The organism is Nostoc flagelliforme FACHB-838 (assembly GCF_014698065.1).
Lineage (GTDB): Bacteria > Cyanobacteriota > Cyanobacteriia > Cyanobacteriales > Nostocaceae > Nostoc > Nostoc flagelliforme_B.
Window position 1 is genome coordinate 1 of the sequence record NZ_JACJSI010000014.1, and the last position, 57,671, is coordinate 57,671.

Consider the following 57,671-nt stretch of genomic DNA (forward strand, 5'->3'; position numbering starts at 1 on the left):
TTCTCACGCGTTACTCACCCGTCCGCCACTGTGTCCGAAGACACCGTTCGACTTGCATGTGTTAAGCATACCGCCAGCGTTCATCCTGAGCCAGGATCAAACTCTCCGTTTTGGAAAGCTCTATAGCTCATTAGCTGCTCTTTTTTAACTTCAGCTTAGTTATCTTTATTTTCTTGACGCAACACACTTGCTGTATAATTGCTTTCAAACTATAATATTTTCAAGGTTCGGTGTCCCTCTCAGCGTCGCTCTTTCTCGCTTCGCTTCCGGCACTTATTCAATATAGCGAACCTACTTCCTTGTGTCAACTATTTTTCCAAATTATTTTTGGACTGCTTCTGCATCACTATCAAAGCCTTGGATGGCAAGGGTTTTAAGCTATAGTATTGCTGGAAGTCTCTAAGGAAGCAATAAATTTGTGAGCAATTCTGCTGTTTTGCCTCCCTGGCTGGTTTTAGATCCTCTGTTGCGTAGCTGGTTATTGGAGGATATTGGTAGGGGCGATCGCACTACAAATTCGCTACTAGTAGAAGATGTGACGCTAGGTTCGGCTAAATGGGTAGCTAAAGCTTCTGGGATTGTTGCTGGATTACCAGTTGCTGCTAGAGTATTTCAGATTTTGAATGATAAAGTCAGCTTTGTGGCAGTTGCGGCTGAAGGTACATGGTGTGAGCCGGGACAGGTAGTAGCTGAAATTCATGGTTCACTGGATGCACTGCTGATGGGGGAACGGGTCGCGCTCAACTTGGCTATGCGGTTGAGTGGAATTTCTACCCTAACTAATATATATGTAGAGCAAATTGCTGATTTACCTGCTCAGTTGGTGGATACGCGTAAAACTACACCAGGGCTGAGATTGTTGGAAAAGTACGCGACTGCGTTGGGTGGGGCGATTAATCACCGCATGGGGTTGGATGATGCGGTGATGATTAAGGATAATCACATTGCGGCGGCTGGGGGAATTGGAGAAGCTGTTACCCGTATTCGTTCTCAGATACCTTATCCCTTGACAATAGAGGTAGAGACTGAAAGTTTAGAGCAGGTGAAAGAAGCTTTGCAGCACAAGGCTGACATTATTATGTTGGACAATATGCCTTTGGATATGATGCGTCAGGCGGTGCAGTTGATTCGCCAGCAGGATAGCCAGGTGAAAATTGAAGCTTCGGGGAATGTGACTTTGGAAACGATTCGCGGTGTAGCACAGGTGGGTGTTGACTATATTTCTAGCAGTGCGCCAATTACTCACTCGAAGTGGTTGGATTTGAGTATGAGGATTGTACTTTAAATATAATAAGGCCAATCATCCTTGTGCAAAGTCGATGTAATGTCGCATTTTGTAAGGATCAAAGCCTGAAAAAATGTCTTCAGTTAAGGCTAAAACCCTTTGTCAAAGCCAATTTTTTAATGAACCACAGAGGACAGTGAGAGAATAAATAAATGGTTAAGTGAACTATATTGGGACAAAAAGAATCATTATTAGCACAACTTTCACAGCTAATATACTTCTTGATAGAGAGCCTGATATTTCTCGGCGATAGCACCAGCTTTTTTTATTTGTAGTAATAGGTTATAGCTGAATGATTACACCGATCAAATAGTAAATTTTGGTTAGACTACGATGTGGAAGAATATTATATGTATGATCGTATGAGCGTAATGTATTTGACTTGACGGGCTGGCAGCGTCGTAACTAAAGATTAGAAGTAATTGATCAAATGCTTGGCTGAGTGAGTCCTAGCTTTTAGAGAATTGGTAAGCTGTTCCACATCTAAATTGCACAAATGCTAAATTAGATATATTCGAGTAAAAGCGTGCTATTATGCCCGCTAAAGTTTTTCTGACTCAATCCCAAAAAGACAATTTACAAAAAGCCTTAAAAGAAAGCGATCGCTCTCAACTGACACAGAAAATATTGATGCTACTCCTGATAAATGATGATAAAACTTACCAGGAAATAAGTGGATTTTGGGGTTGCTCATCTTGAAGTGTAGCATATTGATGCGTTCACGGTGATCCAGATAATTTAGAAAGTCTTAAAGATGATAGAGAGAAAGGAAACTATCATAAATAAATTAAATAATATATTGATTTATTCATGGGAACTATTGAAAAATAACCTAGTGAATTAGATTATGAATTTGGATACTGGATAACAGCGAGATTAGCCATATATTTAGAAGATAAAACAGGTATAAAGTTAACTTGCAAACAAGTCAGGAGGATACTACAGCGCTTCCCGCTATTATGCAGTACAGTTTTTTCCTTGCCCCTTTATTAGCATACTTTTCAGTTTTAATGATGTACCTCATAGCTGCCGGAGGTGCTGTAAAACAAAAAAAGTATGTTTACCTTTGGGCAAAATACAGTCTAGAGGACAAACAAGACCCAACAAAAATGGAGGCATTTAAAGAAAAGTTACAAGGCTATTTGTCAGCCTCAAAACTTTGCCCAGAGAAACTGCAAGTCTGGTTTTGGCACGAGAGTGGTTTTAGCCTTCGGGTAATTAGACGTAAAAATTGGAGTAAAAAAGGTTCGAGCAAGAAAGTAACAGCAAAACGCAGTAGTGGGCGTGTAAATGTAATGGGATGAGTAAGATTTCATGACCGTACTGAGGCTAAGTTAGAAGCTCGCCATGCTTTATTACAAGAACGGGAAATTAATGTAGACCAATTGTGAGCGAATTTAATTTATAAGTCTGAGAAAATAGCGATCGCCCTAAACAACAGATTTACTAACTCGCAGTCCCATGATCACTAAGTCTCGTTCAACGCTGTCAAGTTCGGCAATCTTAGGCAAATGTCCCCAGCGTTGAAAACCAAATGTTTCAAAGAGTTTTAAACTGGGCTGATTGTGGGCAAAAATGAAGCATACTAGGCTCTTTATACCTAAACTAGGACTTTCACTAATTGCTTGTGCTAAGAGTTGTCGTCCCAAACCGCACCGATGAAAGCTAGGGGCTATGTAAATACTAATTTCGGCAGTCTTATTATAGGCGGGTCGCCCATAAAAGGATTGGAAACTAAGCCATCCAGCAATTATTCCGTCTACTTCGATTACCCAAAGTGGGCGTTGTGAAGGCGATCGCCCCTTAAACCAAGCAAGGCGACTTTCCACGGATACTGGTTCTAAGTCAGCGGTTGCCATGCGGCTAGGAATTGCAGTGTTGTAAATTGCGACAATTGCAGGCAAGTCAATTTCAGTCGCATGGCGAATAGTCATTGCTACCGTCTCGGAAAAATCTTCAGAAAATATTCAAAAATAATACAGTGTTAAGAGTAGCAATTCTACGGCTTCTATCGTAATTCTCACAGATACTTTACCAGGTAGGGTACTTGTACCTCACTTACATACAATGGCTAACTCTACTAGCAAGTATGCAATGAGCCACTACAAAAAACATCACGGTTGCGATAAATAGAGGAATGTCCCTAAGCCTTGCCTATTTTATTTTTTATAGTAAATAAAGTTTATAACTCCTTAGTTGGAAATTCTAAGTTTTTATTTCTAAGGTCTCATTCCGTATTCATTCTAGAGGAATAGATAATTTTTTCATGTCAGGAAAAACAAACTATTTTATCTGAATATTTATATACTACTTTTGTCAGATTGAGAGAATTGCAATTTTTAACTCAGTGAACATAAATGCTTTAACAAAGTTTTTGTTTTAAACCAAAGAATAGAATTCTAAATCTTTTAACAGTAAGGCTTACAAACAAATTTATTGTTACTGTATACACATCTAATTGAAGATTATACATAACAAAAAATTTCATTTTGTAGTCATGTTTATAAAAGCTGGATGTAAGTTTGTATGAATGAGTACAAACTGTATATATAGCTAAAGATGGAGGTCATCATCGTATTTTTGTATTTAAAGTTAATATAAATATAACTTTACATGGATTATTTCTAAGCCTAAATATCATGTCTATTAATTGTTTAAATAAAAAATCAAGTGTAAAGCAAGATAGTAAAATTCCAAATATTGTTGAGATAGCGCTTTTTATAGACCAAATAAAAAATAATATTTGGCTATTTGGTATTCCATCTTGGCTTTTCGGAATAACCGATAGAAGCGTAGCTGCATTTGCTGATGGTTATTTATCTTTTATAGAAATATTTCAACTATTTACAGCTTCTTTCTTTTTTGTGAGTTGGCTATATCTTAAGCCGGAAGAAAGCTTTAATAGCAATGATTTAGAACCCAGGCAATATAAAGAATATCTTGATCGTACTCAGGCTAACAAGCTTCAATTAAAAAAGCTACACATGATTAGCCAGGAGTATATTTTACCATTCCCTTATATTTGCCAAATATATCATCTATTAAACTTAAAACATTTAGAAACAATTCATAAGTTTAGCCTTAATAATCTTAAAATTCTTAGTGTCAGCCAGTTCCAAACGACAAACGTCGGTGGTAAAATCACATTTCAAACGATATTAGATTCACCAGCTAATCCTCTAAGAATTTGGCGACAACCAACTGTGGAGGTGGATTTAATATTACATACTCCATACGCTGTTGAACTTAATATTCCAGTCTACAATAACAAAAGGATAATTGTTATATTTCATGCTTTCCCTTTAAATGACTCAGAACATCAGTTTTTTATAGATATTTATAGCGATCTAGAGTGGCCAAAGCCATTATTACAAATAATTTTGCATTTTGCTTCTTGTTTGACACTCTTTGAAGATTTGCCGTATCTAAGAGCTTTAACTGAGAAAAATATAGAGCGTTTATTCAATTTAAGTAGGACTTCAAATCACGAGAGTGCGTTGCTTTTTAGAAGGTTTGTTGAGCTATATGGTTCGAGTGGAGAAACAACTAAATTACTTGAGGGAAGGGAAGAGAGTTAGGAGACGCGATTAATTACGTTTGTACAGGAGTTAGGAGTCTAAAACTTCTAACTCCTACTTTTTTTATTTAGTTAAGCGCGTGCTAGTAAGGGAGCAGCAGCTAGTAAAGTTTTGGTATAAGGGTGCTGAGGATTGGCAAAAATCTTTTTTGTAAGATCGAGTTCGACAATTTTACCCCCATTCATCACGGCAATACGATCGCACAAAAATCTAGCTAACCAAAGGTCATGAGTGATGAATAGATAAGTTAACTCAAACTCTTCCTTTAATTGCAACATCAAATCCAGCACTTGTGACTGCACACTGGCATCTAACATACTTACGGGTTCATCGCAAATTAAAAGTTTAGGGTGAGTAATCAAAGCACGAGCGATCGCAACTCGTTGCTGTTGCCCTCCAGACAAATCTGATGGATAATGCTCATAATACACTTTTGGCGGTGTTAACCCAACTTTCTCTAGCATCCACAAAACTTGTTCTTTTGCCTTAACAGGATCGGCTAGATTATGGATAAATAAAGGATCGGCGATACTTTGCCCCACTGTCATCGCTGGATTGAGGCAAGCATGGGGATCTTGAAAAACCATTTGTATTTGTCGCCGTGAAGAACGAATTTCTTGGCGCGACAGTTTAGTTAAATCCTGTCCTAAAAACTCAACTTTGCCACTAGTGGGACGAATTAGTTGCAAAATTGTTCGTGATAGTGTGCTTTTACCACAACCTGATTCCCCAACTAAGCCCAGAATTTCTCCTGAATAAATATCTAGATTAATGCCATCTACTGCTTTAATTGTCTGGGCTTGTGTATTAAATAGTCGCTCGATAAAGTTAGGTTCTATGGTGTAGTGTTGCTTGAGTTCTGTAACACTCAAAATTGGGGATTGCTTATTAATAATCGGTAATTGCTTTTCTGAGTCATTGGCAATTATCAATTCTCCATTATCATTTACTGCTTGAATGTGTAAAGCTGCTTTTAAGAGCGATCGCGTGTATTCATGTTGAGGTTGCCTAAATACGGTTTCTGTAGCACCCATTTCGACCATCTTGCCGTTGTACATCACGCCAATGCGATCGCAATACTCAGCCACCATTGCTAAATCGTGAGAAATCAGCAACAATCCCATGTTTTCTTCACCGCACAGGCGAGTTAATTCTGTCAATATCTGCGCGGAAACGGTGACATCTAAACTGGTAGTGGGTTCATCGGCAACAATCAACTTGGGATTAAGGAGTAAAGCTAAGGCGATCGCTACCCGTTGTCGCATTCCACCGCTAAACTCATGAGGATACTGATTCCAACGACTGAGTGGAATATTTACCTTTGCCAAGGTAGTAAGTGCTTTTTCTTTAGCTTCCCGCGTTGATAATTCTGGTGAGTGCGCCTGAAGAGTTTCGATACAATGCTTACCAATGGTCATCAGCGGATCGAGGCGTGTCATGGGATCTTGAAAAATTAAGGCGATCGCCTCTCCCCGAAATTTTCGCAACTGGTTAGGCATCAAGTCAAACACCGACTGTCCTTGAAATGTCACCCCTCCCTCAATCCGACTGGAAGCTGGTAGTAAACGCATTACTGCCCGTCCAATAGTTGACTTACCACAACCCGACTCTCCCACCAACCCCATTCTTTCACCTGGTTGTAAGGTGAAAGATACATCATCAACCGCCCAGCTTGCTTCTTCTCCACTCCGTTGAGGATAGGCAACTCGCAGATTTTCGATACAGAATAAGGCTTCACTCATAGTTAGTTATCAGCCCTGAGCTACCAGTTTTTATAATTTCAAATTTAGGATAGTCTATCAAATTAAGTATTAGACCTGTTTTATAAAACTTACCTAAACCTAGCCAAACTTGATTTAGTGTACCCGTAGCGATCGCGATAAATCTTAAGTCTTAGCAATTGGAGACAGCTATCGATATTCTTGATAACCACTGCTAAAGTTGATACAGCACCCAACTATGATGTTATGAGTGCACAATTTAAATCTGTAGGAACCAGAATCAAAATTAAGTCAGAAAATCAGGATTTTCAAATTAATCTTATGGAGCAAAATCAGCCACAACAGCGCCGCGCCGCCGATCAAGTGTTTCAAGAATCCCTCGAACAGTTGGAGGATATCTTACAAGAAAGTTCAACCGAGGAAGAAGAGATGCCCGAACTGCATACTAGTACTTTTACTGAGGTCGAACTCGATCAAGACTTGACAGATATTGATTTAGAGGCTCTTGAGGACGCAGTTGCTGATATTGAAAAATATCTCGACGAAATAACAAAAACCAAATTGGGGTAAAAAGTTAAAATATATTACTGACAAATTAGTTGCCGTTGAGCTTCGTACAACATTAAAGCGGCTGCGATCGCTACATTCAAAGATTCCACCCCAGGACTCAAAGGAATTTTTACTTGCTGGTCTGCGATCGCTGCTAAATCTGCCGATAATCCAGCACCCTCATTTCCCAGTAAAATCAAACTGGGTTTTCGCCAATCTACTTCCCAATAAGTTAAAGTCGCGCTGGGTAAGGTCGCTACTACCTGCATTCCTGCCTGCTGACTTTGTTGGACTGTTACTTTTAAATCTTCGGTTACGGCCGTTGCTAGGCGAAACCATTGTCCTGCGGAAGCACGTAGAACTTTCGGACTGTCCAAATCTACACTATCTCCACTTACCCACAACCCCGATGCTCCGGCGGCGGCGGCAGTGCGGATCATTGTGCCCAGGTTGCCGGGATCTTGCACGGTTTCTAAAGCTAGCACTAAACCAGTCGATGGTAGTTGAGTTTGGTGTTCCTTTCGTTTTGCCGTTGCCACCACACCATCCGGTTGGACTGTAGTCGCGATCGCATCCAAGATTTCTCTACTGACAATTTCGGCGCGATCGCATCGACTACAAGCTTCATCCCACAGCGAAGGGTGGGCTGCTTGCCATTCTGGAATACAACACACTGTTTCTAGTGGGTAATTCACCGCACAAGCTTCTTCTAACAGGTGTGTTCCTTCCAGTAAAAATAATTGCTGTTTGTGCCGCTCCTTGGTGGAGTGGAGTTTGCGAATTTGCTTAACTAGAGAATTTTGTAAACTGGTTAACATCAAAAAGTTAGGATTTAGAAATCAAGAGTTAGGAGTTAATTTAGTTTTCTTTTAACTCCTAACTCTTAATTTTTAACTTAGATAATATGCGGAACCCGGGACTTGAACCCGGAAGCCTTGCGGCACTAGAACCTGAATCTAGCGCGTCTGCCAATTCCGCCAGTTCCGCTGGCACTTGTGCTTATCGACAATTTCCTATTATTGCGTTATGTTTTACCTTTGTCAAGTGAAAACATAACGCCTCGTTTAAGAGACTCAAATTGTAAACGAGTTTTTTAGGATATTAGGTCAAATCAAAATATTAACTGAACAGCACAGCATTAATTTTTAGAGAACACTTAAGTTTTTTTACTGAGTATTTAATTTTGCTTAAAACTACTACTTGTTCATTCTTTTTTATTAAAATTTTAAAAAGCTCAGAAAGCTTACTATCGCTTCCTTTCAGCCTTTATTCTTCATCCAAAAAGCAATTTTCTTATGCAAGACGTTGCCTTAAAACGTGGACATTTTGAATCTTTACTGTAGAATCAAAACCAACTTCAAACATATAAAATACGTATTACTTTTGGAGGTAGGCTTATCAATCCTTCTACCAGCTTACCAGATGCCAAATTTGCTCCAGAAGCAGACTCCTCAGTCTTGCAAATTTGGGGTGGGCATCCTTTGCGAGGTCATGTGAAAATTAGCGGGGCAAAAAATGCAGCACTGGTAATCATGGCTGGAGCCTTGCTGTGTCCGGGCGATTGTCGTATCCGCAATGTCCCCTTATTAGCGGATGTAGAGCGGATGGGTCAGGTGTTATCGGCTTTGGGTGTACAATTAACCCGGCAAGGTGACATTTTAGACATCAACGCCAGCGAGATTAAAACATCAAAAGCTCCCTACGAACTAGTTACCCAGCTGAGGGCGAGTTTTTTTGCCATTGGAGCTATTCTGGCAAGACTGGGAGTAGCACAGATGCCCTTACCAGGTGGTTGTGCTATTGGGGCAAGACCAGTTGACTTGCATGTTCGAGGACTGCAAGCAATGGGAGCGGAAGTACAAATTGAGCATGGCATTTGTAATGCTTATGTTCCTGGCAGCAGCCGGAGATTAAAAGGTGCGAAGATTTACTTAGACATCGCCAGTGTGGGAGCGACAGAAAACTTGATGATGGCGGCTACCCTGGCAGAGGGTGAAACGATCATCGAAAATGCTGCCAGAGAACCGGAAGTAGTTGATTTAGCTAACTTCTGTAACGCAATGGGAGCGAAGATTAAGGGCGCAGGGACTAGCAGGATTATTATCGAAGGAGTCCCCAAGTTGCATTCTGTTGACTACAGCATTATTCCCGATCGCATTGAGGCCGGGACGTTTTTGCTAGCAGCAGCGATTACCCGCTCAGAACTGATCCTCTCGCCAGTAGCTCCAGAACATCTCATACCAGTAATTGCCAAGCTGCGGGATATTGGAGTAACCATAATTGAGGACAAGCCTGAACACTTACATATTCTGCCAGCAGAAACCCTGAAGGCAACGGATATTGAAACTCAATACCATCCAGGTTTTCCCACAGATATGCAAGCGCCATTTATGGCTTTGCTGACGTTGGCAGAAGGCGACAGCGTGATTAACGAATCCGTCTTTGAAAATCGCTTGCGTCATGCCTCAGAGTTGAATCGCTTGGGGGCAGACATTCGTGTTAAAGGCAATGCTGCCTTCGTTCGGGGAGTACCGAAATTGTCTGGCGCACCAGTTTTAGGTACAGACTTACGAGCATCGGCAGCGTTAGTCATTGCTGGACTGGCGGCAGAAGGGAAAACCACAATTCAGGGTTTACAGCACCTTGATCGCGGCTATGATCGACTCGATGCGAAGTTGCAGCAATTGGGGGCTAAAATCCTCCGTGTGGGCGAAACATCAGCAGATGCAGAAATCGCTCCCAGCATCAGTAGTCTGTCAAGTTGAAATTGATCGGTTGAGACTGAGGCAGGGAGAATGGAGATAAGGGAGACAAAGTAAAATTTTCTCCCTCATCTGTACTATCTATGCCCTGCAATCTACTAAATTATCCTGATAGATAGAAGCTTTTAAGCTTTGTTCATATCTTTTTTTGATGAATATTCAAGAAAAATCTGTGTTGGCTGTTACAATATTGTTAAGAAAAGTTGCCCGTTGCATTTTGGGAACGCGCAATTGGGTTTTAACTCTCTTGAGAAGACAACGCAAAAAAAACATTTTTTAGACCAGCTGTGGGAGGCTGGTCTTTTTGTATTTAAAGTGCTTATACATTGGTTATCCAATAACTCACTATAAACACTAAGAGCAGCTATGGTTAGTAACTTGAAACCCTAGCTGACAATGCAAAAAAAGTGATATTTTTAAGTAATTTCCGCAATTACTCTGTTTCATTCGGTTAAATTCATTAGAGATTTTTGTTTTCCTGCTTCTACGACCTCTTATATCTATATGAAAATATTTATAGTGTTTTGAAATATTATACTCAGCAAAAATGCTGAGTTTTCTTTTTGAAGTCATACACAAAAAAAAAGACGCAAAGCATAAATTTGCGTCTTTTTTTTAAATTTAAAATTAAAATTTAAAAACTTAGAAACTGAATGTAGTTCTCAATGCGCCAATGACAACATCATCATTATTGTTATTGTGATCTGGGGATGTTAACCAGATAACTCCAGGAGTAATGGTGATATTGTCACTCAGCTTATACTGGTAGAACGCCTCAATATGATAGGATGTATCGGGATCGCTATCCAATCCTGCAATATTAGAACTTGTTAATCTCGGCTCCACACCAGCGATAATACCTGCTAAGTTCCCTTCTTTACCTAGGTCAGGGAAGCCGAGGGTGACAGCATAGTTCCAAATATCAACTTCTCCACGGTTTCCATTCAAGGTACGGCTGTTAGTATATCCAGCCCAACCACCTAAGACAATATTCTCAGTGATGCCAATGGATGCTTGAACGCCGTAAGAATTACTGGAAAATCGAGAATCTAACGTACCGTCGCCATCTAAATCTAAGGGTGCGAGATTTGCTGCATTGCTACCAGTTAGCAGTGGTTGGTTATAGGAATTGATGTAAGTTAAACCAATAGTAATGCGATCGCTTGGTTTAACCGTCAGCTGTGCCAGCGCACCGTAAGAACCATTAAACAAACCATTATTGGGCGTAGGGTCATTAGCTGTACCACTCAAATACCCTAGACTCAGTGCCAATTTGTCACTGAACTCGTGCGTTACTCCCAACCCCGCGCCGCCTATCTGATAATAAATTGGGTTGCGTGTACCAAAGGTGGACAAAGCACCAAAAGCACCATCACCGTCAAAGATGTTAACAGTAGTGGTAAGGTCGTCTGCTGCACCTGCGTTGGCAATAGCGATAACCTCTGTTCTTTCGCCCAAGGGAAATCTGTAGAACAACGCATCTATAGCAGCATCAGTGGTACCATCACCAGCAAAAAATAAGTTGCCCTCTGGTGTACCAATGTTAGGGCTGAGAATATTATTAGCCTGGATTCTGGTGAACAGCGTATCTTGTCCTGTAAAGCTGGTCACAAATTCTACCCGCGCCCGTACCCCTAAAGTTGTATTTTCATCTGTAATTTCCGCACCGTTAACTGTATTTCCTGACAACACATCGCTGATAACCGCGACAACTTGTCCTTGCAGTTTGGTTGTAGTTGAGAACTGATTCGCCTCCAATTCAGCACTGCGTGCTTCTACTGCATCCACACGGCCTCGGAGTGTCGCCAGTTCTGCTGAATAATCTTCTTGCAGCTTTTGTAATGTGGCTAAATCTTGTTTGCTAACTAAATCACCAGTGGCTGTAGCAATAAGTTCGTTAACCCGATCAAGACAAGCATTCAAACCAGCCGCAAACTCATACCGCGTTAATGCCCGATTACCGCGATAAGTACTATTTGGGTATCCTGCAATACAGCCATAGCGCTCAACTAGAGACTGCAATGCTTGAAATGCCCAGTCGGTGGGTTGTACATCGGAAAATTGAGACACAGAGGTAACTTGCGCCATTGGCTGATCTGGCGCTATATTTTCAACTTTTGTGTCTGGATTAGCTAAAACTTGCGGTTGATTTATTTCAGATGTGCTGGATGTTTCACCTGCAAATGTAGCAGTATTAAAAAATAGCATGACAGCACAGACTGCTGGACTAACTAGCAGATATTTCCAGAATTTTTGCATTTTTCTCCTCACACTGATCTCCAATTCACACCCAAATCACGTTAAAAAAAACGTGTATTTTATCAAAATATTTCTCAGCGATTTTATCAGAAGTAGGCAAACTTTTTAACAAAAAAAGTCAAGATATCCTAATTCTTTAGGGAAAACTAAATTGCAGAGGGCTGTACCGTCTGAAAAAGTTTTGTTGTTACTCATTACACAGCAAACCCAGAATGATATTATGTGTCTCAAATGAGAATGAGAATTATTATAGTCTAAAATATAGTATTACGTCTCATTGTCAATAGGAATTGTGGCAGAGACAAAGCAAGCATCCGTTTTGAGGAGAAAATACCGTGATGATGAATTACAGAGGATTTAGAACAGGTAGACAAAGAAGCGGCATCTTGTCCATAATCGCTCTGCTGATGTTGTCAATGATCGTTGGCTGTAGCCAATCGAATCAGAATCAGGGAATAACTTCCGAACAGTCACCGCAAGCACAGGAAGCTGGCTCTACCCCACCGGCGCAGTCGGAAAAAACTAAAGTAGTGACAACATTTTTACCGATATATTTGTTTACTAAGGCAGTAGCTGGGAATGTGGCAGATGTAGAAATTTTAGTGCCACCTGGTACGGAGGTACATGAATACCAAGCGACACCACAAAATGTTAAAGCGATCGCTACTGCAAATGTGTTAGTAAAAAATGGTTTAGGTTTGGAGGAATTTTTGGAAAATATTGTAAAAAATGTCCAAAATAGCAAATTAGCCGAAATTAATGCCAGTAAAGGTATTAAACCCTTAAATGAAATTTCACCTGTTGTGAAAACCGCGAAAGAGGAAAAAGGCCACAGTCACGACCATGCCCACGCCCAAGGTAATCCTCACGTTTGGTTAGATCCAGTTTTGGCAAAACAGCAGGTAACAAATATTCGGGATGGATTAATTGCTGCTGACCCCGCGAACAAAACTACTTATGAGGCGAATGCTGCGACTTATATTAAAGAATTAGAAAGTTTAAACAGCGAATTTCAACAGACTTTGCAGAAAACTCCTAGTTGTACCTTTATTACTTTTCATGATGCGTTTCCATATTTAGCTCAACGCTATAACCTCAAGCAAGTTGCTGTGGTACAAATTCCCGAAGACCAACTCTCACCCACGGATGTGCAAAATGCAGTCAGTGCTGTGAAAAAGTACAATGTTAAAGCTTTATTTAGTGAACCAGGAGTAGATAACAAACTCCTAACCAGCTTATCCAAAGATTTAAAATTAACTTTACGTACTTTAGATTCTCTGGAAACTGGCGAAACAAATCCACAGCATTATTTCAAGGCTATGAAAGCTAACTTACAAACTCTGGAAACGGCGTGTAAATAGATTTGTCGTTTGTCAGTTGTCTTTTGTCCTTTGCAAATGATCAATGACTAATGACTAATGACCAATTAATAATGACTAATGAATAATGACATTGCTATTTTAAAAGTAGAAGGATTAACTGTTTATCAAGGCAGCTATCTAGCTGTTCGAGACGTTTCTTTTGAATTGTTGCCAGGAACAGATACAGCCATTGTAGGCCCCAATGGTGCTGGCAAAAGTACCTTGGTAAAAGCGGTTTTGGATTTGATACCTCGAAGTGCTGGTACGATTGAAATATTGGGTCGTCCAATTGCCAGACTGGGGAATTTACGCCACACGTTGGGCTATATGCCACAAAATTTTATTTTTGACCGCAGCTTTCCCATTTCTGTCAGCGAATTGGTGGGACTGGGATGGACTAAAGAAGGCAAAAAAAAGGATTTATTTTTTTCCAAACTGTGGAGACAAGATCGCGAAAAATCGGCAGCAGTAGTAGAAGCTTTACGGCGAACTGATGCTTATCATTTACAGCATCAAGCTATTGGTACTCTAAGCGGTGGTCAACTCAAGCGGGTTTTATTGGCTTATTGTTTGGTAATGCCTCGCAAACTGCTAGTACTCGATGAAGCCTTTGCTGGTGTTGATGTGCAAGGTGCAGCAGATTTTTATGCTTTGCTAAATGAATTAAAGCGGGAAGAGGGTTGGACAGTATTGCAAGTTTCTCACGATATTGATATGGTAAATCGCCATTGTGATCGCGTGCTTTGCCTGAACCAAAGCATTGTTTGTACTGGTAAGCCAGAAATTGCCCTTTCACCGCAAAACCTGTTAGCAACCTACGGCCCAGGTTTCAGTCGCTACCAGCACCAACATTAATGCCCATAAATATGAATTTGTTCAATGATTGTCAGATAACTTGGTTAGCGATCGCCAATATTAATGACTTGGTAAGCTTATTAACATTCCCTTATATGCAGCGTGCGATCGCAGGTGCAGCCTTGATGGGAATACTTGGCGGGATGTTGGGCAGTTTTGTCACCTTGCGCCAGTTATCCTTTTTCAGCCACGCGGTTGGTCATGCAGCACTAGTAGGGGTGGCGTTAGGTGTGTTGCTACAGGTAAATCCTACTTGGATGCTATTACCTTTTACCTTAGTTTTTGGGGTTATTGTTCTTTACTTTATCGACAAAACCGACTTAGCAAGCGATAGCGTACTTAGCATAGTGCTATCTGGGGCATTAGCGATTGGTTTAATTCTCACGAGCCTAATCAAAGGATATCGCGGCAACTTGATGGCTGTGCTGTTTGGGGATATTTTAGCGATCGATACCACGGATTTGATTTTGACGGTGCTAGTACTTGTGGGAGGTAGCATATTTTTACTATCAACTCTGCGGCAGCAAATTTTATTGACTCTTAACCCCGATGTTGCCCAGGTTCAAGGGGTTCCCGTCCAATTGTACCGCTACGCCTTTGTGGTCTTGCTTTCACTTGCCGTTGCTGTAGCGATTAAAGCTGTCGGCGTTTTGCTGGTGAACGCCTTTTTAGTCATTCCCGCCTCCACCGCCAAACTGATGAGTCACCACTTTAGCCGCTTTCTAGTTATGTCGGTGATAGTTGGTTCCATCAGCAGCATTGCTGGCATCATTGTGTCAGGTATTTTTAACCTTGCTTCTGGCCCAAGTATTGTTCTTGTCCAGTTTCTACTATTTGTAGCCGTTTTCATCTGGTTTAAGTTGAGTTTGAAAGCTGCATAAATTATTTTTCTCCAACCCCTTGCTATATTCTTGTATCTTTGCTACATTGATTAATCGTGGCTCACAAAAGCCCCAGCCGGGATAGCTCAGTTGGTAGAGCAGAGGACTGAAAATCCTCGTGTCACCGGTTCAAGTCCGGTTCCTGGCATTACTTACAGCTAAAAACACCTCTGATATAAGGCATAAACTGACCTAAAGCTGCATAATCAAAAGGTTCGCCTGTAACTTGTTTTTAGCTGGGGTGGGAAATGTTATTAAAATGCGTTTCTACACCTTTGGCAAGTTTAATTTACTTATAATCAAAGAAATCCGTAAATTAGCTTTTCCTGAAGCTAAGAAGCGGGAGGTTGTCAAGTAGTTGAAATCTTGTTAGCTTTTATGCTTAAAATTGCACAAGAGGTTTATTTAGCATCTACACAAGAGCTAAAGTTGACCCTTTGCAGGATTCCCCCAAGCAATGCTGACTGAAATTTTGCCTTTCCGTTTTGAGTTAGACACGATCGCGATCGCAGGAGCGAGTTTGTGGTCATTGGCGCTATATCTAGGTTTTTCCAGAATCAATGAATGGGTAATCGAGCAACTCAATCGCTGGTTTAACTTTGCCGAGCGATCGCTTTATACCAGCCAATCCGAATTTGAAAAGACTCGTAAAGCCAGAGAATCCCAAAATGCTTTCTACGCCTCACTGTTCAGCATCGTGCCTTTTTTGGTAGTTGGCGCTTTATTTAACTGGGGTTTGAAAATTAGTTTAGGTGAAAGTTGGGGAATTAGTACAGGTATCTTAGCCTGTATGGGTGCCGGCATTTATGAACTTGGGCGCAGGGATGGAGAATCTTCGGATTAAGCTAGAGTCGAAGATGAGAGATGAGGAGATATTGCTTCCATCGCTCCTTCATCTCCCTACTTCCCAATTTCCTCGCAAACAATCTGTGCTATCTTCTGGGCTGCACCGCTTTCACCGCGAATCTTTCGGAGTTTGGCGCGGATATTATCCAATTTTTCTGGATTCGCCAAAAAGGTTAAAACCATTTCCCCAATTTCTTGCGGTTGAATTTTGCCCATAAGTTCTGGCACTATCTCTTCTTGTGCCCAGATATTTGGCCATGCTAATAAACCTTTGCGTCTCACAAATCTCAGAAATGACCAATTAATCCCTTTAGCAAAGGGTGTACCGACTACTGGCAGGTTTGCTAACAACCCAGGCAAACCATCCCAAGAACGCATAGCATCAAGTTGCTGTGTTGGCAGCAAAACAATCATTGGCACTCCTAAAGCACCGATTTCGGCAGTGTTTGCCCCCACCGTAGTCAAACAGATACAGCACTGGGATAATAAGTGATATGCAGGATTTTCTTGCCACAATTCCACAGTTAAGCCCGTTGATGTTTTTAGCAATGCCTTGCCTTTAGCATCCTCTGGGACAATTAACGAAGCACCGCAAAAGCCAAAAATTTCAGCAATAGAGTTCTTTTGAAGATCGGCAAAACTAGCTAAAGTTTGTAAATCCAAAGTTGGGGCTACAGGAATCACAAATCTGGTTTGCGGTCTTTTATGGTAAATGTATTCGGCAATAGCTAAACATAATGGTACTCCTTGGGCTAATTTTGCCGCTTTTGAACCAGGGAGTAGACCAATCAATTCAGTTTTGAGTGATGGAGTAATAGGCACAGAGGAATTTGAATCTAGATTCTCCCCTGCTGCTTCTACCATCAAATCACCTACAACGGTAAATTTGTGAGCATATTTCTGAGGAACACGGGCCGCAACTTGGGATTTCATGATTCCGAAGCGATCAATCCAGTTATGCCAACGAGCTTCCCATTCGGCGTAAACAACTGTGCGATATCCTAATTTTTTGCCTATAATCACTGGGAAAATTTGATCGCCGCCCAAAAAAAGAACTACACCACGACTTCTCCAATCCCAATTATCAAATGTTTTACCCCAAAGCAAAAATTGCCAAAAATGCTCTGCTTCCTGTACTCTATCTACTTCTGGATAAGAAAGAGCGATCGCTGCTTCTTTACCGCTAGCATTTGAGCAAGGTGATAATACTACAGAAATCCTTACTACAGAAGAGTCATCCCCTAGTTGTTGCCGCAACGCTTTCACTACTGGACGTACCCAGGTTGTTACTTCACCTGGGCCATTTGATAGGATGAGAATATCTACTTGAGTCATTAGTTAATGGTCAGGAGTTAGGGGTCATTAGTCAAAAGGCAAATATTGTTACTTCTATCCCTTCACTACTATGCGTCTACTTAACTTGAACTATTCCAAATCACTGCTGTTGGCAGAAATTGTGTAATTTGGCTCATAGCTTACAGCTACATTGACAACTGAGCGAGGAGTAGTACTAATACCACGCACAAAAATATTTACACAGGTTTCGATATAGTCCTTACAGCTATAGCTACCTTGATTAAATTTTGCACTGCGGACTAGCATTCCAGATAACAGCATTCCTGTAAACATATCGACTGCTGCAAATGGATCAAGGTCTACTCTGACAGTGCCTTGCCTCTGGCTCGATTGCAGATAAGCTACCAGTTTTTCGCCTAAAGGCTTGGCAGCTTCTTGAATCACTTGTCTGGCTGCCTCTGGATGACGTTTGGCTTCTCCAATGAAAGTACGAATTAAGTCTTCCTGTGCCTCCAGCATACTATTGTAAAGATAGGCATACTGTCTTAAATCAATTTTTAGATCCTGCGTCCACACTTTGGGATGTGCCAGGGCTTCTGTCTGGAGGGCAAAAGCATTTTCGATTACTGCTCCCAAAAGCTGTTCTTTGCTAGCAAAGTGGCGAAATAAAGTCACCTCATTCACACCAGCAACACGAGCTATTTCACGGGTAGTCGCTCCTTGAACACCTAAACTTGCAAATACCTGCGAGGCGGCTTCTATCAAACGTGTACGCGTGAGAGTTGATGAACGGATGCTTTTATTCATTTATGCTGGCAAGTACTTACTTACATCATAGATTATGTAAAAAACTTGCGTTAGTGCAGCATCCCATAGGGAAGGAAAGGTGTCGCCATCATAGCAGTCAGCAGTAGGGCAGATGTACTGGAGATTTTTTTAATTGGAAGTCCCTAATGTTTTACTCATTTTAGTAACTGGAACAACTACCCCATTTCTTAAATAATGAGGTGCTTTCTGGATGACAGTAAATCCCAGTCGTAAATAAAACCCTTCGGCATAAAGGCTAGCAGTTGTAATTACCTTATCTATACCTTGATTAGTTGCTTCGTCGCAAAAATGTTGAACTAAAGCGCGGCCAATCCCTTTACCTTGATATTTAGGATGAACATACAGCCCTATGAGTTCATCAACAATAAAACTAGCAAAACCTATCACGAAATCTCCTTTGCTCGCAACCCAGAAAGTTTCCACTTTCATACTTTTTAAGATATTTGAACCATCAGGTTTATCGCGGTAATTACGCCAAGCTAAAAGTTCTTTTTCGGTGTAAAAAGTTGCAGGTAGAGCTTTGATAGCAGCAATATGAATTGCACTCAGCACCCAGGCATCTATTTCTTGGGCAGGTCTAAGAGATATTTCGTTAGCACTCATAGATTCAGGGTTGGCATTCAGATTATACTATTTTGAATTTTTGATTCTGTACTCCTACGGAGAAGTAAGCTACGCGTAGCGTCTTGCAGAGAAAAAGTTAGTGAATAGGCTTTTTGATGATTCATCTGTCGCAATCATTTTTAAAATTGATATCTGTATAAAACATTTTAGTCGCCTAAACGTAGCCCATCGTAAACATCGCAACACATCAACTAGTTGATATTAGCAGTTGTGCAATTCAGTCATGCAAAGACTTCGTAGATAGAGTCCCGTGAAATCTAATTGCGTCATATTTGGGAACAATACTATTCAATGGATAAAGAAGAAGCTTGTTTTATACAAGTAATTATTTATACTTTTGTTAACGAAAATACTATTCCAATTTCTCCTCCAACTTGCCCAACAGTATAACTGCTGAAATATAACATTGCCGTATGTTACATTTGAAAACTATAACAAGCTTTAATCAACGGTAAATTTATCGACAAACCGTATATTATGAGTAAAGCAATAAAATAACTGACTTCAAAGACAAATTTTGAAGTAATCAAGCAATATCTTGTGATATTTGGCTGATTTTGCCTTGTTCATTTAAACATCTTCTCAAAGCTTGCTCCCTTAGGGTATTTACCAAGCTGGAAGACATGAAAAAGTTAAAAGGAGTGAATGTGATTAACGCCATACAGATTAACGAAAACTTGACAACCACAGGACAAGTCATACCGAAACAGCTTGAGCAAGCTATCCAAGAAGGTTTCAAATCCGTGCTAAATTTGCGATCGCCTGATGAACTAGGATTTTCCAAGGATGAGCAAAAAGTAGCAGAAGCATTGGGGCTGTATTATCAAAATGTTCCACTCAAGGTGGATCTAAAAAATTTAAATGAAGAAGTTATTACCGAAATCCTCATCACACTAGAACAAATCCCTAAACCAGCAGTTGTACATTGTGCAGCCGGGATGCGCTCAACTGGAATTGCGCTGTTGAGTATCGCCATTCAGGAAGGATTAACACCAGAGGAAACCTTAGGAAGAGCCAGGAATCTTGGCTTTGGATTCTTTGAACACGCCGGCGTTAGTCCGCGATTGAAGCAATTATTTGTAGACTACGTTAACAAACATGCGAAAGTAGCTGTACCTGCTAGCTGATCTTAAGGTGTTAGTGATTTCTAATTGTTATGTCTTAATAGACTAGACGGTTGCTATACAAATCATTAAATTAAAAACTGCTCTTGTCTTCTCAGCAAGAGCAGTTTTAATAGCAAAGCCCAAAATAAAGATTTAGACATCTTCAAGTTCAAATTGAGCCACCGTAACGGCGTTCAAAGCGAAAGCTAAAACTAATGGCATTGGCGACTGAAACCAAAAGGTAAAAAGAACAGCTAAGATTGTACCAATTACTGCGGACATCGACCACAATCGCTCTTCAAAAGTCAGTCCATTTTCGGCTTTAATTAATCTAAGAGCATGAACTGGGATTGGCTCTGGCATTACCCCACCCGGAGGAAAAGCCCAGAAGTTGTTACGTCGCTCTACAAACAAATCTGTCCAGCCATTTTCTTGGCACCATGCCTCAATCCATTGAAGTGAGTAATGATTCATCATTGGGGTTCGGAGTTCAGTTTGTGGAAGTTGTTTACTTAATGAATATAATCTGTTCAAGATTCCTGAAAAACTAAAATAATTGCTATAAATTTAACGCTAATTATCCAACTCTTAAGCTTAGTTAAAAACTTGATACGCATATAATTGCGCTCGAACTTTACTTTCATTAATTTCAACATTAACAGTTTATCAGGGCTGTTTTCTTGAAAATACAACAAACTTTACTTGAAAAATCGAACATCAAGAATTGTAAATTAGTCAGTAAGTATTACTGCTCAATAAAACTCTTTATCTCCTGAAATTCAAATATAGAAACGAACAATTGTGAACAAATCAACAAATATCGCCAATAGGGAATTTTGGCTACAATACGCTACGCAAACTAGCCTTACACCCCATTATAGACATTAGTGTATCTGGTTAAACTATTCTTTTAGAGTTAAAAATTTTAAGTTTTATCTTTTTCAAAAGGGATAAGTTATGCTAAAGCCTGCTTAAAGCCATAAATAACTCCTACTTAATTATTTACATCAGCCTTTGGTAATAATTTTCCTCATCTAGCAATTTTAAATCCTTCGTAAACTTATTTCATTCTTCTCTAACGAGAGAGACCCTGCGAGACACTATGTCAACACGTTGGTGAAGCCTCTGCTAGAGAATCATCTCGTAGAAAAATGTGCCAAGAGAAGAAACGGAGAATTTCATAAATCATTGAGGATTGCTATATAACTTTAGTGCGATCGCTTCTATCTTATATTTATTGCCGTTCTCTGGAACACTGATTCAGTAATCGGAGAACAAAGTAAAAATTCTTCTTCAGTAGTATCATGCCAAACTAATTGTAATACCTCTTTGCTTTAATCAGAGCTATATTATAAAGTCCAAGTTTTTTTTTAAATTCAAGGGTTTTAAATTAGAAAATTCCGCCGCAGTAGCGCATACTCGCCGCGCTATCAGATGCATTTTTTAACATCTGTTATATTTTATAAAAGTTATAAATATCCTTTTTGATGCTATGCTGTGCATATCATTCTCTAAAACTTCTTGTATGGTTTTGTGTACCAGCTATATTCTATAAGTTATTTTATTCGTTACAAAATCGAGATATTCACTAAATAGATTTTTACATTTTCTCCATTTGAATTGTCACCTATTTATTCCTAAAAATACTTTTTCTCCCAAAGCTAAGTTTTAACAACATATCGATTCTTTTGATGTAATTTATGGCTTTTCGTGCCACACCTAGAAAAACTAGTATCTAATTTTTTCGATTTGCTTTGTAAAATTCTTATTTGAATCCCCGAAGACGATGTGATATTATTTTTATGCCGCCTAAATCAAGAAGCTCTGTGAAAATTTTCATGAACCACGATTGTAAATGTCTTTAGCAAATAATCTTATTGTACTTATAACTAATAATAAATATTCCTTATGAATCAATTTTTGTACTGGTTTTAGTAATCTTTCAATACAATTTTGAATATTATTTTATGGTTATAGCCAATAATTTGGCATTGATAAGTACTGAAGAAGCATATTTTTTGATAATTCCTTCATTCAATAAGTGTCAACTTTAAGCTAACTTCACTAAAAATTTAAATTCAATAAACAAATTCCCTCCGGAAAATCACACTTTTCTAGGAAAATAAGAGTGTCGGGGAACTTGAATACTTAGGTATAGTCAAAATAAAAATGTTTAGACAGTACTTTATTGATCGTAGTTTCAGAGTCTCAGGTAAATATGCTTAACAAAAGTTTGTCTAAATTCCTAACTCAGCCAGTTGTGGGTATGGCTTTGTTAACTGCTGTCAATGCCGCTGTGTCATCTGCCAGTTTAGCTCAGGGACAACCATTACCACCAACTACACAACCACCAACCACACAAACACAAATAGATACGAATTACTCATTAGGAGGCGGGGATCTCATTCGTGTAAATGTATTTGAAGTACCTGAGTACACAGGTGAATATCAAATTCCCCCAGGTGGAGCAATCAACTTACCTCTAATTGGTAGTGTATCAGTCCTCGGACTAACAGCTGAACAGGCATCTGACGAAATTGCTAGAAGATATGCTCGCTTCCTCAAACGTCCCTTGATCTCAGTCAATCTGTTATCACCTCGTCCCATTAATATTTTCGTTGCTGGAGAGGTGACACGTCCGGGAGCTTATACTCTGAATTTGAGCGGAGGAGCTGGGAACAATCCAGGCGTACAATACCCGACTGTATTAGCTGCATTAACAACAGCGCAGGGGGTAACTTTAGCTGCGGATGTGACTCAAGTTCAATTACGACGTAAAATAGGACGTTCTTCAGAGCAAACCGTCACCGTTAATTTGAAGGAACTCATTCAAACAGGCAGGTTATCACAGGATATTACCTTGCGGGATGGAGATACTATAGTTGTGCCAACTGCAACCAACTTCAACGTGGCAGAATCCCGCAACTTATTTGCAGCTAACTTTGCCGCCAGCCAAACCACACCCCGCACAGTAACAATTATTGGTGAAGTTAACCGTCCCGGTTCGTATCTTGTCACCCCAGGCAACACAGATAACCAGGAGGGCGCAAACACTACTGGCGCTGGCAGTCCCACAGGTCTACCAAATGTGACGCGGGTAATTCAATTAGCTGGGGGAATTACAGCACAGGCTGATGTTCGTAATCTCAGGCTACGCCGACCTACAAGAACTGGTTCAGAACAAGCTATAGATATTAATCTTTGGCAACTATTGCAGAGTGGTGATGCCAGTCAAGACATCATCGTACAAGACGGAGATACGATTGTTATTCCGACAGCGACTGAAATCAACCCGGCAGAAGCAACTCAATTAGCTACCACTACTTTATCTCCTACACGAATTCAAGTTGGTGTAGTAGGCGAAGTTAAAAACCCAGGGTTAACAGATGTTCAGCCAAATAGCTCATTAAATCAAGCTATACTCGCTGCTGGCGGATTTAATGATGCCAGAGCTAGTAGTGATGCTGTTGATTTGATTCGCCTTAACCCTAATGGATCTGTCACTAAACGTATAGTAAAAGTGGATTTCTCGGCTGGGATTAATGAGCAAACCAATCCCATACTCCGTAATAATGATGTTGTAGTAGTCAATCGATCTGGTTCAGCCAAGACTGGCGATACCGTAAATACTATAACTGGCCCTTTAGGTGTTATCTTTAATCTTCTGAACTTGTTCGGACTATAGTTTAAGATATAGATGCAAATTAGGGATGTTGGTTAATCTTCTTCGTCCCTTAGATTGCACTATCCTTGAATCAAAACTCAATAGTTAAGAGCTAATATAGCATTTCTTAGTCTACTGAAATGCGTGACTTAACTACCTTTGGATATTTTTAAAAACACTTTATTAAAAGCTTCTTCAAGTGTTTTCCCTAAAAAAGGATAAATTTGGGGATCGGTAGAACGTAGTATATTCTTGATTTTTGACTCTTCTATTTTCAATTGATAAGAAATCGCGAAAGTAAGGCAGTAAATAAATGAGATTTGTTCCTCTTGCTTGCCTTAATGCTTCAACCTCTTTACCTTTATAAATCAAACAATTATTCATGACAATATAAGCTCATGACCCAAGTTTATAAACTAACTTCTGGGAGATAACGGCATCAAATGTGAATCCATCTGTCACATTTTTATGTTTGTATTTTCTTACTACCTATCACGTCAAAACACAAACCGCAGGCAAGAGTAATTCTGCTTTAGGCGCATTTATATTGTTGTCTACGTCTCGCCTCGGCGCTCCCAAAGCCATCACAGCAATCACAAGCTAGCACTTATTTTCGTATCGACTTTGAACAAAAGGTGGTGACTATAAAGATCCTGGCATGGACTATTTATTATAAGCAACGCTATCGTGAACAAACAGTTAATAATCTCCATAAAAAGGCACAACAATTAAGTTTTAACTTTATTCGTCAGCCCCAAACAAATGCGGTTTCTTAAGAAAGCGTCAATTAGAATAGACATCACTTCCTTCAAGATTGTATTTTCTATGCGCCACTATTATACTTATTAAGTAATATTACTTATTGACAAACTGCGCAAACTCTAAACATATTACTGAAAATTTTTAATGTGGATTAAGAAGCTTTCGCAAACCTTATTATTAGGTATTCAGATTTATTATGATAATGAGAATATTTTAGAAACAAGGAACGATAGAAAGCATACTATAAATTGTTTTCTATGATTTAGTGATTATTATTATCATAAGAATTATTTAAGTAAATTAACTAATTGATGACAGATATACTATCTTGACCACAGATACCGCGTATACACAGTAGAATGATTTCGAATTGGAAATGACACCATTTGTACGGTTGTTTAGTACCCATTAATGAAGTAACTCTGGATACTGAGAATTCTTCTTCAGTACTTTTACCAGATATTTGCTATTTCTTGGAACACTAGCTAAAAAAGCAGTTCAGCTAGATTTACGCGAAAATTCGCAGGTGCAAACCTAGAAAACTGTGTATAAACTTACAAATGGCAGTTAAACGACTGTATCCAATGCTGAGTTACTAACTAAGGCTAGAGTTAGTGACTGTTGACGATTGAGTTTTTGCAACATACCCTATTTTTCCCTATGATGATTCATGGTTTCGGTTTTCTTAGTTTGAGCGCATCTCTTGTATTTCCTTGGGCATTAACAGGTCTGGTTCAAGGAAAGGCAATAACAGAGTCTTTATTTAAAGACGTTCGTCAGTCATCTACTGATCAGAAAATGCAACTACCTAGCCGCAAGCTGATCAGTCAGGTTTCAACCGCAACAACATACTATGTTAGTGCTACCGGAAACGACAGAAATAGCGGACGCACTACCTCATCAGCCTTTAAGACAATTCAAAGGGCAGCAGACCTTACTAAACCTGGTGACACGGTAAGGATTATGAACGGTGAATACAAGAATGAACCCGATCGTGGGAGTGTACTAAGTATTAAACGTTCTGGAACTGCCAAAGCATGGATTAAATTTCAAGCATATCCTGGGCATTCTCCAAAAATTAAGCACAATACATGGAATGGTATCTCTTTGGGAGATGGAGTTTCATATATTGAGATCGACGGGCTGGAGGTAATAGGGAACAATGCAAGTATAAGCCGTAGTTATGCATTAAGTCAGCAGTATAATACATCAAATCCACTTACAAACGGAAGCTGTATAAGTATTGACGGACGCCAACGTACTGTTCATCACATAAATATTCTGAACAACAAAGTGCATGACTGTCCAGGAGGAGGCATCTCAGTAATTGCGGCTGATTATGTGAAGGTGGATAATAACACTGTGTTTAATAACTGCTGGTATAGTCTCTATGGTAATAGCGGCATTTCGTTTTTTCTAAATGCGGATTATGACAATAACCGGGGATACAAGCACTTTATAACCAACAACAAGACCTATAACAATCGCCAGTACGTTCGCACTCTTTCATCCGGAAGAATCTCAGACGGTGGTGGCATTATTGTCGATACTTCAAAAAAGGGTAAAAATGGTGGATACAAGGGACGGACTTTAATTGCAAACAATATTAGCTACAACAATGGTGGTGGGGGTGTTATTGCTCATGAAAGTGAGCATATAGATATTGTCAACAACACGGTATATGGGAACGGGCAAAGCCCAGAGCTTTCAGAAGTGCAACTTGCTGCTGGTTATTCAAGGGATGTCAAAATTTACAATAACATTATCCATGGTTTTTCTGGTCAACAGGTGAACAAAAACACGAACAATACCAATGTTATTTATGACTACAATCTTTACCCCAAAGGTGCCGTGAGCGTTGTGAGGGGAATTCACGATGTTGTTGGAGACCCACAGTTCATAAATCCCTCAACTGGTGACTTTAGACTCAAATCAACGAGTGCGGCAATCAATAAGGGTTACTATTGGAAGGATCTGAAAACTGATCATGCCGGAAAGTCTCGTCCTGCTAATAAGTTTACTATTGGGGCATACCAATAGAAGTAACTGTAATATCATGTCCTGCTATCTGCCTATAGTTTCGTCAGACTGAAGTCTACCCTTACACAAAAAATAAGCCTGCCTTGGCAGGCTTATTTTTTGTAGCTAATTAAACAGGCATAATATATCCAGTTATGGTGTTCAGTTCACTTGTGAGACAAAATACTAATTTATACAGAGCTTTTGTCGGGAATACGTTTTTGTTGCTTAACTTCTTTTGTCAAATCTTGGTGAGTAAAGTATTCTTTAGCATGGTTGAAATAACTATTAGATTCATTTTTATCAATGATACCATTGACAACTAAACCTAAGACGTTGTGACTCGATCTCTCTAGCATTTCTCGAGCAGCAGCTGCACTGTTAGAATCAATTACCCCAGGTCGGGCTACTAACAAAATCCCATCAGTCATTTGGCTTAAAGTCAAAGCATCAGCTGCTAAAAGGAGGGGAGGAGCATCAATAATTACAAAATCATAGTTATATCGAGATGATAAATTTTCAATTAGTGATGCCATCCGTTTTGAGTCAAGCAAAGCAAGTGGGTTGGGAGGTCTAACTCCAGCGGTTAAAACATCAAGGTTGTCCATTACCTTAGATACAGTAATGTCAAATTCAGCCTGGCCTACAATAACTTCGCTCAAACCAACTGAATTTGTTAGTTGCCAGAAATCATGCTGCGAAGGAACTCGCATATCTGCATCAATTAGTAAAACTTGGCGTCCTAGTTGAGCGATCGCAGCAGCCAAATTAGCTGAAACTGTAGATTTGCCCTCTTTTGGAACTGCGCTAGTTACAACAATAGTTTTGAGTACTTTGTCTGAACTCAGAAATTTCAGATTAGCTTGAATCATCCGATACATTTCGCTCGTTAAAGAGTGAGGAGTATCTCGGACAGCAATTTGTTGAAGTGTTGAGTCTGCATTTGAATAACGGGAACGAACCTTTTTAACAGATAAAGGCACAATTCCCAACAAAGGATATCCCAATACATCTCTAACTTCTTTAAGTGTTTTAAGAGATCTATCTCTCATAGCTAGGAAGAGGACAGTTGTGGTGGCAAAAAATAAACCAAACATTACTCCTAGCACTAAAACAATTATTTTTTTGCCTCCTACTGGATCTTTAGGTACTAAAGCCGGAGCAATAATACGAGAACTAGCTGTGTTTGTATTCTCAACTAACTGTAATTCTTGAACCTTTTTCAATAGAGTTTGATAAGTAGATTCTGCAACTTCAACTTTCCGTTCTAACTCCCGCTGATTTTGTGCTAATTGGGGTATGAGTTTCACCCGCTGTTCGTAACTAGAACGAGAATTATATAGAGAAGAAAGTCTTTGAGTTAAACCAAAGCGCTGTATTTCTGATTGCAGAAAATTTTGTATCAGGCTTTGTCTGAGTTCTCCAATCTGCAGTAGACTCTGAGGAAGTTGTCTCTGATTGCCAACAGTCTGGCTAATTTGCTGTTGTAGGAGAGATTTTAAATTAGTTTTTTTTGCTTCTAGGTTAATAATTACGGGATTATCATCTAGAAAACGGCTACGCTCAACCGCTAACTGCCGTTCAGTGTCTTGAAGTTGTGCTAAAACTGCTTGTACTGGGGGTGACTGACTGAGCGCACTCACAGCGATCGCTTGCTGAGAATTTAGCTCTACTTTTTGGCGCAGTTCGTTTGTTTGAGCATTTACCTCATCTAGTTGAGCCTTAACAGTATTAATCTCATTGTCTAGATTTCCAATAGTCCCAACTGCTGACCTTGTTTCCTCCGATAAATCTGCAATCTGATTCTTTTGTTTAAATATACGTAGTGCTACTTCCGCATTATTAACAGCGGCTTGAGTTTTAGGAAGCTGCCTGGCCATAAACTGACGAGTTGCTCCTGCCTCAAGGCGATTTGTCAGAATATCATTTTCTAAATAAAAAGCCATAATTGTGTTGACCACAGCCGCTGCTTCTTCTGGATCAGGGCTGCTATAGCTAATTCGCAATACATCTGTCCCACCAACAATTTTTAGGTTCAGGGCTTTTTGTAGCGCTCGAACTTCCAAAAGCTCACCTTCGTTGTCTTTGAGTTGTAGCTTGTTTATTGTTTTCTGCAACAAAGTAGGGGAAGAGATAACTTCTATCTGACTACTTATAGGATTTTGAGTTGCTACTAAGGGTCTTAAATCTCCTGAGTCTCCTCCTTCGGAAGAACCAGGCGAAAGATTATTCCCTCCTACTTTGAAAGAAGGAATTCTGAATAACAGCTTTCCTTCTGCTTCATAGTCTGCCTTTATAAACTTTGTAGATATAGCACTCAGAAGAACTGTAGCCACAAATATAGTGATAGCAGGTACCCACCACCGTTTCAATATCAATAAGTAACGATTAAGGTCTAAATCAATAGATTCTCTAGATTCCATAGATTTTTCTGACATAAATCTTCCAAATTACAGGTCTTAAGCAACAAACTAAAAATTGACTCACTAGAGTAATCACAAACCAGTGCAATTGACAAGCAAGACTGGTATGATTTTACAATATGACAATAGTATAGACCATCTAAGTTACAAATTTACTTCCCATTTGGGCACATTTATGCAGCAGTCATTTATGACTTGCTATTGAGTGATAACTTTGGTAAATATTTATTTTGGGGAACCTATGGTTATATCTGACAAAACTGGTCTCAATAACTTTATATCTGCATCCTTACAACTTTCACTTTTGCAGTTGCTAGCTGTTTATACTCAGATTATTGATCATCTGAATTTAACACTGAACTATACAAATCAAGTAAAGAAAGCCAGTGATTTTTGATATCAAGAGGAAAAACACTTGTTCTCGCCTTAGCTCCTAGAGAAAGCCTCAAAGCCTCATTTTCAATTAAGGACTTCACAGCAGCTGATAACTCCTCAACATTACCTGGATTGACGATTAATCCATTTTCAGATTGAGTAACTATTTCAGGTATGCCTCCTACTGGTGTGACTACTACTGGTAACTCCCAAGCCATCGCTTCCAGCATTGATAATGGAAGACCTTCATTGTAAGAGGGCAATACAAAAACATCTGCTTCAGTTAAAAGAATATCGCGTTCATCTGATCCTATCCAGCCAGGCAACTTTATATAATCTTCTAGATTCAAGGTCGTAACTAAATTGCGTGCTTGTTCTATATCTCCATCTCCCGCCATAATCATACTTGATCTAGTTTTATATTCAGTAGGTAAAATAGAAAAGGCTTTTATCAAATCAAATGCTCCTTTACGTTGACCAATTCGCCCTAAAAAAAGTAAGTTTATTTTTGTAGAGACTGAACGTTGTGGAACTTCAGTAGGAATTTTTACTGGATTATAAAAAACTACAACCTTTTCGGGTTTAAGACCAAGGTTTTCGATGTAGAAGCTTTTCCAACTTTCGGATAATACAATTAAGCGTTGACACTTGCAAAATACCCAATTTACTAATTTTTTTATCCAATTAGGAAGCCCAGCATAGAAAAGATGAAACTGGCTACCGTGAGCGTGTAGAATTATAGGCTTATGAAATATCCAAGCTAAAAGTGCCAGAATCCCTTGTCGTAAAATATTGCCACGCTGTGAAATTTCACATTGAACAATATCAACTTCTTCTCTTGTTAACACCCACAAAAATTTACATATAGCTTTCAAAAATATTATCATTTTGATTGCTGTAGTTCCATCTTCGTAAGTAATAATATGACGTATATTTACTTCTGAAGGAGCATATTCTAAAAAAAGTTTCTCGTAATTGGAAATGCCACCCTGCTGGAGTAAGCTAGGGCCTAGCAGAATAATATTGATAGTTTTAGTTTGACGCATCTTCTAAACTTTTTCCATAATTTAGCTATCTTTGGTTAATCAACCAACGAAAGAAATAATTCAAGCCAAGTTTATTATTCTAATGTTTTTTCAATGTTCAAAATCAACACATAAAGTATTAGTTTTAAAGGCTTTGCTAAAAAATGTATTTATCTAAATCAGGAAACGTTTGTATTAATTTTAGTTTAGTGTAAATTACCACTATAAAAACAATGATTTCAGAAGTTTTTGCAATACCTATATTACAGTTCAGCATTTTCTATTTCATGATTTTACTCTAATTTCATCTCTTAATTCTGACTGAAAGAGATACTGCTACATAGAGCATCCAATTCAAACTATTAGATTCCAGCAAGGCAGATTCAGTAGTGCTGGCTAAAGCTATATATGTCATGTGTATAAGTGGCCAAACATCTAATGCTGTTTTACTACCACGCACGTAAGTAAATCCTTGCACATAACTGCGCCAAAATCCTAAAAAGAATAACCCTAACCCTATAAAACCCAAATCCATGCAAAGAGCCAGATAACCATTGTGGGGGTGGGTTACTGGCCATCCAACTATGCGCCAAATATAAGCAGATTCGCCATCCCATCCGTGCCAAAATCCGCTATAACCATAACCAAGCCAAGGATGTTTCCAAATCATATCAATCACTAATGGCCAGATGTCTGTTCGACCCGTAAGTGTCGAATCTTTTCCAATTAAACTGAACACGACATTGGCGTTATTAGAAAACCAAAAATATAAACTTTGGCTGATAGTTGCCATCATTATTAGAGCTGGTATCATAACCTGGTATGGCCAACGCCAAATTAAGAAAGCAAAAAATGCCAATATTAAAATTAATAAAGTAAGTAGAGAGGAAGTGGAAACGGAAAGAATTAAAAGTAGTATTGATAAGCTAAACCCCCCCCAGAAAAGCCAACTACGTCTTCGAGCTTGATAACCAAGGATAAAAAAAATTATACTACTTGTTACCATCCTAGCTCCCAGACCGTTTTTGTGGGCGAAAACTCCACGCCACTTTCCGCTTCCAATGTCGTTTTGTATCCCGTATTTAGGCAAGGCTATAGCAAAAATAAAACTTAAAACTATAATAATACCAAAGTTCAAAGCAAGTAAATTTAATTGCTGTTTTAAGGTGTACCTTGATGCAAAATACAGACCAAATAAACTGGAATTAATTAGGGTAAAACTATCTTTTAATGTTGATGATGGGGAAAAAGACCAAGCAACAGAAACAGCCGTCATTATAACCAAAGAATACAGCCAAATATCTTTAGCCATGACAATGAAATAAAAAGTTCTCTTCCAACGCAAAACTAGGAGAAATAAGGTAACTGCGTAGATTAAGAAAAAAAGTATCCGAATTAAGGAGCTATCGTATTCTACTATATCACTCTGTCCTGCTCCTCCTGAGAGAACAACATTTAGGATTGCCCCTGAATACATCAGCAAAGCTACAATCGTGAATACATTTTCCCCAAAAATTAGTAATTTTTTCATAAATTAACTAACTATGTATATTGATTTTTCTCTGATAAATTTCAGCTGTTTGAGCAGCAATATTTGACCAATTTAAATCTTGCTGGCAACGAGCCAGTGCAGCAGTTTGCATACGTTGTTGCAAATTGCGATCGCTTAACAAACTAATTATGGCATCAGCTAGCGCTCGAACATCGCAGGGTGGAACTAACAACCCATCTTCTTTATGGTGAACTATTTCACTCAATCCCCCAACCTCAGAAGCTACAACCAGCGTTCCCATTCCATAAGATAAGGCTGCTACACCACTTTGAGAAGACTCGATATATGGCAAAACTGTTACTGTGCTGCGTTGAAATAAATTACCTACTTCTTCAAGCGGGATAAAGTCATTGATAATCTCATAGCGTTTCTCATCATAACCATTAGGGAAATACTGCTTTATGTTTTCTCCCCTTCCAGCAATAATTAGCTTGACTTCAGGTATACACTCAGCAATTAAGGGCATAGCCTCAAGCAAATACTTCAATCCCTTGTAGGGGAAGATGCGTCCAAAAAATAGCAAGGTAAATGGCTCACGGGGTTGAATATCTTGACTACCCCGACGCTGATATAAACTACCAAGTTCCCCATGAGGTAAAACATTGATACGCTCTTGAGGTATGCGAAATTGCTCAATTAGAATCTTTTTTAGTTGATGACTATGGACAATCAACTGTTGGGAACGGTAAAAGCTAATACGTTTAGTGTACTCTGAACCGAAAGCATTCATTTTATCCCCTGGGTGAGGGAATATATCATGAATAGTCGTCACCAATGGTGGCATCTTGTTGAGCAACAAAGTCCAATCGTACCAAGGATCGTTAGTTTCTTGCACATGTAAAACATCTGGCTGTATGTCTTTGATAATATTCATCATATTGACCATAGACAATAGGTTGCCCGGGTCGCGCATCCGTGGTTTTTTAAAGCTAATTACACGGATATTTGAATCAAGAGCCTTGCTACAAATACGTGAAATTCTCTCTGGATGAATTAACGTTAAATCAACATACTTAACCAGACTGTTTGCTAATTCGATAGTGTAGTCTTCAAAGCAAAAATGTAATAAAGCAACTTTAATCATAATTATAAATTATATTTTTATTTAACTTACTTATCTAACCAATCTGCATACCTTACTATTAAAATTTTAGATGGAAAAAATTATTGCTCTCTTAAAAATTTTACCCACAAAAAACGGAACCCCCCAAACGCACGAATACCGAAATAAGTCATAGATAATCCATAAGCACAAGTTGCAATAATTAAAGTTAAAATGAAATTTAAACTAATTTTTTGCAATAGTAGGAATATAGGTAGCATCAAAAAGGTTATTATTAAGGGTCGCCGCATAATTCGCCATAAATCTAATGAAAATAGGCGACTATAGGTAAAGTAAATATACTGACTAAAACCAATAATATTCATTAGTAATGCCATTATAGCTGCACCTAGCAACTGATATTGTGAAACTAATGCCACGCCTAATAGGCTTCCTATTGAAGTAGTTATAACTACTTCACGTAGGTTGACTATCTCGAAACCATTGGCTACAAGTAGGTAGGACAATGAACGTGTGAATGGCAAGAAAATGAGTGAGACCGCAGTTAAACTGAGAGCTATATATGCTTCAGCAAAGCTAGTATCATAAATAAAAACTAGCAAATCTTTGCCAAAAAATAACAGCCCAAGAAGCAACGGTAATGCCATCATTAACAGTACTTCAATAATATTTTCAGTTATCTGTCTCTGTTTGTCCCGTCCTTGCTCTACCGCTTTTGAAAATCTTGGAAAGATTGCTAAAGTTACACTGTTAGCAATAATTAAAAAGGGTTGTAGTAATTGTGAGATTCCACCAAATAGACCCACTAGAAACTCATTTCCTAGCAATGAAAGAATCAAGATTTGAATTCTGCCACCGATCACAGCTATTCCTTCAATAGCAAAAAATGTTCGAGCATTTTTGATTGTATTCAATACAAAATCCCCATCAATTTGCCATTGTATTTTGACCAGGCGTATGATAAATATCCATTCTATTACAAGAATTAGTGTTTCTGAGAAAAGTAGGATTACCGCTAGATATTCAATTCCGTATTTCAGCTTCATCGCCCAAATCATTATTATTAGGCGTAAGATATAAACGGGGACTGTAGAAATTGCAATCAGATGCATCTTTTCTTTAGCTTGAAAAATTGCCTCCGTGATGTTAGAAAGGGCAAAAGGAATGATTGTTAAGCCCATGATGTAGCAAATAGTCGAGGTTTCAGCACTATAGGGAAGTAAAAAGACTACAATTACCAAAGCCCCATAGCTGAAGAAACTAAATATTAACTGAAGCCAAGTACCACTCATTAAATAAACTGGGGTTTTTTGTGGCTCACGGGCTAGTTCCCTAGTAAACAATGTTTTTAGACCCTGTGAAGCAATTCCCACAAATATAAAATAGTAGCTATATGCTAGCAAATACTGACCTAAAGCCTCAGCTCCTAGAGTACGAGCTATAGCAGCGGTTAATACAAAGGTTGAAATGCTTTGAACTAACCGATTAACTATCATTGAAAGGGAATTACTTAGAAATCTGTACTTTTCTAGCATTTTCAAATTATTAATTTAGTTTAATTCATTAATTTTGAATCATTAATACACATATATTTTATAACTAAATACACATATATTTTGTAACTTTACTTTTTGTGGTATATCGCTCATCATAAGTTTTTATATCTTAAGAATACATAGTGTTAATACAAGTAGGCGAAAAGAATACATTTTCACTATTTAGCTTTTATCAGGTTATCACTTATCACAAGATTTTCTTAAGTTTTAATTCCTGAATGCGAAAGTTTTGTATTTCTCTTAAGCAGGCAGTTAATTACTCAGCAAAGTAGAAAAGCCTTAGTGCATTAAATGAAAACAAAAAATACACTGCAATGAAAATTGCAATAATTATATTTACATTAATACAACATATAAAAAAATAAAAAAACTTTCGTTAAGCCTAATTGATTAAGCTGACTCAATGTTGGTTAACGTTTATATCTGTCTAATGAATTAGCATTCACCGTTCTAGATACGATACAATCAATGTTTTATTCTTTTAAAATCTAATAATCTGCTCATTATCTTGAGATCATAAATAAATAATAAAGACAGAAGGATGAACTATTTTTTTGTTTACGTAGATATTGAATAGTGATATTTACATTATATATCTACCAATACAAATCAAAGCTATATTTAGCAACCAAGACAATAGTATTAATCCTGGGCTTGTAATATCAACAACTGGTTGATACAAAAAACGCTTTTATTTGAAATACTTAAATATCTATTCCGGAGTTTCCGTAACATATTTATCCAGACTAACTTACTTTTGCTTATAACACTTCTTTATTATTTAGGCATAATTACTGATTAACAAAACTTACACGAACAGAATACAACAAAATGCATCAAAAGTTTAATTATTGTTACAAAAATTTATATAATTGAATATTTGTGGTTGAATTTGGGTCAGCTTCATAGGTATCTCTAGAGAATTACTTACAGTTTAATGAAAATAAATTTTAATAGCTGAAAGTATTTTCAACAATGTCTGACATCCATAAGTCTTGCCATATCAGCATCATAAATATTTTCACATCTTGAAAAAGAACCAATTATTTTGATAGATTTTTGTATCTAGATTAAATTTTAGACAGATCCAATCTTATCTACTGAAAACTCAGGGTTTAGGCTTTACATAATTTTTACATTTGAAGAAACATGGTAAAGATTTGGTAATAATTATTTTTTATTTCAAAAAATTCCCCTAAAAAAAGATAGAGTTTTTTAATAAAAATGTAGTATTTAAGCTATTTAGCTAAGTAAAAAACAAAAAAAAACTACTTTTTCACTAAAACTAAAGCTGCAAATTGAATTCTTGTCTATGGTTATAACTCAACTATACTGAGGATTTTTACTTTTATTGTATTTTCAGGTTTCAGTTAAAAATAAAACATTTTGTATAAATATAATAATGCTTATTATGTTAACTTAGAAGTCTATTGCCTAAAGCTTCAAATACAATTATTTGTGAAACTATATATAGTTTTTTAAGGGTATTGACAACTAGAAACCGCAATTATTTAGTGAGACTTGAACCCAGCTAATTTTTATTTTTTTAATCCTAGGTTTTTATATTGAAAAAGTTAGTGTGCAGTATTACATATAATTTTGTTACAAACACATAAATAATAAATTATAAAAATTGCGTTTCCTGATGGAGCTGATATGTAGAAAATGGAGATAAATAGCCAGACTTCAGAATATAAGCAAAATATTCCATTAAATACCTTAAATCACATGATCGCCACTCAAGTTATACAAGAATGGAATGATCCCCGTATAGATCATCATCAGGATCTGTGCATCCATAAAATGTTTGAGATGCAAGTAGAGCGATCGCCCCAAGCAATAGCTGTAGTATGTGAAAATACACAGCTTACTTATCAACAGTTAAACCAACAGGCAAATCAACTAGCGCACCACCTATGTACTTTAGGCGTTGGGCCTGAAGTACTTGTGGGCATTTGCCTAGAGCGCTCCTTGGAGATGATTGTAGGACTGCTGGGAATCCTCAAAGCTGGAGGCGCTTATGTGCCTTTAGATCCGGCATATCCCTCAGAACGTTTAGCTTTTATCTTGGAAGACACCCAAACACCAATATTGTTAACCCAAGAAAAATTTGTCAAGAATTTACCACCGCATCAGGCGCAAGTGGTTTGTCTAGACTTAGACTGGCAAGAAAATATTCAAAACAGTCAAAAAAATCCTGTAAATGAGACTACGGCTGATAACCTCATCTACGTAATTTATACATCTGGCTCTACAGGACAGCCCAAGGGTGTAATGATCCCTCACCGTGGGATCTGCAATCAACTCCACTGGAAGCAAACAACTTTTGGATTAACTAACGCAGACAAAGTTTTACTAACTATTTCCTTTAGCTTCGACCCCTCAGTATGGCAGATATTCTGGCCATTATGCTTTGGAGGGCAGTTATTCATAGCTCGTCCTGGTGGACATCAGGATACAGCCTACCTTGTGAAGGTAATTATTGAGCAGCAAATCACTGTCCTGGCCTTAGTACCTTCCATCCTCCGTGTCTTACTAGAAGAGAAGGGAATTGAGAATTGCCGATTCATTAGGCACATTACCTGCGGTGGTGAAGCTTTACCTGGCGAACTTATAGAACGTTTTTTTGCCCAACTGAATTTGAACAATGTTCTACATAACTGTTATGGCCCGACAGAAGCTTCCATTGATACTACTTTCTGGACTTGCCAGCGCGGTACTAATTACGACATTGCTCCCATTGGCCGTCCGATTACCAATGCAGAGATTCACATCCTTGATGAAAATTTGCAGCCTATGCCTGTTGGTGAATCAGGTGAACTGTACATTGGCGGTATTGGTCTAGCGCGAGGCTATTTTAACCGTCCAGAATTGACCAAAGAGAAGTTCATTGTCGACCCTTTTAGCTCTGAAAGAGGGGCACGTCTTTACAAAACTGGGGACTTAGCACGTTATTTGAGCGATGGTAATATCGAGTTTCTTGGTCGTATTGACCACCAAGTAAAAATACGTGGCTTCCGAATTGAATTAGGAGAAATTGAAGCTGTCCTTAGACAACACCCCTCTGTGAAAGAAGCTGTTGTTATCAGCAGAGAAGAAGTTCAGGGTGACAAACGTCTTATAGCTTATCTGACTTTAAACTTGGAACAGACAGTTAAAGTTGAGCAACTGCGTCGTTTAATACAGCAGAAACTACCTATTTACATGATGCCTTCAGCCTTTGTTATCTTGAAAGCTTTACCAATGACTCCTAACGGCAAGATAGATCGCCGTTCTCTACCAGAACCTGCTCAAACTAGACAACAAGCAGAAGAAACTTTTGTCCCTCCCAACGATGAGATAGAACTCAAACTGGCAAGTATTTGGGAAAAAGTGCTAGGTATCAAGCCTATTGGCATCAAGGATAACTTCTTTGATTTAGGAGGCAACTCGTTGTTATCCATACGCCTGTTTGCCCAAGTTCAAAAAGCCTTTAAAAAAGATATGCCCTTGGCTATTCTTTATCAAAATCCGACTATTGAACAACTAGCCATAATTATTCGCCAATTAGAGTTTTCACCATCTTTATCGTCTTTAGTACCAATTAAAGTTAATGGTTCTAAACCACCTTTATTTTTATGTCAAGGTTTTAGCTTATATCAATCTCTAGTTTCTTATTTAGATTCAGAGCAACCTGTTTATGCCCTAATATCAGAGGATGGACAAGGAATGCCAATTAGATTCAATGGGATAGAGGAATTAGCATCGCACTACATCAATGAAATAAGAACTCTCCAACCTGAAGGCCCTTATCTTTTGGGGGGTCATTCTTTTGGAGGAATTATCGCATTTGAAATGGCTCAACAATTGTCATCACAAGGTCAGCAAATAGCTTTACTAGCTTTGTTTGATTCTTATGTACCAAGTACAATTAAAAAAGCGTCTGTATCCAAGAGCCTATCATACAACTTGAATCAACTTTTAAAAATTGGGCCTGCCTATCTTCTAAGATATGCCATAGAACGGTTGTCAGAAAAATATGGTAATATCGCTCTGAAAAATAAATTTATTAGAATTAAAAAGCTCCAATATCTAGTTAGCCGAGCGGCATACTTTAAAATTGTAAAAGAATATGCAACAAAGTATATACCGCAACCTTACTTGGGTCGTATAACTCTTTTGATGGCTAGTGATAGACGTATTCAGGATGAGCCTAAACTAGGTTGGACTAAGTTGGCAGGTGGAGGATTGGAGATACATGAAATTCCTGGGGATCACATTAGTATTTTCCAAGAGCCTAGTATCCGGTTAATCGCTAAAAAATTAGAGCTTTCTATAGATGATCGCCTGAGTTAATATTAGAGAATTAAGTCTTAATTTCTCGTTTTTTGGCATTACTTTTTACTTACCTCTCTGCTACGGTCGGGGAGGCTTTGAAGCCCAATTTTACTTTTTCTCTGCTTGTATAAAAATACCATCTGTGGTCAAATTTAATTAATTCAATGCTTACGCAAAATTTGCAAATATAAGCTTAATTTATCGAACCGCCTTTTGCTGCGTCGGTTTACGCCAACGGGTAGCGTCTCGCAGAGAAGACATCAATAATCGCAGAGTGTGCGTAAGTCCGATAATTTTAGATTGCATATAAATTTTCCTAATCACATCAGGTACATCATAGTCACCTCCTCACTTGCAAAGAGCGCATGGAATCTGGATTCTTGTACCTTACTCAACTGAAAACCGCCATAACATAGTTTGATTTATTCTTGCCCAGTTATTTAGTGTTACAAATTGAACAGGGTTAATTCTTGTGGCATTAAAAGCTTGAATGACTTTTGTTATTAGACTTTAAGTTGGTAAGCAATTCACAATCTACTGATGCTATATAGACGATTTGGACGCACAGAATTACAGATGCCAGTGTTTTCCTGCGGTGGCATGAGATATCAGTTTAAATGGCAGGATGTTCCCAATAATGAAATTCCTGCTGATAACCAGGCGAATCTGGAAGCGACTATTAGAAGGGCGCTGGAAGTTGGGATTAATCATATTGAAACTGCTCGTGGTTATGGTACATCCGAAATGCAATTGGGGAGAATATTGCCTAAGTTTCCCCGCGAAAAGTTGATTGTTCAAACCAAAGTCAGCCCAACGGCAGATGCGAAAGAATTCCGTAACACATTTGAACAATCATTAAAAAATCTCCAGCTCGATTATGTTGACCTTTTAGGATTGCATGGTATCAATCATCCTGAATCATTAGATTACAGTATCCGTTCTGGTGGCTGTTTGGAAGTAGCACAGCAGTTGCAAACTGAAGGAAAAGTTAGATTTATTGGCTTTTCAACACACGGATCAACAGAGTCAATTGTGCAGACAATTAATACCAATAAATTTGATTACGTGAATTTGCATTGGTACTACATTAATCAATGGAATTGGGCGGCAATTGAAGCAGCTAAACGGCACGATATGGGGGTGTTTATCATTAGTCCATCTAATAAAGGAGGTTTGTTGTATGAACCTCCACAAAAATTAGTAAATCTTTGTGCCCCTTTGAGTCCGATGGTGTTTAATGATTTGTTTTGTCTGAGTCATCAAGAGGTACACACCCTGAGCTTGGGAGCAGCAAAACCACAAGATTTTGATGAACATCTGAAGACTTTAGAATTAATAGATCGGTCATCAGAAATTTTGCCACCAATTTTAGCAAGATTGGAATCAGAAGCGATCGCTACTTTGGGAGAAGATTGGGTAAAAACCTGGGAAACAAATCTACCAGCCTTTGAGGAAACCCCTGGTGAGGTAAATATTCGGGTGATTTTGTGGCTGTGGAATTTAGCGATCGCTTACGATTTGGTAGACTACGCTAAAATGCGCTACAACTTGCTTGGCAATGGCGGCCACTGGTTCCCCGGCAACAAAGCCGACCAGCTAGATAAATTAGACTTGCGGCAATGTCTTGCCCACAATCCCTACGCCGATAAAATACCAAAAATTTTGGCACAAGCCCATCGGATGCTGGCGGGTGAAGAAGTGCGACGTTTATCACAAGAGTAAGTATGAGGCTAGGGGGATAGTTCAGGTGGGAATTTGCACATAACGTTAATTTATAATTATTAATGCCCAACTGCCCTATTCCCAAGGTTTTAACAATCGCTACTCAGATTTTTTCTGATCTGCTGATTGAGTTGCCTTCGGGACGACTAGCACCTTGTCAACGCGATTACCATCCATATCCATCACCTCAATTCGCATACTTTGCCATTCAAAGTGATCTGCTGCGGCAGGAATACGGCCTAAATGGGTGATGACAAAACCGCCCAAAGTTTGATAGCTGCCACGTTCCTCTGACTCCCACTCTTCCATACCGAAAAGTTCCAAAAACTCTTCTACAGGCAACATCCCATCCAAAAGCCAGGAACCATCTTCGCGTTGCACAGCTTGTGGTTGATCCTGTCCATCTGTTGAAGGAACATCACCTACGATTTCACTCATGATGTCGTTAAGAGTGACTAATCCTTGAATCACGCCGTATTCATCGACTACCAACGCCATGTGAGTAATGGTTTGCTTGAACAATTCCAAAACTTTTAAGCCACGAGTGCTTTCTGGAACAAATACGGGCTGTCGCAATCCGATCGTTAAGTCCAGGGGTTCTCCTCGGAAACTCCTGGCTAATAAGTCGGTGACAGGAATAACACCCAGCACATTGTCAAGTCCTCCTTGACAAACTGGATACCGAGAATAGGCACTATCAACCATTTTTTGGCGATTTTCTTCGGCAGAGTCGTCTAAGTCTAGCCAAACAATATCAGGACGGGGTGTCATTAAATAGCTGACAGGGCGATCGCCTAAACGAAAGACTCGCTCTACCATATCCTGTTCAGCTTCCTCAAAGGTTCCCGCCTCAGTCCCTTGCTCAATTAAAATTTTAATTTCTTCTTCGGTGACTTGCGGCTCGGTAGAAGCTGTAATTCCTAGTAATCGCAGGATCAAATCTGTAGAAGCACTTAAAAGATATACCATTGGCGAAGCGATCGCCGATAAGGCACGCATTGGAATAGCGACAGTCGAGGCAATTCTTTCTGGGTTGTTTAATGCTAGACGCTTTGGTACTAATTCGCCAACAATGAGTGACAAATAGGTAATAATCAAAACCACTATTCCAAAAGATATTGGTTCACTATAAGGTGCTAACAAGGGTACAAGTCGCACATAGACTGCCAGTCGGTTGGCAATTGTTGCTCCTCCAAAAGCACCAGTTAGGATACCGATCAGAGAAATACCTACTTGAACGGTTGACAGGAAATGGTTTGGAGACTCAGCTAGCTTCAATGCAACCTTTGCCTTGGCATCTCCTTGATTGGCAAGCTGCTGTAGCCTAACTTTCCGCGCCGAGACAATTGCCATCTCAGACATGGAAAACACGCCATTGGCAATAATTAGCACCAAAATGATTAAAATTTCAAAAGTTATGGAGGACATGTTTAAAATTGCCGCTTATCAGAGCGAACGTAGCTCAATCCCTAGTATCTAGTATTAAAGGTGTTTAGATAAATGCTTTGACTATACACAAAGTAATAGTTATAGTTCTTAAGTTTATTAGTCGCTGTGTATTATTCTTCCACCGAAGGGATAAGAAAGCTGTTAACACTTTTAAAATGGTTGACATAAACTGCCTGAAAATTTTCTGACCCACAAAGACTCCCATAGTAGTACTTATGTCATTTTCTTCTATTGTGCGTGCCTTAGGCCGATCGTCGCTCACTACTGAATTTATTTCTAAGCTGAATCGACAACAAGAATTGCGGTTAAATGGTATTCCCCGGTTGCCCAAGACTTTGGTTGCTTCAGCATTAGCGCAGGCTCAGGGCAAGGATTTGTTCGTAGTTTGCGCCACTCTGGAGGAAGCTGGACGCGTTTACGCACAACTGGAGGCGATGGGATGGCAAACAGTACATTTTTACCCCACCTCTGAGGCTTCTCCCTACGAACCTTTTGACCCAGAAACTGAAATGAGTTGGGGGCAAATGCAGGTATTGGCGGATTTGGGAAGGTGGCATGAGGAATGGGGTATGGGGAATGAGGAAGAAAAACCCCCAAATTCTAATTCTCAATTACCCAAGATGGCCATTGTGGCTACTCAAGGAGCGCTGCAACCTCATTTGCCTCCACCAGAAGCTTTTGGGCGATTCTGTCTTACTCTGAAAAAGGGAATGGAATTAGACTTGAATGCCTTCAGTGAGAAGATAACTATTTTGGGGTACGAAAGAGTGCCTTTGGTGGAAACGGAAGGGCAATGGAGTCGGCGGGGCGATATTGTTGATGTGTTTCCGGTTTCCTCTGAGTTACCAGTCCGGTTGGAATGGTTTGGCGATGAAATCGAGCAAATGCGAGAATTTGACCCAGCAACTCAACGTTCAGCCCTCGACAAAGTTGACCAGTTAATTCTTACACCTACTAGCTTTACTCCCGTCGTGATGGCTGCACTGAAAAATAGTGCCCAGTTCCGAGTGCTGAGTGCTGAGTTAAATTCTGACTCAGAATTGAGCACTAATAACTCGTCTCTTTTGGAGGGTAGTCGTCGCTTTTTGGGGTTGGCTTTCGAGCAACCAGCGTCCCTGCTAAACTACTTAGCAGAAAATACCCTGATTGCCATTGATGAGCCAGAACAGTGTCATGCTCATAGCGATCGCTGGGTAGAAAATGCTGAGGAGCAATGGGGAATGGCGCATGGGGAAGAATCTACTCCTCTAAGATTGCCGAAAATCCACCGTTCGTTTGATGACTCTCTGCTTGATGTTGCCAAATTTAAAACATTATATTTGTCGGAATTGTCAGAGGAAAATAGTGGGATCAATCTTGCCTGCCGGCCTGTTCCAGCCACGCCGCACCAGTTTGCTAAACTAGCTGAAACCATCCGCCAAGAACGCGAGCGCAATTTTTCGATTTGGCTGCTTTCTGCTCAACCTTCGCGTTCCGTTTCCCTGTTGCAAGAACATGATTGTCCGGCTCAGTTTATCCCCAATCCCCGAGACTACCAAGCGATAGATAAGCTGCAAATTAACCATACTCCCATAGCCTTAAAATATTCTGGGCTTGCAGAACTAGAAGGTTTTATCCTGCCGACATACCGATTAGTAATCGTTACAGATCGGGAATTTTTTGGGCAGCATTCCTTGGCGACTCCCGGCTATATCCGCAAGCGTCACAAAGCTACTTCTAAACAAGTCGATCCCAATAAGCTACGTCCGGGCGATTATGTGGTTCATAGAAATCATGGTGTTGGCAAATTTGTCAAGCTGGAAAGTTTGACGATTAATAATGAAACCCGTGATTATTTGGTGGTGCAGTATGCTGATGGTTTATTAAGAGTCGCAGCCGATCAAGTAGGTGCTTTATCCCGGTTCCGCGCCGGAGGTGATAAAGCACCGGAACTCAACAGGATGACTGGTAAAGCTTGGGAAAATACCAAGAATAAAGTCCGCAAAGCGATTAAAAAATTGGCGGTGGACTTGTTGAAACTGTATGCAGCGCGATCGCAACAACAAGGTTTTAGCTTCCCAGGCGATATGCCTTGGCAGGAAGAACTAGAGGATTCTTTCCCCTATCAACCCACAACTGATCAACTCAAAGCCGTACAAGATGTGAAACGCGACATGGAAAGCGATCGCCCAATGGATCGCTTAGTTTGTGGGGATGTCGGTTTCGGGAAGACGGAAGTGGCGATTCGTGCTGTTTTTAAAGCAGTCACCGCCGGTAAACAAGTGGCACTCCTTGCGCCAACCACTATTTTAACACAGCAGCATTACCATACACTCAAAGAACGTTTTGCTCCCTACCCCGTAAATGTCGGTTTACTCAACCGCTTTCGGTCTGCTGAAGAACGCCGCGAGATTCAAAAGCGATTGGCAACGGGTGAATTAGATGTAGTGGTTGGTACGCACCAACTTTTAGGTAAGGGTGTATCATTCAAGGATTTAGGGCTGTTGGTGGTGGATGAAGAACAGCGATTTGGGGTGAATCAGAAAGAGAAAATTAAAAGCCTAAAAACTCAGGTTGATGTGCTGACTCTCTCCGCCACACCCATTCCCCGAACTTTGTATATGTCCTTGTCGGGAATTCGGGAAATGAGTTTGATTACTACACCACCCCCAACCAGACGCCCGATCAAAACCCATCTGTCACCAATAAATTCCGAAAGTATCCGCACTGCTATTCGTCAAGAATTAGACAGAGGTGGGCAGGTATTTTACGTAGTTCCACGGGTGGATGGAATTGAAGAGACAACAGCCAATTTACGAGAAGTTTTACCGGGAGCTAGGTTTGCGATCGCTCACGGTCAAATGGATGAAAGCGAGTTAGAATCAACCATGCTCACTTTCAGCAATGGCGATGCAGATATCCTCGTTTGTACGACAATTATTGAATCTGGCTTAGATATTCCGCGAGTCAACACCATTTTAATTGAAGATGCTCACCGCTTTGGTTTGGCACAACTGTATCAATTACGCGGTCGTGTGGGACGTGCAGGTATTCAAGCTCATGCTTGGTTATTTTATCCAAAGCAACGGCAATTATCTGATGCGGCTCGACAACGTTTACGAGCAATTCAGGAATTTACTCAACTAGGTTCTGGATATCAGCTAGCGATGCGTGACATGGAAATTAGAGGCGTGGGTAATTTGCTAGGTGCAGAACAATCCGGTCAAATGGATGCCATCGGTTTTGATTTATACATGGAAATGCTAGAAGAAGCAATTCGGGAAATCCGAGGACAAGAAATTCCACAAGTGGAGGATACCCAGATTGACCTTAACCTGACGGCGTTTATTCCGGCGGATTATATCACCGATTTGGATCAAAAGATGAGTGCTTACCGGGCAGTGGCCACAGCTAAATCTAAATCAGAATTAAAGCAGATTGCAGCCGAGTGGAGCGATCGCTATGGTACTTTACCAGTCTCTGCAAATCAACTTTTGCGAGTCATGGAACTCAAACAGCTAGCGAAAAAACTCGGATTTAGCCGGATTAAACCAGAAAACAAGCAGCACGTTGTTTTAGAAACACCGATGGAAGAACCCGCTTGGAATTTGTTAGCGGCGAATTTACCAGACAATCTCAAAACGCGCTTTGTCTATTCTCCTGGGAAAGTGACGGTACGCGGATTAGGAGTTTTTAAAGCAGATCAACAATTGCAGAATTTGATTGATGCTTTTGGGAGAATGCAAGGTGCGATTCCAGAGGCGGCTGTTGTTTGATCGGTAGAAAAAGATTAGTCATCAAGTGAAAACATATCTCAGACTTACTGAGAAGTAGTTTAGAGTAAAATAAGGTCTTCAAAGCATAGACAATGACGAGCAGTTGAAAAGAGTGGAAACATGGAAACTACAACTAAAAGGCAAGCGTTAATCAAGGCTATTCATGAACAAATAGAACTGGCTTATGACGATACATTACAAGAAATTTTATCACTGTTGGAAATCTGTAAACAGGAAGACGAATCCGACGAAAGAGACTTTGAAGAGGGATTAAAAGATATCGTAGAAAATGGTACTTTAACTTGGTCAGAACATCAGCAAAAAACTGCATGAGCTACCAAGTAGAAATTTCCAAAAGTGCATCTAAACAACTCAAAAAGTTACCCGTAGATATTCAAGAAAAGCTAGAGAGCAAAATTCAACAATTAGCTATTGATCCACGCCCTGATGGTGTCGGCAAATTAAAAAATGGTGAAAATCGTTATCGCATCAGAGTAGGCGATTATCGAATTTTGTATCATATTTACGATGATGTCTTAGTAGTAACCGTTGTCAAAGTAGGACATCGTAGAGAAGTTTATAAAGATGATTGACGCTTGAACAGGCAATAATTTAATACCCAGCCCTTTGAGTCTAGTGAACAAAATTAAAGGAAATACCAACCTAACTTCAACTCATGATAAAAACTGTCGAAGGCATTTATCAGGATGGAAAAATTCACCTCACCCAGTTACCGCCAGTTTGTACAGCAAGCTTATGGCAGCCAAGGCAGCAAGACAACAGTAGAATTGTGAATATTATTAGCTACCAAGCCGATGCTGATTTGAATCAAGCGATCGTTACGGGAGTTCTGCGACAAGAACGCTGGATTGACTTCCAAACAGCCAAGGCTGCTGGATTAAAAGGTGTAAAAGATTCTGAAGTATTGGCGATCGCAGTACAGCAGGAACGTATCCTCGTCAGCTATGATCTTAAAACAATGCCATCAGAGTTTGCCAAGTTCATCAGAAGCAATGATAGTGCAGGACTGATCATTGTTCCCCAAAAGCTACCAATTGAAGTCGCGATCAAGGAACTGCTGATGATTTGGGCGATAGACAGTGCAGAGGAATGGGTTGATCGGATTGGAATACGACCTATTCTCTAAACCTAAGTTAACAAGTGTATGAAAATCAGAGCAATCATTCATCCAGCAGAAGAAGGGGGCTATTGGGCAGAGGTTCCCGCGCTTCCCGGTTGTATTACCGAAGGAGACACCATAGAAGAGGTAATGGCTAATTTAAAAGATGCTATTGAAGGTTGGCTAGAAGTTGCTAACAGTCGTAATGCAATTGAGTCAACAGATCAAGTTGTTGAAATTGCTGTATGAAATCGATTTCTGGTAAGCAACTTTGTAAGATTGTGGAGCAAAAAGGTTGGGTTTTGCAAAGAATTACTGGCAGTCATTATATTTATGAAAACCCCGAAGTAGAAAAAATCCTGTCAATTCCTGTTCACCGCAATCAAGATTTGAAAGTTGGAACCTTGAAAGCCTTGATGAAAATAGCCCAGCTATCTGAAGAAGATTTACTTTAATTTCAAATTACTGCTCTGATTCATCTAGTAACTTACTTGGTTCACCGGGGTAGAAATCATAGTCTACAATCTCTACCAAACTGTAAGGACACTCTACTGGAAAAGTCCGCTTGGGCAAATCTGTTTCTCCAACAGCCAATTCGACGCCTTTAATGTAGGCTTTGCGAAGTGCTTCTTCAAGGTAGGGCTTTAGGCTAGGATTTTCTTCGAGCAGTTCAGCAATATCTAAGCGTTGAATACGAAGTGTTGCTAACCAGCTACGGCTACGATGCCCCGACTGGTACTGCCATTTTAGTAAATGTCCAATCAACACACTAAGACGGTTTCGTAGTTCTTGACGTTGCTGTTTACCCAAAGATTGAATCTCCTCAATCAGATTTTGCAGATCAATCTGACTCCACTGCTCATTGCGAAGTAAAGTTACTTGTTCCTGTGTCCAAGCGTAAAAATCAGTTTCGTAGAGGCTTGGTGAAAGCATTGGTATCTTTGGGTTTGTTTCAGGTACACCCATTAGGTTATTTCAACCTCAACGTCTTTGCTTTTATTGTAGAACTGTTTCAAATCGAGGTGAATAAAGGTGTTTGCACAACTAGGGTTTAAGATTTCGGTTGGAGTGATCGCACCCTAACAACCCCAACAGAGTGCAAGCAGAGATAATTTATAGTATGACTTTCGTAACGATTAACAATTATTAACAGCTATGACAGAGCTACTTTAACAAGCAGCCAAACTCAAAAACTTGTCTGCCAATGAACAAGATGCGTAGGCGTAGCCCGCCGTAGGCATCGCGGCGATAATTTTGGAAGAACTAGAAGATGAACGCCGTTGGGATGAAGCTTTTGCCCGTTCTCCAGATATGCTTGCCAAACTTGCAGCCGAGGCAATGGCTGAATACCGTGTAGGTAAAACCCAAGAGTTAGATTTAGATACTCTCAGTTGTAGCGACACAGTGCGATCGCTTACAGCAAATAGTTGAACTATTAAATTTAGAAGAGTGGATTGATGAAAACACTGAACCAGAAGAACCAGCAGATTGAGAAGCCATCCTTAGAATATTATTTAAACCTCCAGTACGCTGTAACAATTTACCCCGACCGAGAGGGTGGATATGTAGCTCAAATTAAAGATTTACCTGGATGTCTTACCCAAGGCGAAACCATTGAAGAGACAATGGCAAATCTCAATGAGGTGCGGGAATTATGGATTGAGACAGCTTATGAAGCCGACGATAATATTCCTTTACCAAGTAGTAATGATAGCTATAGCGGTAAACTACTAGTACGGATGCCGAAATCTTTACATCGACGTTTAGCTGAAACTTCTGAACGGGAGGGCGTTAGTCTCAACCAATATATTGTGTCTTTGCTGAGTGCGATCGCATAATTAACAGTAAAGCAATCTTAGTAAACTTCCATATTCTTTATAAATGGTCAAAAAACACTTCAGGTACTAATCTTAATTCCCCAGATTTAAAGCGAGAGATATCTATCCATAACGCTTTATGTTTATGGTGTTGTGATTCTGAGAAAATTAGACTTTCCAGTTGATAAAATTTGGAATCAGCAAAGTCACATTGATAAAGCTGAATGATTTCATGACCTTGCCTACCATTAAATGTAAACAGATTTTCTATACATCCTAGATATTTAATATTCGTTAATTCTGCCTGAATTTCCTCTTCAAACTCCCGTTCTAAGGCGGCGCGGCTAGTTTCGCCAAAGTCAACACCACCGCCTAAAGCCCGATAAAATGTTTCTTGTTTCACGGGATCGTAGCCTTCAGAAACAAATATGCGTTCTCCATCCCGAATTAGCCCCAAGGCTATTACCCGAATTTCGCCTGCTTTATTCATTTTTGTAACTAATTATCGTAAATAGACTGAGGACGACTTTCGCTATCCTCAATAGGCCAATCTGGATTTTCGCCACCGATGTATAATTCTTCAATGGTCACATATTCCTGACTTAGCTGTGTGAGGGCGTTGATTAAAATATCTAATGCGATCGCATCACTGGTTCCTAAGTCAAACCAACAACGCCCCCACTGACCCTCATATTCAAACTCACCAATATTGTGCATCAGTGCTAGCAGGCTTTTGTCATACCCTTGCTCATCATAATTCATGTAGCTGATATCGAGTCCAGTGTCCTGCACCTGAAGATTCTCTGCATTAAATGCACCTAATTTACCCAGATAAAACCAGGAATTGAAAACTTCTTCTACATACTGCTTTTCACGCGCAGAAGGATTTGTGCTGAATTTCAGCCAAATCCACATATCAAAAGGATTAATTTCGCGGAACTGAATCTCCATTGTGGTCTTGTATCTCAATTACTGTTCTGCAAATAAGCATATCAAAGTAGGGCATAGGGAATGGAGCATAGGAAATAGGAATAGAGAAAAAACTTAATCGCCAAATGCCCTGTTTGGCCAATTACCCAGGATTCTTAAGGCTAACAGCATTTTTGCGTTCACTCTCAATCTGTTTGACTAAATCGCCTGGGAGTTGGGATTTTTTAGTTAATGCTTTGTCAAAATTAGCGATCGCTTCTTGGATCATCTGCTGGCTTTTTTCTTTTTGCCCCAGTTCTTTCAGGATTTGGGCTTTGAGATAATAAATTTCTGGATTATCAGATGTGGTTTTGATCGCCTGGTTGACATACTCTAGTGCTTGTGGATACCGTTTTAAATCACGGTAAGCAAGAGCAATACCCCGATCCACTAGATACCGAGGAGCAGCATTTTGTTCTAATCGTCCAATTGCCTGATCTGGGCTGGCAAAAGGCAAATTAACCGCCAACAATAAATCCATATAACCCTTGATTAAGTTCAGTTCTGGATCGTTGGCAGAAATTGCTTCGGCTTTATCTAAATATTCATAAACTTGTCGCAGGCGACTAAAGGCTTGCGGTATACCGTTGACTGTACCCTGACGAGTGAGAACTACTGCACCCTCTAAAAAATGACCAACAGCAGTGTATAAATTACCACGCAATGGATCGCTAGAAATCAGTTTTTGTCCAGTTTCTAGAGTTTTTTGGCTGTAAGTGTCGAGTTTAGACCAATCTTTATTTCCGTATGCTAAAGATGCTTTCATGGCATAAGCTAGAGGTTCATCTGGTTCTTTAGATATTGCTTGTTCTAAATAACGCCCTGCTGCTGGATAGTTGCCCTGTTGGAACATCGCTTTAAAAGCTGCTTCTGTTTGGTCGCCAATTTGATGAGGTTCACGATCGCGAAACGGATCGCCAGCCAGTGAGGGATTTACCCACACATTAAGTGTGAACGCAACTGCAAAAGCAGTCTGAGCAAGGGTAGTGAGTTTAGCAGACACTACTAATCGAGGTGAAAAAAACCTTTTAATCATTTTTACCCTCAGAATAATTGCGGTTGAAATAGTTGTATGTGTTACTTAGAATGCACAAATGGTCAATTTTAACTTGCCTCTGCTTCAACCAAAATTTTTTTATATATTAGTAATCTTTCCATGTTTCCAGGCTTGGTCTAGCCATTGTTTAAGGCTTAGTCTGCCACAATGGAGAAAAAGTAAATGATTTTTGCTGCTAGATTAAGGTGTTAATCCAGGTAATGCGCTATAAATTTTTTCAGAATTTCCCAGATACTCTCAGTGTAGCTAATCAGTAATTTGCTGACTTTTTGGTAATCTTAACAAATGCTTTATCTCCGAAATGTAAATTATCACCCCACAGCTTGCCCAACAGCGATTCTCAAATCGATCAACTTGGAATTAGCACCCCAGCAGCTAGGTTTGATTATTGGCCCAAGTGGTTCGGGTAAAAGTACCCTGCTAGAAATTTTGTCGGGACTAGCCGAACCCACTACTGGCGCACTCTTCTGGCGGGAACAAGAACTTATAGCCGAACAGCTACAACAATTAGCCGGTTTAGTATTTCAGTTTCCAGAGCGGCACTTTTGTGGTAGTTCAATTTTAGAAGAATTGCGTTTAGGACATCCTGAGTTAGGGTCAGAACTAGTTAGACAGGCCCTAAGCGAAGTGGGATTAGAGCATTTATCGCTCTCTGCTGCTCCTCATGCTTTGAGTGGTGGTCAGCAACGACGTTTGGCTTTGGCAGTGCAATTGATTCGCCAGCCAAATTTACTCTTATTGGATGAACCCACTGCTGGTTTGGATTGGTCAATGCGTCGGCAACTGGTAAATTTATTAGCGAAACTGAAACAAGATTGGACACTGTTGGTAGTGACACATGATGCTGGGGATCTGTTAGCGATCGCAGATCGTTGCTGGACACTCAACCACGGTGAACTAGAATCAGTAGACCCAAAGACACTAGAAGCCAAAGTTAAAGAACCTCTACCAGTGGTGTAAGAAAAGAGCATAGGGACAAGGAGAATAACCATGTCCCATGAAAAATGAAAAATGAAAAATGAAAAATGAAAAATGACAAACCTATTGCCTGAGATTGCAGAAATCTGGCAGCAAACTCTCAATTGGCAACCAACCAGTCAACAGCAAGCCCAATTTCAAAAGCTTTATGAGTTAATCCTAGAAGGAAATCGCCAAATAAATTTAACTCGCATTACTGACCCCCAAGAGTTTTGGGAAAAACATCTCTGGGATTCTTTGCGAGGAATTGCACCCCTGTTATCAGCAAATTTCTCCTCTACTCGCCCTACTCTTATCGATATTGGTACAGGTGCGGGTTTTCCCGGTGTTCCAGCGACAATTACTGTACCTAATTGCACAACGACTCTTCTCGATTCCACTCGGAAAAAAATTTCTTTTATCGACAATATATTAACTGAACTTGTCCTTACTAATGCCAAAACTCTTGTTGGTAGGGCTGAAGAAATCGGTCATCACCCCCAGCATCGACTAGCTTACGATATTGCATTGATCCGTGCTGTAGGGCCAGCTTCTGTTTGTGCAGAATATACCCTACCACTGCTCAAACAGGGAGGTTTAGCCATAATTTATCGCGGTAATTGGATGGATGATGAAACAACTGCTTTGCAGAATGCTGTGAAGCAGTTGGGTGGCGCAATTGAATCAATTGAACAATTTACAACACCCCTGAGTCACAGCATCCGCCACTGTGTGTATTTGCGTAAGGTAGACACAACACCAGTTCAGTTTCCCCGTGCTATTGGTGTACCTGCCCAAAAACCGCTTTGAGGGGTGTTTCGAGGAAATATATAGCTATTTTCAGGTAAATAGACCACGCGCTAAGGGCACAGCAATGCTGTGCCCTTACGATAGATGTGGTTCAAATATATGAAAACTGCTGTAACCAAACAAAATTTTAGTCCTAATTCCTCAAAATATACCAAGTGCCATTACTTGGTCGCCATACTGCGAAGTCACTTTTAATAGAGAAATTATAAATGGCAGGGACAGGAATATCACCATTTACGCCCAATTCTCTAGTAACTAATTTACCTGTAGAACTGTTAATTATATACCAAGTACCATTACTTGGTCGCCATACTGCAAAATCAGCTCTAGTATCATCATCGTATTTACCAGGGGCAGCAACATCACCAGTTACGCCCAATTTTCTAATAACTACTTGACCCGTATAACTATTAATTACATACCAAGTACCATTACTGGGTCGCCATAGTGCAAAATCAGTTCTACTATCATAATCATAATCGCCAAGAATGGGAATATCGCCATTTACACCCCATTTTTTAGTAACAGTTTGACCTGTAGAACTATTAATTACATACCAAGTGCCATTACTGGGACGCCATACTGCAAAATCAGTTTTACCATCATTATCATAACTGCCGGGAACAGGAATATCGCCATCTATGCCCAATTGTTTAGTAACAGTTTGACCTGTAGAACTGTTAATTACATACCAAGTGCGATTACTTGGTCGCCATACTGCAATATCAGTTATCCTATCACCATCATAATCGCCGCTAACGGGAATATCGCCATTTACACCCCATTTTCTAGTAACTGTTTGACCTGTAGAACTTTTAATTACATACCAAGTACCATTACTTGGTCGCCATACTGCAATATCAGTTCTACCATCCTTATCATAATTGCCGGGAACGGGAACATCACCAGCTACACCCAATTTTTTAGTAGTAACTTGAGCTTGGGCTTTAAAATTTAAAATTCCAAGAAATAATGGAACAGTTAAAGGAAGCATAAATAATTTGCAACCAATCTTCATGAGAATATACTCCTTATAATCAAAATGACTCAAGAGTGTTTTTCTTCAAATTGCACATTTGAAGAAATGATTTTTAGCTTTATGCGTTGTCATGACAAAATCTTAAGTTTTAATGTTATATAGCTTTTGTTTTTCATAAGTAATTTAGCACGATAGATGTAACGCCACTTCTTACGATGGGGGGAGTTATGAGCATAGCCTTCCTGTTACAGAACTCTATGCAATGTAGTAGCTTTGCCTATCATAGGAATGAATCATATTTGATTTTTGAAATTATTTACGTGCTACGCGTTCGCGCAGCGTCTCGCAGAGAAACACGATAGGTGGGGAATATGGAATCACGCTTTTCGGGTTGAGGGCGAGCTTTTTCAGAAATCAACTCATAGCCCTATACAAGCGAATCATTCTGAAAAAATAAATGATGATGAGCTTATCATACGCAGAAAAATGGCAGCAGAATATTGTTTCTGTTGCCAGCTTTTAAGCGCCTATAACTCTAAAATTTTGTCTGGTTTCAGACAAATCTAGCTGCTGCTGCAAACCGCTTGTTAATCTCATCCCAATTAACTACGTTCCACCAAGCATCCAAATAATCGGCGCGGCGATTCTGGTAATTAAGATAATATGCATGTTCCCATACGTCATTACCCAAAATAGGATATTTACCTGCACTTAAGGGACTATCTTGATTAGCTGTAGTGGTCACTTCCAATTTGCCACCTTTGTTACGCACTAGCCAAACCCAACCACTACCAAAACGACCAGCACCAGCTTCGTTAAACTTTTTTTTGAAAGCTGCAAAAGAGCCAAAATTTTGATTAATCGCGGAGGCGATATTTCCTGTTGGTTCTCCTCCACCTTTCGGCTTCATAATTTGCCAGAACATTGAGTGGTTCACATGACCACCGCCATTATTGCGTACTGTATTACGAATATTTTGTGGTACATTATCAAGTCTCTGCAACAGTTCTTCAACACTTTTACCTTTGAGTTCTGGGTGTTTGGCTAACGCTGCATTCAGGTTTTTCACATAAGTTGCGTGGTGTTTATCGTGGTGAAATTGCATCGTTTTGGCATCAATGTGTGGTTCCAGTGCTTCGTAAGCGTAAGGTAAAGGCGGTAATTGGATAGCCCCTGTTGTATTTGGTGTTCTATTTGGTGTTGTAGCGGAAGTTGCAGTATTTTCTTGAGAAAGTTTCTCTGCCGATGCACAAGCATTTAATGCAAAAGCACCCGCACCTGCTGTTAGTAAGAACAAGAAATTGCGTCGATTAATAGTCATATAAGTTTTTGCAGCGAATCCATTAAGTCTCTATTGCAGTTTTTATTTTCTTAGATTCTGGCTACAAAAAATTGGTAATTGGCGATTATTTCTGGCAGTTTAAGAAACTCTTTATAAGATTCTGCCCCCAGTTTTGGGATCAAACACAAACAATTGATTTAAATCGAGTTCTAGAGAAAGGCGATCGCCTGGACGCGGACGCACATCCGCACCCACCTGAATATTCAATACCACCGCCGAACCAGGTAAGCCAGCACGAATCAAAGTTTCCCTTCCCAAAGGTTCCACCACCTTAACTTCCACAATCAACTGACTCTCATTTGCTTCTTGGCTGGTTGGCGGTAGCCTGCGGCAAGCCGTTCGCGTAGCGTCTCGTAGAGAAGCGTCTACGTTAATAAAAATATGCTCTGGACGAATCCCCAAATCATAACTATGTCCTTGACGCAACTGTAATTTTTCTTTTACAACTGCTGGAATTGTTAATAACTGTCCACTTACATCAAAAGCGTTATTTTCATAGATTGCAGGCAAAATATTCATTGGTGGACTGCCTAAAAAAGTTGCCACCATCTGATTACTAGGACTTGCATAAATAGTTTGGGGATCGCCAATTTGTTGAATCCGTCCGCGATTTAGCACGACAATTTTATCAGCCAGAGTCATCGCTTCGACTTGATCGTGGGTGACGTAAATTGTTGTAATGCCTAATTCTTGATGTAGCTGTTTCAATTCTGCCCTTGTATCATCGCGTAATTGGGCATCTAAATTAGATAAAGGTTCATCAAGTAAAAACACTTGGGGTTCACGAGCGATCGCTCTCCCTAATGCTACCCGTTGTTGCTGTCCCCCGGAAAGTTGTTTCGGCTTACGATCCAGCAAATGATCCAGAGAAAGCGATCGCGCCACATTCATCACGCGTTCTTGAATGATTTTCCGGTCAACCTTCCGCATTTGCAAGCCAAAGCCGATGTTTTCTGCCACACTCATGTGAGGATAGAGGGCGTAGTTTTGGAACACCATCGCTACATCCCGTTGTCTGGCTGGGATATTATTCACCAAGCGATCGCCAATATAGAGTTTGCCAGATGTAGCGGTTTCTAAACCCGCGATCGTTCGCAAAATTGTAGACTTACCACAACCCGATGGCCCAACTAAAACCCAAAACTCGCCATCAGGAATTTCAAAGGTAATATCCTCGATCGCGGTGACATTATTAAACCTACGCTTAATATCTTCTAGACGAACGTTTGCCATTATCAAATTTGATATTTTCAGTTTGGGATCTGCGGCACTTCCAACTCACTACTAGGAGGTTTTATCCACCCCTTCTGAGGAACTGTGAGGCTGCTTTGCAAGTGCAGAAACTTGATTGTCCTGCACAACTCCAATCAGAAATCTTAGAGCCTCATTCACAGCATCGGCATTAGGAAAAACCTCTGCAACATCAGGTTCTCAACGAATTGTTGTTTTCCCAAAGCTTTTTCGTTCCGGGCCGAACTTTCTGACTTTTAGACTTTTTAAGTCATACTCTGATCGCAGTTCGTCTTCCATTTCTGGCTTATCCTTCTTTGTATGCTTCTCCCTCGGATCGTGTTACTTCTCTTGCACTAATGAGACGAATCGAATTTCCTTTCTCTGTATACGACATGATTAGTAAACGTCCCCGATTTGACTCTCCAATAATAAGGTAACGCTCCTCATCATCAGAGTGGTCTGGATCATAGAAGTCAACATAGAGCGGATCGTCGAAAACAGTTTTGGCTTCTTCAGAGGAAACCTGATGTTTTAAAAAATTTATTGCTGCTTTGTTTTCGTTCCACTCAAACTTAATGAAATTATTAAATCTCTACCTTTTAAATACCTATAAATTCTGGTATTTCTTCATCACTTTGTGTTTCCAAACAAAGTTCAATTACTTCTTTGATATTAGCCATCAACTCATCAATTCTTTCTCCTTGACTGTAACAGGCTTTTAGCTGAGGGACTTCTCCAACATAGTAGCCATCTTCATCCCGTTCAATGATGACGTAAAATTCTCTGTTGGTGGGATTGATCATAATCTATTTGTACATAGGCTCAAAATCATTGTTCTGGATTCTTCGACCAAGCTGGGTGAGAAAGTAAAGAAGCAAAAACTCGTACTCCCCGAAGTTGATTAGAGAGGGGTAAGTGACCTCTAGGCGCACTCAAATCCCAGGTAAACTCGTTAGGGTATCGTGTCCAGTTATTACCTGCTTTCCAGCCAATTTTCGGCCAGAAGTTCTCCCAGTTTTTGCCCAAACTTAACCAGATTTCTCGCTGCACTGAAAAACCAAATTTACCTTCGGAGTGGACTAGCCAGAGGTTGTTAATGGTTTGCAAGTCAACAGCCGAGGTATTTTCTACCTCAGTAAAGTACAACCATTTTCGTTGTACAGCCGTTGGCCCTGATAGTTCACACATTTTTTCGATGGTGACGCGATCGGCTGCTTGGAAGTCTTGAACAGCTAGTAGCTGTTGCAAAGAATTATAGTTAATCCCGCACTCTGATTTTAGAGGTACAATTCCTTCAGGAAAAGAGGAGCGCAGAAATTCTTTGGCTTGAGGTACATCAGAGTTGTAGAGGACTTGGTAAGCTTTGCCATCGATCCAAGTCGCTGGGTTTTCGCGTCGTTTCAGTAAAAATTCCATCAACACGTCTAATCCCTCATTACCTAACTCAGCTAATTGTGGGATTATCTGTTGTTGGACTTTTTCAGACCCAGCGATTAACGGTCGTCGGAGGGAGTCGATGTCATTTGCAGGGCCTGATAAAATCATTGGGTCTGTCATGCCATTCTCGTTTTAGCGGTCAGTGAAAGAGCGGTAAGCTATCTTGCTCCTCCAAGGTGAAGCACTGATAGCGAAAAGTAGTTTACTATTTTTAATCGTACAAAATTGCGATCGCTTCACTGAATCCCACACTTAATCCCCAAATAATGTACAAGGGAAATAGGGGGAGAATCTGTGCCTTATGGCTTGGTGAACAA

At 39.7% G+C, this 57,671-nt stretch carries 46 protein-coding genes, 2 tRNA genes, 1 rRNA gene and 2 pseudogenes; 25 read left to right on the forward strand and 26 right to left on the reverse strand.

Annotated elements, in window-relative coordinates; genetic code table 11:
* Positions 1-112 (reverse strand): 16S ribosomal RNA (locus H6G97_RS09835); the annotation flags it as partial.
* Positions 113-418: 306 nt separating this feature from the next.
* On the opposite strand from H6G97_RS09835, the gene nadC reads away from it, so the two are divergent.
* Together nadC and H6G97_RS55900 are read left to right on the forward strand one after the other, a co-directional pair.
* Positions 419-1,285 carry a carboxylating nicotinate-nucleotide diphosphorylase gene (nadC, locus tag H6G97_RS09840; protein ID WP_190940441.1) on the forward strand — a complete coding sequence of 289 codons (867 nt, stop codon included), beginning with the start codon at positions 419-421 and terminating at the stop codon, positions 1,283-1,285.
* A 534-nt stretch (positions 1,286-1,819) separates the two neighbouring features.
* Positions 1,820-2,586: pseudogene (locus H6G97_RS55900) on the forward strand (transposase); the annotation flags it as partial.
* 129 nt (positions 2,587-2,715) lie between these two features.
* On the opposite strand, the gene H6G97_RS09860 reads toward H6G97_RS55900, so the two are convergent.
* Complete coding sequence (locus H6G97_RS09860; RefSeq protein ID WP_190940444.1) at positions 2,716-3,219, reverse strand: GNAT family N-acetyltransferase; 504 nt, start codon at positions 3,217-3,219, stop codon at positions 2,716-2,718.
* Between the two features lie 705 nt (positions 3,220-3,924).
* Between H6G97_RS09860 and H6G97_RS09865 the strand changes: the two genes are divergently transcribed.
* Positions 3,925-4,863 carry a hypothetical protein gene (locus tag H6G97_RS09865; RefSeq protein WP_190940445.1) on the forward strand — a complete coding sequence of 313 codons (939 nt, stop codon included), beginning with the start codon at positions 3,925-3,927 and terminating at the stop codon, positions 4,861-4,863.
* Positions 4,864-4,934: 71 nt separating this feature from the next.
* Here the strand turns inward: H6G97_RS09865 and H6G97_RS09870 are convergent, their stop codons facing one another.
* Positions 4,935-6,605 carry a dipeptide ABC transporter ATP-binding protein gene (locus tag H6G97_RS09870; RefSeq protein ID WP_190940446.1) on the reverse strand — a complete coding sequence of 557 codons (1,671 nt, stop codon included), beginning with the start codon at positions 6,603-6,605 and terminating at the stop codon, positions 4,935-4,937.
* 225 nt (positions 6,606-6,830) lie between these two features.
* Here H6G97_RS09870 and H6G97_RS09875 point away from each other — a divergent pair, with 225 nt between their 5' ends.
* On the forward strand, positions 6,831-7,154 hold the full coding sequence (locus tag H6G97_RS09875) for a hypothetical protein (protein WP_338421648.1): 324 nt from the start codon (positions 6,831-6,833) through the stop codon (positions 7,152-7,154).
* Positions 7,155-7,168: 14 nt separating this feature from the next.
* On the opposite strand, the gene H6G97_RS09880 is transcribed toward H6G97_RS09875, so the two are convergent.
* Both H6G97_RS09880 and H6G97_RS09885 read right to left on the reverse strand, forming a co-directional pair.
* Positions 7,169-7,951: a TrmH family RNA methyltransferase gene (locus H6G97_RS09880; RefSeq protein ID WP_190940447.1), complete on the reverse strand. Its 783-nt coding sequence runs from the start codon at positions 7,949-7,951 to the stop codon at positions 7,169-7,171.
* 87 nt (positions 7,952-8,038) lie between these two features.
* Positions 8,039-8,120, reverse strand: a tRNA-Leu gene (locus H6G97_RS09885).
* Between the two features lie 410 nt (positions 8,121-8,530).
* Between H6G97_RS09885 and murA the strand changes: the two genes are divergently transcribed.
* Positions 8,531-9,898 carry a UDP-N-acetylglucosamine 1-carboxyvinyltransferase gene (gene murA, locus H6G97_RS09890; protein WP_190940519.1) on the forward strand — a complete coding sequence of 456 codons (1,368 nt, stop codon included), beginning with the start codon at positions 8,531-8,533 and terminating at the stop codon, positions 9,896-9,898.
* A gap of 639 nt (positions 9,899-10,537) precedes the next feature.
* Here the strand turns inward: murA and H6G97_RS09895 are convergent.
* Positions 10,538-12,154 carry an iron uptake porin gene (locus H6G97_RS09895; RefSeq protein WP_190940448.1) on the reverse strand — a complete coding sequence of 539 codons (1,617 nt, stop codon included), beginning with the start codon at positions 12,152-12,154 and terminating at the stop codon, positions 10,538-10,540.
* Between the two features lie 338 nt (positions 12,155-12,492).
* Here H6G97_RS09895 and H6G97_RS09900 point away from each other — a divergent pair, with 338 nt between their 5' ends.
* The 5 genes from H6G97_RS09900 (at position 12,493) to H6G97_RS09920 (ending at position 16,095) form a co-directional block, all read left to right on the forward strand.
* Positions 12,493-13,515 (forward strand): metal ABC transporter substrate-binding protein, encoded by a 1,023-nt coding sequence (locus H6G97_RS09900; RefSeq protein WP_422394177.1) that lies wholly within the window; start codon positions 12,493-12,495, stop codon positions 13,513-13,515.
* Between the two features lie 78 nt (positions 13,516-13,593).
* Positions 13,594-14,370 carry a metal ABC transporter ATP-binding protein gene (locus H6G97_RS09905; RefSeq protein ID WP_190940449.1) on the forward strand — a complete coding sequence of 259 codons (777 nt, stop codon included), beginning with the start codon at positions 13,594-13,596 and terminating at the stop codon, positions 14,368-14,370.
* Between the two features lie 11 nt (positions 14,371-14,381).
* Positions 14,382-15,251, forward strand: a complete 870-nt coding sequence (locus tag H6G97_RS09910; protein ID WP_190940450.1) for a metal ABC transporter permease — start codon at positions 14,382-14,384, stop codon at positions 15,249-15,251.
* Positions 15,252-15,326: 75 nt separating this feature from the next.
* Positions 15,327-15,399: transfer RNA gene (locus H6G97_RS09915), tRNA-Phe, on the forward strand.
* 309 nt (positions 15,400-15,708) lie between these two features.
* Positions 15,709-16,095, forward strand: a complete 387-nt coding sequence (locus H6G97_RS09920; RefSeq protein ID WP_190940451.1) for a hypothetical protein — start codon at positions 15,709-15,711, stop codon at positions 16,093-16,095.
* Between the two features lie 56 nt (positions 16,096-16,151).
* On the opposite strand, the gene H6G97_RS09925 is transcribed toward H6G97_RS09920, so the two are convergent.
* The 3 genes from H6G97_RS09925 to H6G97_RS09935 form a co-directional block, all read right to left on the reverse strand.
* Complete coding sequence (locus H6G97_RS09925; protein ID WP_190940452.1) at positions 16,152-17,432, reverse strand: glycosyltransferase family protein; 1,281 nt, start codon at positions 17,430-17,432, stop codon at positions 16,152-16,154.
* 90 nt (positions 17,433-17,522) lie between these two features.
* Positions 17,523-18,200 carry a TetR/AcrR family transcriptional regulator gene (locus tag H6G97_RS09930; RefSeq protein WP_190940453.1) on the reverse strand — a complete coding sequence of 226 codons (678 nt, stop codon included), beginning with the start codon at positions 18,198-18,200 and terminating at the stop codon, positions 17,523-17,525.
* A 129-nt stretch (positions 18,201-18,329) separates the two neighbouring features.
* Positions 18,330-18,824, reverse strand: coding sequence for a GNAT family N-acetyltransferase (locus H6G97_RS09935; protein WP_190940454.1), 495 nt, complete (start codon positions 18,822-18,824; stop codon positions 18,330-18,332).
* A gap of 644 nt (positions 18,825-19,468) precedes the next feature.
* On the opposite strand from H6G97_RS09935, the gene H6G97_RS09940 reads away from it, so the two are divergent.
* Positions 19,469-19,972 carry a protein tyrosine phosphatase family protein gene (locus H6G97_RS09940; protein WP_199349330.1) on the forward strand — a complete coding sequence of 168 codons (504 nt, stop codon included), beginning with the start codon at positions 19,469-19,471 and terminating at the stop codon, positions 19,970-19,972.
* Between the two features lie 132 nt (positions 19,973-20,104).
* Here H6G97_RS09940 and H6G97_RS09945 read toward each other — a convergent pair whose 3' ends face one another.
* Positions 20,105-20,428, reverse strand: coding sequence for a slr1957 family protein (locus tag H6G97_RS09945; protein ID WP_190940522.1), 324 nt, complete (start codon positions 20,426-20,428; stop codon positions 20,105-20,107).
* Positions 20,429-22,169: 1,741 nt separating this feature from the next.
* Between H6G97_RS09945 and H6G97_RS09950 the strand changes: the two genes are divergently transcribed.
* Together H6G97_RS09950 and H6G97_RS09955 are read left to right on the forward strand one after the other, a co-directional pair.
* On the forward strand, positions 22,170-23,636 hold the full coding sequence (locus tag H6G97_RS09950) for an SLBB domain-containing protein (RefSeq protein WP_190940455.1): 1,467 nt from the start codon (positions 22,170-22,172) through the stop codon (positions 23,634-23,636).
* 1,362 nt (positions 23,637-24,998) lie between these two features.
* On the forward strand, positions 24,999-26,417 hold the full coding sequence (locus H6G97_RS09955; RefSeq protein ID WP_242054876.1) for a right-handed parallel beta-helix repeat-containing protein: 1,419 nt from the start codon (positions 24,999-25,001) through the stop codon (positions 26,415-26,417).
* 170 nt (positions 26,418-26,587) lie between these two features.
* Here the strand turns inward: H6G97_RS09955 and H6G97_RS09960 are convergent, their stop codons facing one another.
* The 5 genes from H6G97_RS09960 to H6G97_RS09980 all read right to left on the reverse strand — a co-directional run bounded on the left by H6G97_RS09960 (position 26,588) and on the right by H6G97_RS09980 (position 34,369).
* On the reverse strand, positions 26,588-28,834 hold the full coding sequence (locus H6G97_RS09960; protein WP_190940456.1) for a GumC family protein: 2,247 nt from the start codon (positions 28,832-28,834) through the stop codon (positions 26,588-26,590).
* A 317-nt stretch (positions 28,835-29,151) separates the two neighbouring features.
* Entirely contained in the window at positions 29,152-30,240 is a 1,089-nt protein-coding gene (locus tag H6G97_RS09965) for a glycosyltransferase family 4 protein (RefSeq protein ID WP_190940457.1), read from the reverse strand.
* Positions 30,241-30,523: 283 nt separating this feature from the next.
* Positions 30,524-31,750, reverse strand: a complete 1,227-nt coding sequence (locus H6G97_RS09970) for an O-antigen ligase family protein (RefSeq protein WP_190940458.1) — start codon at positions 31,748-31,750, stop codon at positions 30,524-30,526.
* 7 nt (positions 31,751-31,757) lie between these two features.
* The gene (locus tag H6G97_RS09975; protein ID WP_190940459.1) at positions 31,758-32,855 is read right to left on the reverse strand and encodes a glycosyltransferase family 4 protein; all 1,098 of its coding nucleotides are present in this window, start codon (positions 32,853-32,855) and stop codon (positions 31,758-31,760) included.
* 80 nt (positions 32,856-32,935) lie between these two features.
* Positions 32,936-34,369: an oligosaccharide flippase family protein gene (locus tag H6G97_RS09980; protein ID WP_190940524.1), complete on the reverse strand. Its 1,434-nt coding sequence runs from the start codon at positions 34,367-34,369 to the stop codon at positions 32,936-32,938.
* Positions 34,370-36,055: 1,686 nt separating this feature from the next.
* Between H6G97_RS09980 and H6G97_RS09985 the strand changes: the two genes are divergently transcribed.
* Positions 36,056-38,725, forward strand: a complete 2,670-nt coding sequence (locus tag H6G97_RS09985) for a non-ribosomal peptide synthetase (RefSeq protein ID WP_242054878.1) — start codon at positions 36,056-36,058, stop codon at positions 38,723-38,725.
* 522 nt (positions 38,726-39,247) lie between these two features.
* Positions 39,248-40,429, forward strand: coding sequence for an aldo/keto reductase (locus tag H6G97_RS09990; protein WP_190940460.1), 1,182 nt, complete (start codon positions 39,248-39,250; stop codon positions 40,427-40,429).
* Positions 40,430-40,528: 99 nt separating this feature from the next.
* On the opposite strand, the gene H6G97_RS09995 is transcribed toward H6G97_RS09990, so the two are convergent.
* Complete coding sequence (locus tag H6G97_RS09995) at positions 40,529-41,857, reverse strand: hemolysin family protein (RefSeq protein ID WP_190940461.1); 1,329 nt, start codon at positions 41,855-41,857, stop codon at positions 40,529-40,531.
* Positions 41,858-42,093: 236 nt separating this feature from the next.
* On the opposite strand from H6G97_RS09995, the gene mfd reads away from it, so the two are divergent.
* The 6 genes from mfd (at position 42,094) to H6G97_RS10025 (ending at position 47,208) form a co-directional block, all read left to right on the forward strand.
* Positions 42,094-45,633 carry a transcription-repair coupling factor gene (gene mfd, locus H6G97_RS10000; RefSeq protein WP_190940462.1) on the forward strand — a complete coding sequence of 1,180 codons (3,540 nt, stop codon included), beginning with the start codon at positions 42,094-42,096 and terminating at the stop codon, positions 45,631-45,633.
* Positions 45,634-45,753: 120 nt separating this feature from the next.
* Entirely contained in the window at positions 45,754-45,966 is a 213-nt protein-coding gene (locus H6G97_RS10005; RefSeq protein ID WP_190940463.1) for a hypothetical protein, read from the forward strand.
* Positions 45,963-46,226 (forward strand): type II toxin-antitoxin system RelE family toxin, encoded by a 264-nt coding sequence (locus H6G97_RS10010; RefSeq protein WP_190940464.1) that lies wholly within the window; start codon positions 45,963-45,965, stop codon positions 46,224-46,226. The genes H6G97_RS10005 and H6G97_RS10010 overlap by 4 nt, the downstream gene beginning before the upstream one ends.
* 83 nt (positions 46,227-46,309) lie before the next feature.
* On the forward strand, positions 46,310-46,780 hold the full coding sequence (locus H6G97_RS10015; protein ID WP_199349331.1) for a DUF5615 family PIN-like protein: 471 nt from the start codon (positions 46,310-46,312) through the stop codon (positions 46,778-46,780).
* An 18-nt stretch (positions 46,781-46,798) separates the two neighbouring features.
* The gene (locus H6G97_RS10020) at positions 46,799-47,002 is read left to right on the forward strand and encodes a type II toxin-antitoxin system HicB family antitoxin (RefSeq protein WP_104908349.1); all 204 of its coding nucleotides are present in this window, start codon (positions 46,799-46,801) and stop codon (positions 47,000-47,002) included.
* On the forward strand, positions 46,999-47,208 hold the full coding sequence (locus H6G97_RS10025; RefSeq protein WP_190940465.1) for a type II toxin-antitoxin system HicA family toxin: 210 nt from the start codon (positions 46,999-47,001) through the stop codon (positions 47,206-47,208). The genes H6G97_RS10020 and H6G97_RS10025 overlap by 4 nt, the downstream gene beginning before the upstream one ends.
* 7 nt (positions 47,209-47,215) lie before the next feature.
* Here H6G97_RS10025 and H6G97_RS10030 read toward each other — a convergent pair whose 3' ends face one another.
* Positions 47,216-47,719, reverse strand: a complete 504-nt coding sequence (locus tag H6G97_RS10030) for a DUF29 domain-containing protein (RefSeq protein ID WP_190940466.1) — start codon at positions 47,717-47,719, stop codon at positions 47,216-47,218.
* Between the two features lie 273 nt (positions 47,720-47,992).
* Between H6G97_RS10030 and H6G97_RS10035 the strand changes: the two are divergent.
* Positions 47,993-48,184: pseudogene (locus tag H6G97_RS10035) on the forward strand (hypothetical protein); the annotation flags it as partial.
* Between the two features lie 26 nt (positions 48,185-48,210).
* Positions 48,211-48,591 carry a type II toxin-antitoxin system HicB family antitoxin gene (locus tag H6G97_RS10040; protein WP_190940467.1) on the forward strand — a complete coding sequence of 127 codons (381 nt, stop codon included), beginning with the start codon at positions 48,211-48,213 and terminating at the stop codon, positions 48,589-48,591.
* 37 nt (positions 48,592-48,628) lie between these two features.
* On the opposite strand, the gene H6G97_RS10045 is transcribed toward H6G97_RS10040, so the two are convergent.
* From H6G97_RS10045 to H6G97_RS10055, 3 genes are all read right to left on the reverse strand, one after another.
* A complete protein-coding gene (locus tag H6G97_RS10045; RefSeq protein WP_190940468.1) occupies positions 48,629-49,060 on the reverse strand; it encodes an NUDIX hydrolase in 432 nt (143 codons plus the stop codon).
* A gap of 8 nt (positions 49,061-49,068) precedes the next feature.
* Positions 49,069-49,521: a DUF3531 family protein gene (locus H6G97_RS10050; protein ID WP_069070833.1), complete on the reverse strand. Its 453-nt coding sequence runs from the start codon at positions 49,519-49,521 to the stop codon at positions 49,069-49,071.
* Positions 49,522-49,642: 121 nt separating this feature from the next.
* A complete protein-coding gene (locus H6G97_RS10055) occupies positions 49,643-50,575 on the reverse strand; it encodes a Sll0314/Alr1548 family TPR repeat-containing protein (RefSeq protein WP_190940469.1) in 933 nt (310 codons plus the stop codon).
* A gap of 306 nt (positions 50,576-50,881) precedes the next feature.
* Between H6G97_RS10055 and H6G97_RS10060 the strand changes: the two genes are divergently transcribed.
* On the forward strand, positions 50,882-51,556 hold the full coding sequence (locus H6G97_RS10060; RefSeq protein ID WP_190940470.1) for an ABC transporter ATP-binding protein: 675 nt from the start codon (positions 50,882-50,884) through the stop codon (positions 51,554-51,556).
* Positions 51,557-51,628: 72 nt separating this feature from the next.
* On the forward strand, positions 51,629-52,363 hold the full coding sequence (rsmG, locus tag H6G97_RS10065) for a 16S rRNA (guanine(527)-N(7))-methyltransferase RsmG (RefSeq protein ID WP_190940471.1): 735 nt from the start codon (positions 51,629-51,631) through the stop codon (positions 52,361-52,363).
* 133 nt (positions 52,364-52,496) lie between these two features.
* On the opposite strand, the gene H6G97_RS10070 is transcribed toward rsmG, so the two are convergent.
* The 6 genes from H6G97_RS10070 to H6G97_RS10095 form a co-directional block, all read right to left on the reverse strand.
* The gene (locus H6G97_RS10070; RefSeq protein ID WP_190940472.1) at positions 52,497-53,381 is read right to left on the reverse strand and encodes a VCBS repeat-containing protein; all 885 of its coding nucleotides are present in this window, start codon (positions 53,379-53,381) and stop codon (positions 52,497-52,499) included.
* A gap of 514 nt (positions 53,382-53,895) precedes the next feature.
* A complete protein-coding gene (locus tag H6G97_RS10075; protein WP_190940473.1) occupies positions 53,896-54,663 on the reverse strand; it encodes a superoxide dismutase in 768 nt (255 codons plus the stop codon).
* A gap of 111 nt (positions 54,664-54,774) precedes the next feature.
* Positions 54,775-55,917 carry an ABC transporter ATP-binding protein gene (locus H6G97_RS10080; protein ID WP_190940474.1) on the reverse strand — a complete coding sequence of 381 codons (1,143 nt, stop codon included), beginning with the start codon at positions 55,915-55,917 and terminating at the stop codon, positions 54,775-54,777.
* A gap of 304 nt (positions 55,918-56,221) precedes the next feature.
* A complete protein-coding gene (locus H6G97_RS10085) occupies positions 56,222-56,494 on the reverse strand; it encodes a BrnT family toxin (RefSeq protein WP_190940527.1) in 273 nt (90 codons plus the stop codon).
* 22 nt (positions 56,495-56,516) lie between these two features.
* On the reverse strand, positions 56,517-56,720 hold the full coding sequence (locus H6G97_RS10090) for a type II toxin-antitoxin system HicB family antitoxin (RefSeq protein WP_190940475.1): 204 nt from the start codon (positions 56,718-56,720) through the stop codon (positions 56,517-56,519).
* Between the two features lie 25 nt (positions 56,721-56,745).
* Complete coding sequence (locus H6G97_RS10095) at positions 56,746-57,474, reverse strand: GUN4 domain-containing protein (RefSeq protein ID WP_190940476.1); 729 nt, start codon at positions 57,472-57,474, stop codon at positions 56,746-56,748.
* Between the last annotated feature and the right edge of the window lie 197 nt (positions 57,475-57,671).

What these genes read in the sequence shown, in the direction of transcription:
- H6G97_RS10050 (WP_069070833.1), bottom strand. Translation starts at nt 49,521, where the DNA reads ATGGAGATTCAGTTCCGCGAAATTAATCCTTTTGATATGTGGATTTGG.
- H6G97_RS10095 (WP_190940476.1), bottom strand. Translation starts at nt 57,474, where the DNA reads ATGACAGACCCAATGATTTTATCAGGCCCTGCAAATGACATCGACTCC.
- H6G97_RS09995 (WP_190940461.1), bottom strand. Translation starts at nt 41,857, where the DNA reads ATGTCCTCCATAACTTTTGAAATTTTAATCATTTTGGTGCTAATTATT.
- H6G97_RS09935 (WP_190940454.1), bottom strand. Translation starts at nt 18,824, where the DNA reads ATGAGTGCTAACGAAATATCTCTTAGACCTGCCCAAGAAATAGATGCC.
- H6G97_RS10015 (WP_199349331.1), top strand. Translation starts at nt 46,310, where the DNA reads ATGATAAAAACTGTCGAAGGCATTTATCAGGATGGAAAAATTCACCTC.
- H6G97_RS09905 (WP_190940449.1), top strand. Translation starts at nt 13,594, where the DNA reads ATGAATAATGACATTGCTATTTTAAAAGTAGAAGGATTAACTGTTTAT.
- H6G97_RS10080 (WP_190940474.1), bottom strand. Translation starts at nt 55,917, where the DNA reads ATGGCAAACGTTCGTCTAGAAGATATTAAGCGTAGGTTTAATAATGTC.
- H6G97_RS10025 (WP_190940465.1), top strand. Translation starts at nt 46,999, where the DNA reads ATGAAATCGATTTCTGGTAAGCAACTTTGTAAGATTGTGGAGCAAAAA.
- H6G97_RS09910 (WP_190940450.1), top strand. Translation starts at nt 14,382, where the DNA reads ATGAATTTGTTCAATGATTGTCAGATAACTTGGTTAGCGATCGCCAAT.
- H6G97_RS09870 (WP_190940446.1), bottom strand. Translation starts at nt 6,605, where the DNA reads ATGAGTGAAGCCTTATTCTGTATCGAAAATCTGCGAGTTGCCTATCCT.
- H6G97_RS09960 (WP_190940456.1), bottom strand. Translation starts at nt 28,834, where the DNA reads ATGTCAGAAAAATCTATGGAATCTAGAGAATCTATTGATTTAGACCTT.
- H6G97_RS09990 (WP_190940460.1), top strand. Translation starts at nt 39,248, where the DNA reads ATGCTATATAGACGATTTGGACGCACAGAATTACAGATGCCAGTGTTT.
- H6G97_RS10020 (WP_104908349.1), top strand. Translation starts at nt 46,799, where the DNA reads ATGAAAATCAGAGCAATCATTCATCCAGCAGAAGAAGGGGGCTATTGG.
- H6G97_RS09895 (WP_190940448.1), bottom strand. Translation starts at nt 12,154, where the DNA reads ATGCAAAAATTCTGGAAATATCTGCTAGTTAGTCCAGCAGTCTGTGCT.
- rsmG (WP_190940471.1), top strand. Translation starts at nt 51,629, where the DNA reads ATGACAAACCTATTGCCTGAGATTGCAGAAATCTGGCAGCAAACTCTC.
- H6G97_RS10010 (WP_190940464.1), top strand. Translation starts at nt 45,963, where the DNA reads ATGAGCTACCAAGTAGAAATTTCCAAAAGTGCATCTAAACAACTCAAA.
- H6G97_RS10075 (WP_190940473.1), bottom strand. Translation starts at nt 54,663, where the DNA reads ATGACTATTAATCGACGCAATTTCTTGTTCTTACTAACAGCAGGTGCG.
- H6G97_RS10070 (WP_190940472.1), bottom strand. Translation starts at nt 53,381, where the DNA reads ATGAAGATTGGTTGCAAATTATTTATGCTTCCTTTAACTGTTCCATTA.
- H6G97_RS10060 (WP_190940470.1), top strand. Translation starts at nt 50,882, where the DNA reads ATGCTTTATCTCCGAAATGTAAATTATCACCCCACAGCTTGCCCAACA.
- H6G97_RS09950 (WP_190940455.1), top strand. Translation starts at nt 22,170, where the DNA reads ATGCTTAACAAAAGTTTGTCTAAATTCCTAACTCAGCCAGTTGTGGGT.
- H6G97_RS09965 (WP_190940457.1), bottom strand. Translation starts at nt 30,240, where the DNA reads ATGCGTCAAACTAAAACTATCAATATTATTCTGCTAGGCCCTAGCTTA.
- H6G97_RS09925 (WP_190940452.1), bottom strand. Translation starts at nt 17,432, where the DNA reads ATGACTCAAGTAGATATTCTCATCCTATCAAATGGCCCAGGTGAAGTA.
- H6G97_RS10090 (WP_190940475.1), bottom strand. Translation starts at nt 56,720, where the DNA reads ATGATCAATCCCACCAACAGAGAATTTTACGTCATCATTGAACGGGAT.
- H6G97_RS10040 (WP_190940467.1), top strand. Translation starts at nt 48,211, where the DNA reads ATGAAAACACTGAACCAGAAGAACCAGCAGATTGAGAAGCCATCCTTA.
- H6G97_RS09975 (WP_190940459.1), bottom strand. Translation starts at nt 32,855, where the DNA reads ATGATTAAAGTTGCTTTATTACATTTTTGCTTTGAAGACTACACTATC.
- H6G97_RS10055 (WP_190940469.1), bottom strand. Translation starts at nt 50,575, where the DNA reads ATGATTAAAAGGTTTTTTTCACCTCGATTAGTAGTGTCTGCTAAACTC.
- H6G97_RS09980 (WP_190940524.1), bottom strand. Translation starts at nt 34,369, where the DNA reads ATGCTAGAAAAGTACAGATTTCTAAGTAATTCCCTTTCAATGATAGTT.
- H6G97_RS09875 (WP_338421648.1), top strand. Translation starts at nt 6,831, where the DNA reads ATGAGTGCACAATTTAAATCTGTAGGAACCAGAATCAAAATTAAGTCA.
- H6G97_RS09930 (WP_190940453.1), bottom strand. Translation starts at nt 18,200, where the DNA reads ATGAATAAAAGCATCCGTTCATCAACTCTCACGCGTACACGTTTGATA.
- H6G97_RS09940 (WP_199349330.1), top strand. Translation starts at nt 19,469, where the DNA reads ATGAAAAAGTTAAAAGGAGTGAATGTGATTAACGCCATACAGATTAAC.
- H6G97_RS10045 (WP_190940468.1), bottom strand. Translation starts at nt 49,060, where the DNA reads ATGAATAAAGCAGGCGAAATTCGGGTAATAGCCTTGGGGCTAATTCGG.
- H6G97_RS09945 (WP_190940522.1), bottom strand. Translation starts at nt 20,428, where the DNA reads ATGATGAATCATTACTCACTTCAATGGATTGAGGCATGGTGCCAAGAA.
- mfd (WP_190940462.1), top strand. Translation starts at nt 42,094, where the DNA reads ATGTCATTTTCTTCTATTGTGCGTGCCTTAGGCCGATCGTCGCTCACT.
- H6G97_RS10005 (WP_190940463.1), top strand. Translation starts at nt 45,754, where the DNA reads ATGGAAACTACAACTAAAAGGCAAGCGTTAATCAAGGCTATTCATGAA.
- H6G97_RS09970 (WP_190940458.1), bottom strand. Translation starts at nt 31,750, where the DNA reads ATGAAAAAATTACTAATTTTTGGGGAAAATGTATTCACGATTGTAGCT.
- H6G97_RS09880 (WP_190940447.1), bottom strand. Translation starts at nt 7,951, where the DNA reads ATGTTAACCAGTTTACAAAATTCTCTAGTTAAGCAAATTCGCAAACTC.
- H6G97_RS09985 (WP_242054878.1), top strand. Translation starts at nt 36,056, where the DNA reads ATGGAGATAAATAGCCAGACTTCAGAATATAAGCAAAATATTCCATTA.
- H6G97_RS09920 (WP_190940451.1), top strand. Translation starts at nt 15,709, where the DNA reads ATGCTGACTGAAATTTTGCCTTTCCGTTTTGAGTTAGACACGATCGCG.
- H6G97_RS10030 (WP_190940466.1), bottom strand. Translation starts at nt 47,719, where the DNA reads ATGGGTGTACCTGAAACAAACCCAAAGATACCAATGCTTTCACCAAGC.
- H6G97_RS09865 (WP_190940445.1), top strand. Translation starts at nt 3,925, where the DNA reads ATGTCTATTAATTGTTTAAATAAAAAATCAAGTGTAAAGCAAGATAGT.
- H6G97_RS09900 (WP_422394177.1), top strand. Translation starts at nt 12,493, where the DNA reads ATGATGAATTACAGAGGATTTAGAACAGGTAGACAAAGAAGCGGCATC.
- H6G97_RS09860 (WP_190940444.1), bottom strand. Translation starts at nt 3,219, where the DNA reads ATGACTATTCGCCATGCGACTGAAATTGACTTGCCTGCAATTGTCGCA.